At 70.5% G+C, this 57671-nt stretch carries 48 protein-coding genes and 1 riboswitch (2 of these 49 running past the window's edge); of the genes, 16 read left to right on the top strand and 32 right to left on the bottom strand.

All coding sequences use genetic code 11. From position 1 onward, the window contains the following. The 5 genes from ACIOJD_RS11165 to ACIOJD_RS11145 form a co-directional block, all read right to left on the bottom strand. Positions 1–1396, bottom strand: the 5' portion of a protein-coding gene (locus tag ACIOJD_RS11165; RefSeq protein ID WP_401910979.1) for a Na+/H+ antiporter. Its footprint begins 191 nt before the window's first position; only the first 1396 of its 1587 coding nucleotides appear in the window; its start codon is at positions 1394–1396; its stop codon lies beyond the left edge, outside the window. A gap of 324 nt (positions 1397–1720) precedes the next feature. Next, positions 1721–2200, bottom strand: coding sequence for a GNAT family N-acetyltransferase (locus tag ACIOJD_RS11160; RefSeq protein WP_401910976.1), 480 nt, complete (start codon positions 2198–2200; stop codon positions 1721–1723). 46 nt (positions 2201–2246) lie between these two features. After that, a complete protein-coding gene (locus ACIOJD_RS11155; RefSeq protein ID WP_401910974.1) occupies positions 2247–3188 on the bottom strand; it encodes an RluA family pseudouridine synthase in 942 nt (313 codons plus the stop codon). A 17-nt stretch (positions 3189–3205) separates the two neighbouring features. Then, positions 3206–3766, bottom strand: a complete 561-nt coding sequence (gene lspA / locus ACIOJD_RS11150) for a signal peptidase II (RefSeq protein ID WP_401910971.1) — start codon at positions 3764–3766, stop codon at positions 3206–3208. 60 nt (positions 3767–3826) lie between these two features. Beyond that, on the bottom strand, positions 3827–4720 hold the full coding sequence (locus tag ACIOJD_RS11145) for a TraR/DksA family transcriptional regulator (protein WP_401910970.1): 894 nt from the start codon (positions 4718–4720) through the stop codon (positions 3827–3829). Positions 4721–5281: 561 nt separating this feature from the next. Here ACIOJD_RS11145 and ileS point away from each other — a divergent pair. Continuing rightward, positions 5282–8434, top strand: coding sequence for an isoleucine--tRNA ligase (ileS, locus tag ACIOJD_RS11140; RefSeq protein WP_401910967.1), 3153 nt, complete (start codon positions 5282–5284; stop codon positions 8432–8434). A gap of 233 nt (positions 8435–8667) precedes the next feature. On the opposite strand, the gene ACIOJD_RS11135 is transcribed toward ileS, so the two are convergent. The 16 genes from ACIOJD_RS11135 to rsmH form a co-directional block, all read right to left on the bottom strand. After that, positions 8668–9894 carry a DivIVA domain-containing protein gene (locus ACIOJD_RS11135; RefSeq protein ID WP_401910964.1) on the bottom strand — a complete coding sequence of 409 codons (1227 nt, stop codon included), beginning with the start codon at positions 9892–9894 and terminating at the stop codon, positions 8668–8670. 49 nt (positions 9895–9943) lie between these two features. Continuing rightward, complete coding sequence (locus ACIOJD_RS11130; protein WP_401881676.1) at positions 9944–10240, bottom strand: YggT family protein; 297 nt, start codon at positions 10238–10240, stop codon at positions 9944–9946. 92 nt (positions 10241–10332) lie between these two features. Next, complete coding sequence (locus tag ACIOJD_RS11125) at positions 10333–10944, bottom strand: cell division protein SepF (protein ID WP_401881675.1); 612 nt, start codon at positions 10942–10944, stop codon at positions 10333–10335. Positions 10945–11066: 122 nt separating this feature from the next. Next, on the bottom strand, positions 11067–11786 hold the full coding sequence (locus tag ACIOJD_RS11120; protein WP_401910962.1) for a YggS family pyridoxal phosphate-dependent enzyme: 720 nt from the start codon (positions 11784–11786) through the stop codon (positions 11067–11069). 6 nt (positions 11787–11792) lie between these two features. Further along, positions 11793–12521, bottom strand: a complete 729-nt coding sequence (pgeF, locus tag ACIOJD_RS11115) for a peptidoglycan editing factor PgeF (RefSeq protein ID WP_401910959.1) — start codon at positions 12519–12521, stop codon at positions 11793–11795. Beyond that, a complete protein-coding gene (ftsZ, locus tag ACIOJD_RS11110; protein WP_401910956.1) occupies positions 12518–13732 on the bottom strand; it encodes a cell division protein FtsZ in 1215 nt (404 codons plus the stop codon). Before ftsZ ends, pgeF begins: the two co-directional genes overlap by 4 nt. A gap of 276 nt (positions 13733–14008) precedes the next feature. Continuing rightward, positions 14009–14791 (bottom strand): cell division protein FtsQ/DivIB, encoded by a 783-nt coding sequence (locus tag ACIOJD_RS11105; protein WP_401910954.1) that lies wholly within the window; start codon positions 14789–14791, stop codon positions 14009–14011. Positions 14792–14805: 14 nt separating this feature from the next. After that, entirely contained in the window at positions 14806–15900 is a 1095-nt protein-coding gene (murG, locus tag ACIOJD_RS11100) for an undecaprenyldiphospho-muramoylpentapeptide beta-N-acetylglucosaminyltransferase (RefSeq protein ID WP_401910952.1), read from the bottom strand. A 6-nt stretch (positions 15901–15906) separates the two neighbouring features. Further along, a complete protein-coding gene (gene ftsW, locus ACIOJD_RS11095; RefSeq protein ID WP_401910951.1) occupies positions 15907–17433 on the bottom strand; it encodes a putative lipid II flippase FtsW in 1527 nt (508 codons plus the stop codon). Between the two features lie 127 nt (positions 17434–17560). Further along, positions 17561–18997, bottom strand: a complete 1437-nt coding sequence (gene murD, locus ACIOJD_RS11090) for a UDP-N-acetylmuramoyl-L-alanine--D-glutamate ligase (protein WP_401910949.1) — start codon at positions 18995–18997, stop codon at positions 17561–17563. Next, positions 18994–20064: a phospho-N-acetylmuramoyl-pentapeptide-transferase gene (mraY, locus tag ACIOJD_RS11085; protein WP_401881666.1), complete on the bottom strand. Its 1071-nt coding sequence runs from the start codon at positions 20062–20064 to the stop codon at positions 18994–18996. The genes murD and mraY overlap by 4 nt, the downstream gene beginning before the upstream one ends. Next, a complete protein-coding gene (gene murF / locus ACIOJD_RS11080) occupies positions 20061–21491 on the bottom strand; it encodes a UDP-N-acetylmuramoyl-tripeptide--D-alanyl-D-alanine ligase (protein WP_401910946.1) in 1431 nt (476 codons plus the stop codon). The genes mraY and murF overlap by 4 nt, the downstream gene beginning before the upstream one ends. Positions 21492–21495: 4 nt before the next feature. Continuing rightward, a complete protein-coding gene (locus ACIOJD_RS11075; protein WP_401910944.1) occupies positions 21496–23238 on the bottom strand; it encodes a UDP-N-acetylmuramoyl-L-alanyl-D-glutamate--2,6-diaminopimelate ligase in 1743 nt (580 codons plus the stop codon). A 17-nt stretch (positions 23239–23255) separates the two neighbouring features. Continuing rightward, complete coding sequence (locus ACIOJD_RS11070) at positions 23256–25325, bottom strand: penicillin-binding transpeptidase domain-containing protein (protein ID WP_401910942.1); 2070 nt, start codon at positions 25323–25325, stop codon at positions 23256–23258. Between the two features lie 4 nt (positions 25326–25329). Beyond that, positions 25330–25869 carry a cell division protein FtsL gene (locus ACIOJD_RS11065; RefSeq protein WP_401910941.1) on the bottom strand — a complete coding sequence of 180 codons (540 nt, stop codon included), beginning with the start codon at positions 25867–25869 and terminating at the stop codon, positions 25330–25332. Continuing rightward, positions 25866–26822, bottom strand: a complete 957-nt coding sequence (gene rsmH, locus ACIOJD_RS11060; protein WP_401910938.1) for a 16S rRNA (cytosine(1402)-N(4))-methyltransferase RsmH — start codon at positions 26820–26822, stop codon at positions 25866–25868. The genes ACIOJD_RS11065 and rsmH overlap by 4 nt, the downstream gene beginning before the upstream one ends. A gap of 638 nt (positions 26823–27460) precedes the next feature. On the opposite strand from rsmH, the gene ACIOJD_RS11055 reads away from it, so the two are divergent. The 4 genes from ACIOJD_RS11055 (at position 27461) to ACIOJD_RS11040 (ending at position 33257) form a co-directional block, all read left to right on the top strand. Continuing rightward, positions 27461–28024, top strand: coding sequence for a beta-class carbonic anhydrase (locus ACIOJD_RS11055; protein ID WP_401910936.1), 564 nt, complete (start codon positions 27461–27463; stop codon positions 28022–28024). Positions 28025–28351: 327 nt separating this feature from the next. Beyond that, positions 28352–29485: an AAA family ATPase gene (locus tag ACIOJD_RS11050; protein WP_401910935.1), complete on the top strand. Its 1134-nt coding sequence runs from the start codon at positions 28352–28354 to the stop codon at positions 29483–29485. Beyond that, positions 29485–30846, top strand: coding sequence for a DUF58 domain-containing protein (locus tag ACIOJD_RS11045; RefSeq protein ID WP_401910932.1), 1362 nt, complete (start codon positions 29485–29487; stop codon positions 30844–30846). Before ACIOJD_RS11050 ends, ACIOJD_RS11045 begins: the two co-directional genes overlap by 1 nt. Next, positions 30843–33257: a DUF3488 and DUF4129 domain-containing transglutaminase family protein gene (locus tag ACIOJD_RS11040; protein ID WP_401910929.1), complete on the top strand. Its 2415-nt coding sequence runs from the start codon at positions 30843–30845 to the stop codon at positions 33255–33257. Before ACIOJD_RS11045 ends, ACIOJD_RS11040 begins: the two co-directional genes overlap by 4 nt. A gap of 191 nt (positions 33258–33448) precedes the next feature. On the opposite strand, the gene ACIOJD_RS11035 is transcribed toward ACIOJD_RS11040, so the two are convergent. The 3 genes from ACIOJD_RS11035 to ACIOJD_RS11025 form a co-directional block, all read right to left on the bottom strand. Further along, complete coding sequence (locus ACIOJD_RS11035) at positions 33449–33844, bottom strand: DUF3040 domain-containing protein (RefSeq protein ID WP_401910926.1); 396 nt, start codon at positions 33842–33844, stop codon at positions 33449–33451. Positions 33845–34151: 307 nt separating this feature from the next. Beyond that, positions 34152–34868, bottom strand: a complete 717-nt coding sequence (locus ACIOJD_RS11030; protein WP_401911736.1) for a methyltransferase — start codon at positions 34866–34868, stop codon at positions 34152–34154. 239 nt (positions 34869–35107) lie between these two features. Then, positions 35108–35647: an SAV_6107 family HEPN domain-containing protein gene (locus ACIOJD_RS11025; protein ID WP_401910924.1), complete on the bottom strand. Its 540-nt coding sequence runs from the start codon at positions 35645–35647 to the stop codon at positions 35108–35110. Positions 35648–35812: 165 nt separating this feature from the next. Between ACIOJD_RS11025 and ACIOJD_RS11020 the strand changes: the two genes are divergently transcribed. From ACIOJD_RS11020 to ACIOJD_RS11005, 4 genes are all read left to right on the top strand, one after another. Further along, positions 35813–36670 carry an ATP-binding cassette domain-containing protein gene (locus ACIOJD_RS11020; RefSeq protein ID WP_401910922.1) on the top strand — a complete coding sequence of 286 codons (858 nt, stop codon included), beginning with the start codon at positions 35813–35815 and terminating at the stop codon, positions 36668–36670. Further along, complete coding sequence (locus ACIOJD_RS11015) at positions 36642–38846, top strand: YhgE/Pip family protein (protein WP_401910921.1); 2205 nt, start codon at positions 36642–36644, stop codon at positions 38844–38846. Before ACIOJD_RS11020 ends, ACIOJD_RS11015 begins: the two co-directional genes overlap by 29 nt. Positions 38847–38889: 43 nt before the next feature. Then, entirely contained in the window at positions 38890–39498 is a 609-nt protein-coding gene (locus tag ACIOJD_RS11010) for a TetR/AcrR family transcriptional regulator (protein WP_401910918.1), read from the top strand. A gap of 569 nt (positions 39499–40067) precedes the next feature. Beyond that, a complete protein-coding gene (locus ACIOJD_RS11005) occupies positions 40068–41579 on the top strand; it encodes a phytoene desaturase family protein (protein ID WP_401910916.1) in 1512 nt (503 codons plus the stop codon). 198 nt (positions 41580–41777) lie between these two features. On the opposite strand, the gene ACIOJD_RS11000 is transcribed toward ACIOJD_RS11005, so the two are convergent. The 5 genes from ACIOJD_RS11000 to ACIOJD_RS10980 form a co-directional block, all read right to left on the bottom strand. Further along, positions 41778–42698 (bottom strand): hypothetical protein, encoded by a 921-nt coding sequence (locus tag ACIOJD_RS11000; protein ID WP_401910913.1) that lies wholly within the window; start codon positions 42696–42698, stop codon positions 41778–41780. A gap of 51 nt (positions 42699–42749) precedes the next feature. Then, the gene (gene metF / locus ACIOJD_RS10995) at positions 42750–43667 is read right to left on the bottom strand and encodes a methylenetetrahydrofolate reductase [NAD(P)H] (RefSeq protein ID WP_401910912.1); all 918 of its coding nucleotides are present in this window, start codon (positions 43665–43667) and stop codon (positions 42750–42752) included. A gap of 280 nt (positions 43668–43947) precedes the next feature. Next, positions 43948–44598, bottom strand: coding sequence for a thiamine phosphate synthase (gene thiE, locus ACIOJD_RS10990; protein WP_401910909.1), 651 nt, complete (start codon positions 44596–44598; stop codon positions 43948–43950). Positions 44599–44691: 93 nt separating this feature from the next. Further along, positions 44692–45057, bottom strand: coding sequence for an Rv2175c family DNA-binding protein (locus ACIOJD_RS10985; RefSeq protein WP_401910907.1), 366 nt, complete (start codon positions 45055–45057; stop codon positions 44692–44694). A 153-nt stretch (positions 45058–45210) separates the two neighbouring features. Further along, positions 45211–46506: an NAD(P)/FAD-dependent oxidoreductase gene (locus tag ACIOJD_RS10980; RefSeq protein ID WP_401910905.1), complete on the bottom strand. Its 1296-nt coding sequence runs from the start codon at positions 46504–46506 to the stop codon at positions 45211–45213. A 173-nt stretch (positions 46507–46679) separates the two neighbouring features. Continuing rightward, positions 46680–46793: riboswitch (TPP riboswitch) on the top strand. A gap of 153 nt (positions 46794–46946) precedes the next feature. Between ACIOJD_RS10980 and thiO the strand changes: the two genes are divergently transcribed. The 5 genes from thiO to ACIOJD_RS10955 all read left to right on the top strand — a co-directional run bounded on the left by thiO (position 46947) and on the right by ACIOJD_RS10955 (position 52392). Further along, positions 46947–48128 carry a glycine oxidase ThiO gene (gene thiO / locus ACIOJD_RS10975; RefSeq protein WP_401911734.1) on the top strand — a complete coding sequence of 394 codons (1182 nt, stop codon included), beginning with the start codon at positions 46947–46949 and terminating at the stop codon, positions 48126–48128. 23 nt (positions 48129–48151) lie between these two features. Continuing rightward, on the top strand, positions 48152–48352 hold the full coding sequence (gene thiS, locus ACIOJD_RS10970) for a sulfur carrier protein ThiS (RefSeq protein WP_401911732.1): 201 nt from the start codon (positions 48152–48154) through the stop codon (positions 48350–48352). 5 nt (positions 48353–48357) lie between these two features. After that, positions 48358–49152 carry a thiazole synthase gene (locus tag ACIOJD_RS10965; RefSeq protein WP_401910903.1) on the top strand — a complete coding sequence of 265 codons (795 nt, stop codon included), beginning with the start codon at positions 48358–48360 and terminating at the stop codon, positions 49150–49152. 438 nt (positions 49153–49590) lie between these two features. Next, positions 49591–51531 (top strand): Stk1 family PASTA domain-containing Ser/Thr kinase, encoded by a 1941-nt coding sequence (gene pknB, locus ACIOJD_RS10960; protein WP_401910901.1) that lies wholly within the window; start codon positions 49591–49593, stop codon positions 51529–51531. 6 nt (positions 51532–51537) lie between these two features. After that, positions 51538–52392 (top strand): deoxyribonuclease IV, encoded by an 855-nt coding sequence (locus ACIOJD_RS10955; RefSeq protein WP_401910898.1) that lies wholly within the window; start codon positions 51538–51540, stop codon positions 52390–52392. A gap of 24 nt (positions 52393–52416) precedes the next feature. On the opposite strand, the gene ACIOJD_RS10950 is transcribed toward ACIOJD_RS10955, so the two are convergent. Beyond that, a complete protein-coding gene (locus ACIOJD_RS10950; RefSeq protein ID WP_401910895.1) occupies positions 52417–53049 on the bottom strand; it encodes a sulfite oxidase-like oxidoreductase in 633 nt (210 codons plus the stop codon). Between the two features lie 155 nt (positions 53050–53204). Between ACIOJD_RS10950 and bfr the strand changes: the two genes are divergently transcribed. Continuing rightward, the gene (gene bfr, locus ACIOJD_RS10945) at positions 53205–53684 is read left to right on the top strand and encodes a bacterioferritin (protein WP_401910892.1); all 480 of its coding nucleotides are present in this window, start codon (positions 53205–53207) and stop codon (positions 53682–53684) included. Positions 53685–53702: 18 nt separating this feature from the next. On the opposite strand, the gene ACIOJD_RS10940 is transcribed toward bfr, so the two are convergent. After that, on the bottom strand, positions 53703–53972 hold the full coding sequence (locus ACIOJD_RS10940) for a bacterioferritin-associated ferredoxin (RefSeq protein ID WP_401910889.1): 270 nt from the start codon (positions 53970–53972) through the stop codon (positions 53703–53705). 160 nt (positions 53973–54132) lie between these two features. Then, the gene (locus ACIOJD_RS10935) at positions 54133–55485 is read right to left on the bottom strand and encodes a class II 3-deoxy-7-phosphoheptulonate synthase (RefSeq protein WP_401910886.1); all 1353 of its coding nucleotides are present in this window, start codon (positions 55483–55485) and stop codon (positions 54133–54135) included. A gap of 383 nt (positions 55486–55868) precedes the next feature. Here ACIOJD_RS10935 and ACIOJD_RS10930 point away from each other — a divergent pair, with 383 nt between their 5' ends. After that, positions 55869–57671: the 5' portion of an anthranilate synthase family protein gene (locus tag ACIOJD_RS10930; RefSeq protein ID WP_401911730.1), read on the top strand. It continues 129 nt past the right edge of the window; only the first 1803 of its 1932 coding nucleotides appear in the window; the start codon lies at positions 55869–55871; its stop codon lies beyond the right edge, outside the window.

The raw sequence follows: 57671 nt of genomic DNA, 5'->3' as shown, positions 1-57671 counted from the left end.
CGGGGCTGATCCGCAGCCCGATGTCGACCGCTCCGCGCAGCAGCCGCTCGCTGATGTCCTCCGGCAGCTCCTCGACGTCCTCGATCTCCTTGAGGCGTCCCCTGGCCGCCTTGGCCGCGCGCAGCGCGAGCGCGTGCTCCAGCTCGTGCTCCGCGTTGGTGTCCGCCCGTACGCCGAGCTTCCGTACCAGCCAGGGCAGGGTCAGTCCCTGGACTATCAGCGTGGCCATGATCACCGCGAACGCGATGAAGATGATCTCTTCGCGGCCCGGGAACGGGTGCCCGTCGTCGGTCTCCAGCGGGATCGCCAGCGCCAGCGCGACCGAGGCCACCCCGCGCATCCCGGCCCACCACATGACGACGGTCTCGCGCCAGCTGGTCGGGATCTCCTCGTCGTAGTCGCGGAGCTTGTGCATCCGCTTGGCCAGCCAGGTCGCCGGCAGCAGCCACAACAGCCGTACGAACACGACGACCCCGACGACCGCCGCGCCCCAGCCGAGCATCTCGGGCACCCGGCCGCTGGCCGCGCCGAAGGCGTTGTGGAGTTCCAGGCCGATGAGGCCGAAGGCGACACCGGTCACCAGGGTGTCGACCACCTGCCAGAAGGAGTTGCCGGCCAGCCGTCCCATGACGTCGTCGGCGTCCGCCGTGTGGGTGGCGAGGAAGAGCGCGGTGGTGAGGACGGCGAGCACGCCCGATCCGTGCAGTTCCTCCGCCAGTACGTAGCTGACGAACGGCACCAGGAGCGACAGGCCGATCTGAAGGGTCGCGTCGCCGAGCAGCGACATCAGCTTGTTGGTGAGCCAGCCGAGCGCGAGTCCCATCGCCACGGCCACCACCGCGGAGAGTACGAGGGACCCGACGGCGCCCGGCCAGGAGAACGTCCCGCTGACGGCCGCCGCGATCGCCACGTGGTAGAGCACGATCGCGGTGACATCGTTGAAGAGCCCCTCGCCCTCCAGGATCGAGACCAGCCGCCGGGGCAGCCCGAGGGAGCCGGCGACGGCGGTCGCGGCCACCGGGTCGGGCGGCGCGACGAGCGCGCCCAGCGCGACGGCCGCGGCGATCGGCAGACCAGGCACGACGGAGTTGGCTACCGCCGCCACGGCCGCCGTCGTCACGAAGACCAGGGCGACCGCCAGCAGGAAGATGGGCCGCAGATTCGCCGCGAACTGCCGCCAGGAGGTGCGTTGCACCGCCGCGTACAGCAGCGGTGGCAGCAGCAGCGGAAGAATGAAGTCCGGCGGCACCTGGACGTTCGGTACGAACGGCAGCAGCGCCAGGACGATCCCCACGATCGTCATCAGCACCGGCGAGGGCAGCCCCAGCCGGTCCCCCAGCGGCACAGTGAGCACCGCCCCGAGCAACAGCGCGATCAGTAGTGCCAACTGGTCCACGGTGGGCCCTCCGGTGGTCGAAAGCCTCGGGGGTCGTCGCGGAACGGCCGGACGGCTCACGACACCCGGCACCGCACTTCGCCGCGAGCCGATCGTCCACCTGTTCCGCAAGGACCCCGTGACGGCAGACACGGGTGATCAAGACCTCCAGCCTGTCACGCGCGTTCTCGCAGTTCGGCCAGGGGGTGACCGGAACCGATCGGACCCGACCGGAGTCACGCCCTTTTTCGTCACCTCGGAGCGCGCACCCCACCGCGACCGGCTCGGAGCGACGGACAGCCGACGGACAGCCGACGGACAGCCGACGGACGTCCGTCGGACGGCTCAGAGCGCCCGGCGCATCGCCCGGTGTTTCATACCCGCGTCCAGGAATTCAGGGCCGTACGCCTCGTACCCGAGCCGCTCGTAGAAGCCCAGCGCGTACGACTGCGCGTGCAGATCCATCGCCGTGAGCCCGCGCTCACGCGCCGCGTCCTCGACGGCCCGTACCAGCGCCGCGCCGATGCCCAGGCCACGCGCGGCGGCGGCGACCGCCAGCCGTCCCAGCGAGCCGACGCGCAGGTCCCCGCCGGTCCGGTCGGCCGCGCCGGGCCCGTACAGCAGCCGCGCGGTCCCCAGCGGCACCCCGTCGTCGCGGACGGCCAGCACCTGCACGGCGTCCCCGTCACGGCCGTCGTACTCAAGCTCCTCGGAGACACCCTGCTCGACGACGAAGACCTCTTTGCGGACCGCGAAGCACGCCTCGATGTCCGCCGCGTCCGTCGCGACCCGTATCACGCGGCCGAGGCCGCCTCCGGCGCTCACCAGGCGCTGCGAACCGGGCCCGGCCCGGACCCCGCCCGCACCACGCTCACGCGTTGCTCTCCGCCCGGACCTTGTCCAGGGCGCTCTGAAGGTCTTGCGGATACGAGCTCTCGAACTCCACCCACCGGCCGTCCGACGGGTGCTCGAAGCCCAGACGCATCGCGTGCAGCCACTGCCGGGTCAGCCCCAGCCGCTTCGCCAGCGTCGGATCGGCGCCGTACGTCAGGTCACCCACGCACGGATGCCGGTGGGCCGACATGTGCACCCGGATCTGATGCGTACGGCCCGTCTCCAGCTTGATGTCCAGCAGCGACGCTGACCGGAACGCCTCGATCAGGTCGTAGTGCGTGACCGACGGCTTGCCCTCGGCGGTGACCGCCCACTTGTAGTCGTGGTTCGGATGGCGGCCGATCGGGGCGTCGATGGTCCCGCTCATCGGGTCCGGGTGCCCCTGCACCAGCGCGTGGTAGCGCTTGTCGACGACGCGCTCCTTGAACTGCGCCTTGAGCAGCGTGTAGGCGCGCTCCGACTTGGCCACGACCATCAGCCCGGAGGTCCCGACATCGAGCCGGTGCACAATGCCCTGGCGCTCGGCGGCCCCGGAGGTCGAGATGCGGTAGCCGGCCGCGGCCAGGCCGCCGATCACCGTCGTACCGTTCCAGCCGGGGCTCGGGTGCGCGGCCACCCCGACCGGCTTGACGATCACCACGATGTCGTCGTCGTCGTGCACGATCTCCATGCCCTCGACGGGCTCGGCCACGATCTGTACGGGCGCGGCCGCCGCGGGCATCTCCACCTCGAGCCAGGCCCCGCCGTTCACCCGCTCGGACTTCCCGACGGCGGAGCCGTCGACCAGGACCTTCCCGGAAGCGGCCAGCTCGGCCGCCTTCGTACGGGAGAACCCGAACATACGGGCTATGGCGGCGTCGACGCGCTCGCCCTCCAGGCCATCGGGCACGGGCAGCGTTCTGATCTCGGGAAAGCTCACCTGTCGAGTATGCCTTGTCAATCCTTGTGGACGGTCCCGTCGGGGTCCAGGCCCCGGAACGACAGCAGCACGATGAGGATGCCGCCGCAGACGACCGCGGAGTCCGCCAGATTGAACACGGCGAAGTGCGCGGGCGCGATGAAGTCCACCACGGCACCCCGGAAGACGCCGGGCGAGCGGAAGATCCGGTCGGTGAGGTTGCCGAGCGCGCCACCGAGCAGCAGACCGAGCGCGAACGCCCAGGGCAGGCTGTAGAGCTTGCGCGCCAGCCGGGCGATCACCAGGACCACGGTCGACGCGATGACCGTGAAGACCACCGTGTACGCCTCGCCCATGCCGAAGGCGGCACCGGGGTTCCGGATCGCGTTGAACTGCAGGAGATCGCCGATCACCTCGACCGGCTCATGGCCCTCCAGCTTCGCCACCACGAGCATCTTGCTGCCGAGGTCCAGCAGGTACGCCACCAGCGCGACGGCGAAGAGCACGGCGAGCCGCCGCTTGCCCTTCGGCTGCTCGGCGGGCGCCGCAGCCTCGTCGTCCACTTCGGGCGTACCGATAACGCGCTCCGCCTCTGCCACGTGAGTCCCTCAACCCTAGGTACCTGACTGAGCACGAGGGTACGTCACACCCGTGCGCGATCAGCCTCGGCGTTCCTGCTTCTGCTTGTCCTCCACACACAGCGTGGCCCGCGGGAAGGCCTGCATCCGGGCCTTCCCGATCGGCTTGCCGCAGACCTCGCACAGTCCGTACGTACCGGCGTCGAGCCGCTGGAGGGCCCGCTCGGTCTGCTCCAGCATCTCGCGGGCGTTGGCGGCCAGCGACATCTCGTGCTCACGGGTGATGTTCTTGGTGCCGGTGTCCGCATCGTCGTCGCCGGCGCCGTCCCCGGAGTCCCGCATCAGCCCGGCCAGGGCGGCCTCGGACGAGGTGATCTCGGAGTGCAGCCGGGCGATCTCGCTCTCCAGCTCGGCCCGCGCCTCGGCGACCTCCTCCGGGGACCACGGGTCCTCATCGGGCCGTACGGCCAGCTCCTCGGGCGGCGTCACGCCGGCGCGCGCCGGGGGGACCGCCGTCGCGGCCACCGTGCCCTTGCCGCCCGCCGTCTTCTTGGCTGTTCCCACCGTCTTGGCTCCCGTCTGATCCGCGGCCTGGGCCGCCCCCTCGGCCGCGGACGCGGCCTTCTTCGCAGGTGCCTTGCTCGCCGGCGCCTTCTTCGCGGCGGCCGTCTTCTTCGACGGTGCGCTCTTCGCCGCCTTTTTCACCGTCTTCGTCGCCGCTGTCCTCTTCGCCGCGGCCTTCTTGCCGACTGCCTTCCTGGCGGCCGCCTTCTCGCCCACGGCCTTCTTACCCACGGCTTTCTTGGCCGGCGCCTTCCTGGCAGGCGTTTTCTTCGCCGTCGCGGTCCCGGCCGTACTCCCGGCCGCGCCCTGGTCCGTACTCTTCGCCGCGCTGTGCGCCGTGGCCCCGGCCGCGTTCCCGGTCGCCGGTTTCGCCGCGGTTGTCTTCTTCCCGGCGGTCTTCTTCGCCACCATGGCCGCGGCCCCTTCACATAGGGTGATCCTGCTCGCGAATCGTGCTGGGACGATAAATCGACATCAGCCCCGCGGCAACGGGGCACGCCGCCGGTTCCGCCCTCCCCCGTTCCGTGACAAGACGAGCCTCCATCCGTTGTTCCCAGCTCCCCGCCCGGTAATCCGCCGCCGGGCGGCCGCGAAAGCCCGCGGGAACCGCTGTAACCGTTCGTGTCAGACGCTCGGCCGTACGGCGCCCCCGCGAAAACGGTCGGCCGCCTCTCGCTGGGCCCCGTACACTGGGCCCAGCGAGAGGCGTGGATGGGGACGAGTAGCGTCGTACGCGGCCATGAGCGACCCGGGGACGGTGAGAGCCCGGGGGCAGAGCGCGATGCGAAGGATCACCCCGGAGCCGCCGGAAGAAAGCCCGGGTCCACCCCGGGCGAGTAGAACCGGCAGCGCGACCCCAACTGAGGGGGCCGCGGGCGGCGCACGTCCGGGGCCAAGGAGGGTGGTACCGCGGGAGCCCAGCTCTCGTCCCTCCGACGGAGACGACGCAGTTCCGCCGGAGGAAGCCGCCCCATGACACCAGCGACATCGCCGCAGTACCACCAGGTGCCCGCCCAGGTCGACCTGCCCGCACTCGAGCACGCCGTGCTCGATTTCTGGCGCGAGAACAAGGTCTTCGACAAGAGCCTCGAACAGTCCGAGGGCCGCCCCGAATGGGTCTTCTACGAGGGCCCGCCCACCGCCAACGGCATGCCCGGCGCCCACCACATCGAGGCCCGCGTCTTCAAGGACGTCTTCCCGCGCTTTCGCACCATGCGCGGCTACCACGTGGCCCGCAAGGCCGGCTGGGACTGCCACGGGCTGCCCGTGGAGCTGGCCGTCGAGAAGGAGCTGGGCTTCACCGGTAAGAAGGACATCGAGGCCTACGGCATCGCGGAGTTCAACGCGAAGTGCCGCGACTCCGTCACCCGGCACACCGACGCGTTCGCCGAGCTGACGACCCGCATGGGCTTCTGGACCGACCTCGACAACGCGTACCGGACCATGAACCCGGAGTACATCGACTCCGTCTGGTGGTCGCTGAAGGAGATCTTCGGCAAGGGCCTGCTGGTCCAGGACTACCGCGTGGCGCCCTGGTGCCCGCGCGACCAGACCGGCCTCTCCGACCACGAGCTGGCGCAGGGGTACGAGACGATCGTCGACCCCTCGGTCTTCGTCCGCTTCCCGCTGACCTCGGGACCGCTCGCGGGCGAGGCGGCGCTGCTGGTCTGGACGACCACCCCGTGGACCCTGGTCTCGAACACCGCCGTCGCCGCTCACCCCGAGGTCACCTACGTGGTCGCGACGAACGGCGAGGAGAAGCTCGTCGTCGCGGAGCCGCTGCTTCAGAAGGCGCTGGGCGAGGGCTGGGAGACGACCGGCGAGTCGTTCACCGGCAGCGAGATGGAACGCTGGACGTACGAGCGTCCCTTCGGCCTCGTCGAATTCCCGGCCCAGGCGCACTTCGTCGTCAACGCCGAGTACGTCACGACCGAGGACGGCACGGGCCTGGTCCACCAGTCCCCGGCCTTCGGTGAGGACGACCTCAAGGTCTGCCGCGCGTACGGCCTCCCGGTCGTGAACCCGGTCCGCCCCGACGGCACGTTCGAGGCGGACATCCCGCTCGTCGGCGGCGTCTTCTTCAAGAAGGCCGACGAGGCGCTGACCGAGGACCTGCGCGAGCGGGGCCTGCTGTTCCGTCATGTGCCGTACGAGCACAGCTATCCGCACTGCTGGCGCTGCCACACCGCGCTCCTCTACTACGCGCAGCCCTCCTGGTACATCCGTACGACGGCCATCAAGGACCGGCTGCTCGACGAGAACGAGAAGACCAACTGGTTCCCGGACTCGGTCAAGCACGGCCGGTACGGGGACTGGCTGAACAACAACGTCGACTGGGCGCTGTCCCGCAACCGCTACTGGGGCACGCCGCTGCCGATCTGGCGCTGCGAGGACAACCACCTCACCTGCGTCGGCTCACGCGCCGAGTTGAGCGAGCTGACGGGCACGGACCAGAGCGGACTCGACCCGCACCGCCCGTACATCGACGCGGTCACCTTCACCTGCCCGCAGGACGGCTGCGAGCTGACCGCCGTCCGCGTCCCGGAGGTGATCGACGCCTGGTACGACTCGGGTTCGATGCCGTTCGCGCAGTGGGGCTACCCGTACAAGAACAAGGACCTGTTCGAGAAGCGCTACCCGGCGCAGTTCATCTCGGAGGCCATCGACCAGACGCGCGGCTGGTTCTACACGCTGATGGCCGTCGGCACACTGGTCTTCGACAAGTCGAGTTACGAGAACGTCGTCTGCCTCGGCCACATCCTCGCCGAGGACGGCCGCAAGATGTCCAAGCATCTGGGCAACATCCTCCAGCCCATCCCGCTGATGGACCAGCACGGCGCGGACGCGGTCCGCTGGTTCATGGCGGCCGGCGGCTCCCCGTGGGCGGCGCGCCGGGTGGGCCACGGCACGATCCAGGAAGTCGTCCGCAAGACCCTGCTGACGTACTGGAACACCGTCGCCTTCCAGGCCCTGTACGCCCGTACGTCCAACTGGGCGCCGAGCGAGGCCGATCCGGCGCCGGCCGACCGGCCGCTGCTCGACCGCTGGCTGCTGAGCGAGCTGCACGCGCTGGTCGACCAGACCACGCAGGCGATGGAGGCGTACGACACCCAGCGCACCGGCAAGCTGCTCTCGGCCTTCGTCGACGACCTGTCCAACTGGTACGTACGCCGCTCACGCCGCCGCTTCTGGCAGGGCGACAAGGCGGCGCTGCGCACCCTGCACGACGTGGTCGAGACGGTCACACGGCTGATGGCCCCGCTGACCCCGTTCATCACCGAGCGGGTCTGGCAGGACATGGTCGTACCGGTGACGCCGGACGCACCGGAGTCGGTGCATCTGACCGACTGGCCGAAGGCGGACCTGCCGTCGATCGACCCGACGCTCTCGCAGCAGATGACGCTGGTCCGGCGCCTGGTGGAGCTGGGCCGCGCGACGCGCGCCGAGTCGGGCGTGAAGACCCGCCAGCCGCTGTCCCGCGCGCTGATCGCGGCGACGGGTTTCGAGGCCCTCTCCACCGAACTGCGCGGCCAGATCACGGAGGAGCTGAACGTCTCGTCCCTGGCGACGCTTTCGGAGGTGGGCGGCTCGCTCGTCGACACGACGGCGAAGGCCAACTTCCGTGCCCTGGGCAAGCGTTTCGGCAAGGGCGTCCAGGCCGTGGCCAAGGCGGTCGCCGACGCGGACGCCGCGGCCCTGTCCGCCGCCCTGCGCGACGGTACGGCCTCGGTGACCGTCGACGGCGAGACGGTCTCGCTCGCCCCGGACGAGGTGATCATCACAGAAACCCCGCGCGAGGGCTGGTCGGTCGCCTCCGACTCCGGCGCGACGGTGGCCCTGGACCTGGAGATCACCCCGGAGCTGCGCCGGGCGGGCCTGGCGCGTGACGCGATCCGCCTGATCCAGGAGGCCCGTAAGAACAGCGGCCTGGATGTAGCGGACCGTATCGCGGTGCGCTGGACGACCACGTCCGCGGCGACGACGGAAGCACTGACCGAGCACACCTCGCTGATCTCGGAGGAGGTCCTGGCAACGGACTTCACCGCGGGCGAGGCCGACGAGGCCTACGGCACTGCGTTCACGGACGAGGGTCTGTCCCTCACCTTCCGCCTCCGCAAGGCGTAGGACCTCCGGCCCTCCCTGTCACGGCCCGGCTCCCGGCACCACCGGGGCCGGGCCGTCGTGGTTTCGCCGCCGCCCCTGACGCACACGCGCGCGGTCCCGGCCCGACAGCCCCCGCGCGCCCGGCCACAGCGGGCGGCTCCCCGGCACAAACAAAAGGGCTGGGCCCGGGGTGAAAACCCCGGGCCCAGCCCTGCGATCTGCCGACGGCTACGCGTGGCGCACGCGTATGCCCGTCAGTTGTCGTCCTCGTCGATCAGGAACCCGCGCATCGGCGACGGGGCCTGCTGCATCGGCTGCGGCGCCTGCGGCCGCACCGGTGCCATCGGCTGGGTCATCGCCGGTGACATCTGCTGCTGACCGCCGTACGACGGGCCCGCCGAGGGGCCGCCGTGGCCGCCCATCGAGGGGTTGCCCCCCATGCTGTGACCCATCGCGCCCGCGCCGGCCGGAGCCATCGACGGGGACGGCGACGGCGGCAGCGATGCGGTCGCCGGGGTACGCGGCGGGGCCAGCGAGTCGTCCGCCTGGGTCTCCAGCTGACGCAACTGGCTCTCCAGGTAGGACTTCAGACGCGTGCGGTACTCGCGCTCGAAGCCACGCAGGTCCTCGACCTTGCGCTCCAGCGTCGCGCGCGCGGACTCCAGGGAGCCCATCGCGACGCGGTGCTTCTCCTGCGCGTCCCGCTCCAGCGCGTCGGCCTTGGCGCGCGCGTCGCGCTCCAGACCCTCCGCGCGGCTGCGCGCCTCGCCGACGATCTTGTTGGCCTCGGAGCGCGCCTCGGCGATCGCCTGGTCGGCGGTCTGCTGGGCGAGCGAGAGCACACGCGCGGCGCTGTCGCCGCCGGGTCCGCCCTGACCGGGCTGCTGGATCTGCGGGTTGTGGCCGCCCATGGGGCCGCCCATCGGTCCGCCCAGGGGGTTGCCCTGCTGCTGCATCGGACCGCCCTGACCCATCGGGCCGGGGCCGTGCTGACCCTGCTGCTGTTGCATCGGGCCGCCCTGGCCCATGGGGTTGCCCTGCTGCTGCATCGGACCGCCCTGACCCATCGGACCGGGGCCGTGCTGGCCCTGAGGGCCCGGACCGTGACCCTGCTGCGGACCGTGGCCACCGTGGGCGCTCGGTCCGGCAGGAAGCTGGGGTGCGCCGCCGGGCAGTTGGGGGGGACCCATCTGCGGGGGCTGCTGCTGCTGCGGAGGTCCTGATATGGCGGCGGGCACCGGGCCCCCCTGCCGTTCCTGCTGTTCGGGAGGCTTGCGCATGCTCTGTTGCTGCTGGTTCTGCGCGGCAGCGCGAGTAGCAGCGGCCAACTTCGCCCGCAGGTCCTCGTTCTCACGGAGCAGACGGGTCAGTTCGGCCTCGACCTCGTCGAGAAAGGCATCGACCTCGTCCTCGTCATAGCCTTCTCGGAGGCGGACGGTCGTGAACTGCTTGTTCCGCACGTCCTCGGGGGTCAACGGCATCTCTACTTCACCTCTACGTAGTCGTCGGCAGTCGGCAAGACCGTATCGCTCACATTCCCCTCGCAAGAAAGCTCACGAGCGAGATCAGGATGTACACGATGATCATCAGAATGAAGAAGGACAGGTCGAGTGCCACGCCCCCGAGACGCAGCGGCGGAATGAACCGCCGCAGAAGCTTGAGCGGTGGATCGGTGACAGTGTAGGTGGCCTCCAGAACGACCACCATCGCCTTGCCGGGTTGCCATGAGCGCGCGAACTGGAAGACGTACTCCATGACCAACCGGAAAATAAGCACGATGAGGAAGCACATCAGCGCGATGTAGACCACCTGTAGTGCGATGCCCATCCCGCTGCTTCCCTCTCCCCTGGTTCACTCTGCTCCGGCCGTGCGCCGGGTCGTTCCCGCCGTGCGACCGGGTCGTTCCCGGTGTGGTGTTCTCAGCTCTGGTTGAAGAATCCGCCCTCTGCGATGCGGGCCTTGTCCTCCGCCGTGACATCGACGTTAGCAGGAGACAGCAGGAACACCTTCTGCGTCACTCGCTCAATGCTGCCATGGAGACCGAAGACAAGTCCCGCGGCAAAGTCGACAAGTCGCTTCGCGTCCGTGTCGTCCATCTCCGTCAGATTCATGATCACCGGAGTGCCCTCACGGAAGTGTTCCCCGATGGTACGGGCCTCGTTGTAGGTCCTCGGGTGCAATGTGGTGATGCGGTAGGGCTCCCGCTCGGACACAACCTTGGGCATGATCACCGGTGCGTTCTTCTCCAGGTTCGGACGGTCGGGTGTGATAGATGCCACGGGGGCGATTCGCGCCGGACGTCCGCTTTCTGCCGCTAGCGGCACCGGCTCGCGCTCGCGCTGCGGGGGCGGTTGGACCGCGCGCACCGGTTCTTCCCGTTCCTGCTGGTGCACGGGCTGGTGGCGCCGGTGCTCCCGCTCGGGCTCCGGCTCGGGTTCGAAGTCGTCATCGGGGTCGAAGCCCCGGCCGTCGTACCCATCGTCCTCCACGAGGCCGAGGTAGACCGCCATCTTGCGCATCGCGCCGGCCATGCTCTGAGTCCTCCGCTCTGTGGTGGATCGGCCTCGTCACCAAGTGCCCGCGATCCACTAGGTCTGCCCGCTTTCGGCGGAATGACCATATTTTCTGCTGTGGTCCGACTTGCTTGGCGACGTTACCCGAGCCGGGGACGGACTCCGAGTACCGCCGTACCGACGCGTACATGTGTCGCACCGGCCTTCACGGCGTCCTCGAGATCCGCACTCATCCCCGCTGACACCATGTTCGCAGCAGGATGGTTCCCGCGCAGGCGGGATGAGATTTCCAGCAGCCGGTCGAACGCCGCCTGTTGCCGCCCCGCGTACGGTCCGGCGAGCGGCGCCACGGTCATCAGACCGCCGAGCCGCAGTCCTGGTGAATCGGCCACCGCTGTGGCCAACTCCTCAATTCCGTCCGGCGCCACGCCACCCCTCGCCCCGCGTTCGCCGGACTCGGCGTCCAGCGCGACCTGGATCAGGCAGACCGGTTCACGCTCCGCGCGCACCGCGGCCACGGAGAGCGCGGAGACAAGCTTCACACGGTCGACCGACTGCACCACATCGGCATAACCGACCACGGAACGGACCTTGTTCGTCTGCAATTGACCCACGAAATGCCAGGTGAGCGCCAGATCTTCACACGCCGCGGCCTTGGGGGCGGCGTCCTGGTCGCGGTTCTCCGCGACATGCCGTACGCCCAGTTCGGACAGCAGCCGGACATCGCTCGCGGGGTAGGTCTTGGTGACCACGATGAGGGTCACCTCCTCCCGCTCACGGCCGGCGGCCGCACAGGCGGAGGCGATACGTTCCTCTACCGCCGCGAGATTCACGGCGAGTTCGCTCTTCCGGTCCGTCATCCGCTATCAGTCCAGCCACACATAGCCGGCGAGCCGCCCGGTCGTGCGGTCACGGCGGTACGAATAGTGATCGTCCGACTCCAGCGTGCAGACCACCGAACGCTGCCGGTCCCGGACTCCGAGGGCTTCGAGTTGCGCGTGGACTCCGGCGGTCACATCGACGGCCGGGGTGCCCCAACCGGTCTCGGACCAGGCCTGCGGTACGGCTGACGCCACCTCGTCCCGCATCGCGGCGGGGACTTCGTAGCAGCGTCCGCAGACGGCCGGGCCGGTCCGGGCGGTGATCCGGGACGGTTCGGCGCCGAGTCCGGCCATCGCCTCGACGACGGCCGGGACGATCCCCGCGACCAGGCCCGGCCGGCCCGCGTGGGCGGCGGCCGCGATCCCGGCGACCGGGTCGGCCAGCAGCACCGGAACACAGTCCGCGGTGAGCACCGCGAGTGCCAGTCCGCGTCGTTCGGTGACGATCGCGTCGACGGCCGGAATGTCTTCGGTCGTCCAGGGGCCCGCGGTGACGGCCACCTCACGGCCGTGCACCTGGTTCATCCAGACCACCAGCGCGGGGTCGAGATCCAGTGACTTCGCGGCGAGTTCACGGTTGGCCCGTACGGCAGCGGGGTCGTCGCCGACCGCGCCGCCCAGATTGAGCTGATCGTACGGAGCGGCGCTCACCCCGCCCCACCGGTCGGTGAAGGCGAAGTGCGCGCCGCTCAGCGTTTCGTGCTGTCGTATCACTTCAAGAAGTCCGGGACGTCCAGCTCCTCGGCCTGGCTGTCCTGGTACGGACGGGCCGGAGGCACCTGCGGAGTCACCTGCGAGAACGACTTCTCACTGACCGCGGGGGCGGGCTCGGACCGGTCCGGGCTCTCCTCGCGCGGCGGAATCGTGCCGAGTCCGCCCGTGGAACGGCCGGTCTCGGTGGACCGGGCCGGGGCGGGCTGCTGCTCGTCGCGCTTGCCGGAACCGGCGCCAAGCACGGTCTCGCGGCGGGTCGGCGGCTGTCCGCCGTCGAAGCCGGCCGCGATGACGGTGACCCGTACCTCGTCGCCCAGGGCGTCGTCGATGACGGCGCCGAAGATGATGTTGGCCTCGGGGTGGGCCGCCTCGCTCACCAGCTGCGCCGCCTCGTTGATCTCGAAGAGACCGAGGTCGGAACCGCCGGAGATGGAGAGCAGGACACCGCGGGCGCCGTCGATGGACGCTTCGAGGAGCGGCGAGGAGATCGCCATCTCGGCGGCGGCCACCGCGCGGTCGTCGCCGCGGGCCGAGCCGATGCCCATGAGCGCCGATCCCGCTTCCGACATCACGGACTTGACGTCCGCGAAGTCGAGGTTGATCAGGCCGGGAGTGGTGATGAGGTCGGTGATGCCCTGGACACCCGACAGCAGCACCTGGTCCGCGGACTTGAACGCGTCGAGCACGCTGACCTGGCGGTCCGAGATGGACAGCAGCCGGTCGTTGGGGATGACGATGAGGGTGTCGACCTCTTCGCGGAGTTCGGCGATGCCGTCCTCCGCCTGGTTCGCGCGGCGCCGGCCCTCGAAGGTGAACGGGCGGGTGACCACGCCGATCGTGAGGGCGCCCAACGAGCGCGCGATGTTGGCGACTACGGGTGCGCCGCCGGTACCGGTGCCGCCGCCCTCACCGGCGGTGACGAAGACCATGTCGGCCCCCTTGAGGACCTCCTCGATCTCCTCGCGGTGGTCCTCTGCCGCCTTGCGGCCGACTGCCGGGTTGGCTCCGGCCCCGAGGCCGCGGGTGAGTTCGCGGCCGACGTCGAGCTTGACGTCGGCGTCGCTCATCAACAGGGCTTGCGCGTCCGTGTTGATCGCGATGAACTCGACGCCCTTGAGACCGACCTCGATCATCCGGTTGATGGCATTGACACCACCGCCGCCGACACCGATGACCTTGATGACTGCGAGGTAGTTCTGCGGTGCTGCCACGTCGAAGGCCTCTCGCCTCGAGTTACGTGTCGTCGCTCCGCCGATGTGGCGCCGCGACGACTGATGCCGATGGGACGGTCCGAAACGCCGACCCAAACCCTAACGTTGAAGTTCAGGGTTACCAGTGTGTCCGCTTCTTGGACTCTTCGGAACAGGACACTAAGTCGACAAGTGGCGCACGTTCAACGAACACGCCGAACCTCCCGTTTTTCTTTTCACCCTATGTGATCACCCTTGGCGCTGACCAACCAGGGTGCTGGCCAGCGCAAACGCCCGTCAACTCCCCGACGCGGCAGGCGCGCTGGGGGCGCTCACATCGAAGTGCCCCGCTTTGGGAGCCGCTTTCAGCAGCGCGGTGAGCGCACGCGCCTTGGCCGCGCCGTCCTCACCGCTTCCCCACATGACCGTACGCCCGCCGGTCAGCTCCAGCGAGATCGAATCGTAGGAACGGACCCTGACGACCTTGGTCCCCCCGACCACTTTCGCGGGAAGGTCGCCGCGCACACGTACCGCTTCGAGCAACAGACGGCCGGTGGTGAACCGCTGCGCACCGGCCTTCTGATCCGCGGTCATCTCGAGTACGGGGACGCCCTTGGGCGCCGCGTCCACCGTGGCGAAACGCACACCATCAGCGTCTACTTCAGTAAATTTCGCGCCTTTTCCGATCAGCAGAACGGGCTGCCGCTCGATCACTTTGAGACTGATTCCGTGCGGCCAGGATCGCTCCACCTCGACCGAGTCGATCCGCGGGAGCTTCCGCCGCAACCGGTCCTCAATCCCGTCCGTATCGACGGAAATCAGCGGCGAGCCCACCGGCACGGCCGCGGTGGACTCCACCTCGGCGCGGGTGAGCACGTCGGTGCCCGAGGTGCTCACCCGTTCCACGCGCAGCCAGTTCGAGCCGTACAGCGACCACAGCGCGCCACCGAGGAGCACCGTCGAAGCTGTCAATACGATCATCACCCGCCGGTTGGGAAGACGGAACCGGCGGCCCGGCCCGGGGCGGCCGGATTCCGACTGTTGTCGTGCGCCACGCTCGGCGGTCGTCGGTCCGGCCACACGCCCCTGCCCTTCTACGCCTGTCGGCGTGCTGCGATCGCCTCGTACACCATGCCGACGAGCAGATCGTCGGCATCCCTGCGGCCGAACTCGGCGGCCGCGCGGGACATCTCGAACAGCCGGTGCGGATCGGCGAGCACCGGGAGCACATGGCTCTGCACCCACTCGGGCGTCAGTTCGGCGTCGTCGACCAGCAGTCCACCGCTGGCCTTCACCAGCGGCTGGGCGTTGAGCCGCTGTTCACCGTTGCCGATCGGCAACGGCACATAAGCGGCGGGCAGCCCGACGGCGGAGAGTTCGGCGACGGTCATCGCGCCCGCACGGCAGAGCATCATGTCGGCCGCGGCGTACGCGAGGTCCATCCGGTCCACGTACGGTACCGGGACATAGGGCGGCATACCGGGCATGTTGTCCACGCGCGGCAATTCGTTCTTGGGACCGACCACATGCAGGATCTGGATTCCGGAGCGCTGAAGCAGCGGAGCGACCTGCTGCACCACCTCGTTGAGCCGGCGCGCGCCCTGCGAACCGCCGGAGACCAGCAGCGTCGGCAGGTTGAGGTCGAGCCCGAACGCCGTACGCGCCTCGGGCCGGACCCGGGCCCGGTCGAGGGTGGCGATCGTACGGCGCAGCGGGATGCCGATGTAACGGGCGCCCCGCAGCTTGCTGTCGGGGGTGGAGACGGCCACACCGGCCGCGTAGCGCGAACCGATCTTGTTGGCGAGCCCCGGCCTCGCGTTGGCCTCGTGGACGATGATCGGCACCCCGAGCCGCTTGGCCGCGAGATAGCCGGGCAGCGCCACGTAACCGCCGAAGCCCACCACGCAGTCGGCCTTGGTGCGTTCCAGGATCTGCTCGGCGGCCTTGATCGTGCCGCGCAGCCGTCCGGGGACGGTGATGAGCTCGGGTGTGGGCTTGCGCGGCAGCGGTACGGCGGGAATCAGCCCCAGTTCGTACCCCCGCTCCGGTACGAGCCTGGTCTCCAGTCCGCGCTCCGTGCCGAGCGCCGTGATCCCCACGGTGGGGTCCTGCCTCCGCAGGGCGTCCGCGAGGGCGAGCGCGGGCTCGATGTGGCCGGCGGTCCCCCCACCGGCGAGTACGACATGCACCGAAATTCACCGCTCTCCGGACGGACGCTTCTTGACGCGCCGTCTCATCGTCTTCCATCTCACCCCGGCCCGCTTCCTGCCGAAGACAGGTTGCCGCATGGCCAGAGCCGCTTTCGCGGCGGGATCCTCTCGCGCGAACGCGATCAGCAGCCCGATAGCGAACATGGTCGGCAGCAGGGCCGACCCTCCGTAGGAGAACAGCGGGAGCGGGACTCCGGCGATCGGCAGCAGGCCGAGCACCGCACCGATGTTGACCACGGCCTGCGCCGTGATCCAGGTGGTCACACCTCCCGCGGCGTACCTCACGAAGGGGTCCTCCGTGCGTCCGGCCACGCGGATACCCGCATAGCCTAGAGCCGCGAACAGTGCGAGTACCGACAGCGTCCCCGCAAGCCCCAGTTCCTCCCCGGTGATGGCGAAAATGAAGTCGGTGTGCGGTTCGGGCAGTTGACCCCACTTTTCCACACTCGCGCCGAGGCCGGAACCGAACCATCCGCCGGAGGCGAGCGCGTAGATTCCGTGGACCGCCTGCCAGCACTCTCCGGCCGGGCCCAGGTCGATCGCGCCGATACAGGAGAACCGGGACAGCCGGTTCTCGCTGGTCTTGATGAGCGTGAATCCGAGCAGCAGCGCTACACCGAGCACCCCTGCGAAGAGCCGGGTGGGGGCGCCGGCCAGCCAGAGCAGTCCGAAGAGGATCGCGGTGAGAATGATCGCGGTCCCCATGTCACCGCCGAGCATGATCAGTCCGAGCAGCATGAAGGCGCCGGGGACGAGCGGCACCAACAGGTGCTTCCACTGGGTCAGCAGCCGTTTGTCCTGCTTGCGGGCGAGCAGGTCGGCGCCCCACAGGATCAGCGCCAGTTTGCCGAACTCGCTGGGCTGGAGCTGGAACGGGCCGCCCAGCGAGATCCAGTTCTGGTTGCCGTTGACGGAACGCCCTATCCCTGGGATCTGGACGAGCACCATCAGGAAGCCCGCGCCGATCAGCAACGGGTAGGCCAGCGCGCGGTGGAGCTTGACGGGCATCCTGGCGGCGATCAGCAGCAGTACGGCGCCGATGATCACCGCGACGAACTGTTTGCGGAAGAAGTACGTGGACGGCAGGGACAGCTGGAGCGCGTAGATCATCGACGCGGAGTACACCATCACCAGGCCGAGCACGGTGATCAGCAGGCCGCTGCCGAGGATCAGGTAGTACGCGGTGAGCGGACGGTCCCAGGCGCGGCGCAGCCGCTCGTAGAGGCCCCGGGGGCCGCCGCCGCGGGGCGAGGAGGTGCGGCTCCTGCCGGGGCCGCGGCGGGCCGCGGGCGGGCGTCGTACGGCGGCTCCGGCGGCCCGGCCGCGCAGCGCGAGCCCCCGCCCGAGCACGGCGAGGCGCCTGGCGCGGCCGTCCGCACCGGCGTTCTCGTCGGGCGCGGTGTCGGCGCCGGGCGCTCCCGCGAGTACGGGTGCTCCGGCGAGTGCGCCCGCGAAGCCCCAGCCGCTTACGGCGAGGTGCGGGTCTCTGTCCGCGGTGTCGTCGGCCGGCATCGTCGCTGTCCCCTCCAGTCGTGCCTGGCGCGGCCGGCGCGGCTGCCGGTGGTGGTCCGGAGTCTGTCGGCGACACCGCCGGTGTCGCGGCCCCCGGGCGGCTCAGCGCGGCACGGGGGCCGGCCGGTCAGGCGTGCTCGGCGGCGAGTGCGTGTACCGCGTCCGCGAACGCCTCGCCTCGCTTGTTGTAGTTGGCGAACATGTCCATCGAGGCGCAGGCCGGGGCCATCAGTACCGTGTCCCCCGGCTGTGCGAGCCGTGCCGCTTCGCGGACCGCCGCCGACATCGCCCCAGTGTCGGTCCGTTCGAGGTCCACGACCGGGACTTCGGGGGCGTGTCGCGCGAGGGCTTCCCTGATCAGTCCACGGTCCGCGCCGATCAGGACGACGCCGCGCAGCCGGGACGCGGACGCGCTGACGAGTTCGTCGAAGGTCGCGCCCTTGGCGAGGCCGCCCGCGATCCAGACGATCGGATCGTAGGACGCCAGGGACGCCTCCGCGGCATGGGTGTTGGTGGCCTTGGAGTCGTCGATGTACGTGACGCCGCCGAGGTCCGCGACATGCTCGATGCGGTGCGGGTCGGGGCGGAAGGCGCGCAGTCCGTCGCGTACGGCCGCCGGTTCGACGCCGAAGGCGCGGGCCAGGGCGGCCGCGGCAAGGGCGTTGGCGATGTTGTGCGGGGCGGGACCGGGGGCTCCGGGCGCCAGGGAGGCGGCGCCGATGTCGGAGACCTGCGCGAGCTCCTGGGCCTGTTCGCGGCGGTTCTCGACGAAGGCGCGGTCGACCAGGATGCCGTCCACGACGCCGAGTTGGGACGGCCCCGGGGTGGCGAGGGTGAAGCCGATGGCCCGGCAGCCCTCCTCGACGTCGGCCGCGCGCACCAGGTCCTCGGTGGCCGGGTCGGCCACGTTGTAGACACAGGCGACGCTGTTGCCCTCGTAGATCCGGCCCTTGTCGGCGGCGTAGGCCTCCATGGAGCCGTGCCAGTCCAAGTGGTCCGGTGCGAGGTTCAGTACGGCCGCGGAGTGGACGCGCGGGCTCGGCGCCCAGTGCAGCTGGTAGCTGGACAGCTCCACGGCGAGTACGTCGTACGTCTCCTCGCCGGTGACGGCGTCCAGCAGGGAGACGCCGATGTTGCCGACCGCGGCCGTACGGAGCCCTGCCGCCGCCAGGATCGAGGCGAGCATCCTGACGGTTGTGGTCTTGCCGTTGGTGCCGGTGACGGCGAGCCAGGGAGCCGCTGAGGGGCCGCGCAGCCGCCACGCCAGCTCGACATCGCCCCAGATCTCCACACCGGCCGCCGCGGCGGCCGTGAAGAGCGGCTTGTCCGGCTGCCAGCCGGGCGCGGTGACGACGAGTTCCGTGCCGTCGGGCAGGGTCGCCCCGTCGCCGAGGCGGACGGTGACGCCGAGCTTCTCCAACTCGGCGGCCTGGGCGCGGGCCCGCTCGTCGTCCCCGTCGTTGACGACGGTGACGTGGGCGCCGAGACCGTGCAGGACCCGGGCCGCCGGGATCCCGGAGACCCCGAGACCCGCGACGGTGACCCGCTTGCCATCCCAGTTCACTTCTCGGCCGCCCAGCCCGCGTAGAAGAGACCCAGACCCACGATCACGCACATGCCCTGGATGATCCAGAAGCGGACCACGACAAGGACTTCGGACCACCCCTTGAGTTCGAAGTGGTGCTGGAGCGGGGCCATCCGGAAGACGCGCTTGCCGGTCATCCGGAACGAACCGACCTGGATCACCACGGACATGGTGATCAGGACGAAGAGGCCGCCGAGGAGGGCCAGCAGGAATTCCGTCCGGGAGCAGATCGCCAGGCCCGCGAGCGCGCCGCCGAGCGCGAGTGAACCGGTGTCGCCCATGAAGATCTTGGCGGGTGAGGTGTTCCACCACAGGAAGCCGAAGCAGGAGCCCATCAGGGCGGAGGCGACGACGGCGAGGTCGAGTGGATCTCGTACCTCGAAACAGGCGTTGGGGTTGGTCAGGGTCACCGCGTTGGCGCAGGCTTCCTGGAACTGCCACAGCCCGATGAAGGTGTACGCGCCGAAGACCATCACGGAGGCGCCGGTCGCCAGACCGTCCAGACCGTCGGTCAGGTTCACGCCGTTGGACATGGCGAGGATCATGAACAGCGCCCAGACCACGAACAGCACCGGGCCGATCGACCAGCCGAAGTCCGTGACGAACGACAGCTTGGTGGAGGCCGGGGTGTTGCCGCGCAGGTCGGCGAACTGGAGCGAGAGCACCGCGAAGGCGATACCGACGATCAGCTGGCCCGCCATCTTCGCCTTGGCCCGCAGGCCCAGCGACCGCTGCTTCACGATCTTGATGTAGTCGTCGAGGAACCCGACGAGCCCCATGCCCGCCATCAGGAACAGGACGAGCGCGCCCGAGATGCTCGGCGGTTCGCCGGTGATCACCTTCGCCAGGGCGTAGGCGATCAGTGTGGCGAGGATGAAGGCAATACCGCCCATGGTGGGCGTGCCCTGCTTGCTGCCGTGGGTGCGCGGGCCGTCGTCCCGGATGAACTGCCCGTATCCCTTGCGGGCCAGGAGCTTGATCAGCAGCGGGGTACCGACCAGGGTCAGGAAGAGCCCGATGGCTCCCGCGAAGAGGATCTGCCTCATCGGCCGGCGACCTCGCCCTCGGTGGCGTTCTCGAGCAGCGCCAGGGCGACTCGCTCAATCCCGGCCGACCTGGACGCCTTCACCAGCACGACGTCTCCCGGACGCAGTTCACTGCGCAACAGGTCGACCGCCGCCTGCGCGTCGGACACGTGCACCGACTCCTCACCCCACGAACCCTCGTTGTAAGCGCCCAGTTGCAGCCAGGACGCTTCCCTGCCCCCGACTGCCACGAGCTTGCTGACGTTGAGCCGGACGGCGAGCCGTCCGACCGCGTCGTGCTCGGCGAGCGATTCGTCCCCCAGCTCGGCCATCGGGCCGAGCACCGCCCACGTACGGCCCCCCGTGGCCCGTGAGGCACCGCCCATGGCGGCCAGCGCACGAAGCGCCGCCTTCATGGATTCGGGGTTCGCGTTGTAGGCGTCGTTGACGATCGTCACGCCGTCCGAGCGCTCCGTGACCTCCATACGCCAGCGGGAGAGGGTGCCCGCCTCGGAGAGCGCCACGGCGATCTCATCCACGGACATGCCCAACTCATGGGCGACGGCGGCCGCGGCAAGCGCGTTCGACACGTGGTGCTCACCGTACAGCCGCAGGCTCACGTCGCTGCACCCGGAGGGTGTTCGAAGCCTGAACGCGGCCTGTCCGGTCGCTGTGAGGCGCACGTTCTCTGCCCGTACGTCTGCTTCGTCTGACTCGCCGAACAGGACGGTACGGGCCGTGGTACGCGACGTCATGGCGCGCACGAGCGGGTCGTCGGCGTTCAGCACGGCGACCCCGCCGTCGGCGGCGGACGGCAGGGACTCCACCATTTCGCCCTTGGCCTGGGCGATCTGCTCACGGCCGCCGAACTCGCCGATGTGGGCGGTGCCGACGTTCAGTACGAGGCCGATCCGGGGCGGGACGAGTCCGGTGAGGTACCGGATGTCGCCGATGTAGCGCGCGCCCATTTCGAGGACCAGGTAGCGGGTGTCCTCGACGGCCCGCAGGGCGGTCACCGGCAGGCCGATCTCGTTGTTGAGGTTGCCTTCCGGCCAAATCGTCGGTCCCTTGCGCTGGAGCAACTGCGCGATCAGATCCTTGGTGCTGGTCTTGCCGGCCGAACCGGTCAGCGCGACCGCGGTGGCGCCGAGGCGCTCCACGACGGTACGGGCGAGGGCTCCGAGGGCCTGGACGACGTCGTCCACGACGATGGCCGGGACGCCGACGGGGCGGGTGGCCAACACGGCCACCGCACCCGCCTCGACGGCGCCTCGCGCGTAGTCGTGGCCGTCGACGCGCTCGCCGGCGAAGGCGGCGAAAAGACTGCCGGCCTCCACCTTGCGGGAGTCGTAGACGACGGGTCCGGTGACATGGACGGCCGGATCCGGTATGTCGTGCGGTTGCCCGCCGACGATGGCGGCGATCTCGGCGAGAGAGAGGGCGATCACTGGGTCATCCCTGACTGTTGTTCTCGTGGCGATGCTCGTGGCTGTACTCGTGGCTGTGCTGCTGGCGCAGGGAGTTCTCGATGGCCTCGCGCAGGACCTGGCGGTCGTCGAAGGCGCGTACCACTCCCGCGATGTCCTGCCCCTGCTCGTGACCCTTGCCCGCGACCAGGACGGTGTCGTCGGCCTCGGCGCGCGCCACAGCGGTGGCGATGGCGGCGGCCCGGTCGGAGACCACCAGGATGTCGCCGCGCTCGTGGATCGGCACCTCGGCGGCGCCGGCGAGCATGGTGGAGAGGATCGCGAGCGGGTCCTCGGAGCGTGGGTTGTCGGAGGTCAGTACGGCGGTGTCGGCGAGCCGGGCCGCGGCCGCGCCCATCGGCATGCGCTTGCTCTTGTCGCGGTCGCCGCCGCAGCCGAGCACGAGGTGCACCTTGCCCTCGGTGACCTTGCGCAGGGAGCGCAGAACCGATTCGACGGCGTCCGTCTTGTGCGCGTAGTCGACCACGGCGAGGTACGGCTGTCCCGCCTCCACGCGCTCGAGCCGGCCCGGCACACCGGGGACCGCGGCGATGCCGTCGGCGGCGGTCTGCGGGTCGATCCCGGCCACGGCGAGGGTGACGACGGCGGCCAGCGCGTTGGCGACGTTGAACGGCCCCGGCAGGGGCGCCTCGGCGCTGACGCGCTCGCCCTTGGGGCCGACCGCGGTGAAGGTGGAGCTGTGCGAGCCGACCTCGACGTCCTCGGCCCGCCAGTCGGCGTCGGGGTGGCCCTCCGCGGAGAACGTGGTGACCGGGACGGTCGCCTCGTCCACGAGCCGGCGGCCGTACTCGTCGTCGAAGTTCACGACGCCGACGCGGCTGCGCAGCGGGGTGAACAGCTGCGCCTTCGCCTGGAAGTAGTCCTCCATGCCGGAGTGGAACTCCATGTGCTCCGGGCTGAGGTTGTTGAAGACGGCGACGTCGAAGACGCAGCCGTCGACCCGGCCGAGCACCAGCGCGTGGCTGGAAACCTCCATGGCGACCGATTCGACGCCGCGCTCGCGCATGACGGCGAAGAGGGCCTGGAGGTCGGTGGCTTCGGGGGTGGTGCGCTCCGACTTGATGCGCTCGTCGCCGATCCGCATCTCCACCGTGCCGATCAGACCGGTCCGGTGGCCCGCGCCGCGCAGACCGCCCTCGACGAGGTACGCCGTGGTGGTCTTGCCCGAGGTGCCGGTGATGCCGATCTGGAGCAGATCGGCGCCGGGGCGTCCGTAGAGCTCGGCGGCGAGTTCCCCCATGCTGCCCCGCGGGTCGGGGACGATCAGCACGGGCAGCCCGGTGGCCTGGGCCCGCTCGGCGCCCGCCGGGTCCGTGAGGATGGCGACCGCGCCGAGGTCAGCGGCCTGGGCCGCGAAGTCGGCCCCGTGGAGGCGGGCGCCGGGCAGCGCGGCGTACACGTCGCCGGGGCGCACCGCCCGTGAGTCATGGGTGATGCCCGTGGCCTCCTCCGGGCCCGTCACCTGCCCGTGTCCCGGTGTCTCGGCGCCCAGCCGGGCGGCGAGCTCCGCGAGGGAGGTCGGTCGGATCCGGTCCGGACGGGGCGTCCCCGGCTGGTTCACAGGGGCGTCCTCGGGGGTGGTTCGGTGTTGATCAGCGTGTGGCACGGCGGTGAGCGTACCGGGCTGTACGGGCCGCGAGCCACGTGAGGGGGGCTCGTGCGCGGCGGGGTCACGGTGGTTCCCGGAATTGGGCGTGATGGTTGTCACTGGCGCTTTCCCTGGGGTCACTCGCCGGGTTTGAAGGCGACCGGCAGCCGGGCGGGTTTGCTGCCGGTCGGTTCGACCCGCAGCGTCTTGAGAGCGAACTCCATGACCTTCTTGTAGATGGGACCGCAGATCTGGCCGCCGAAGTGGCTGCCCTTGAGGGGGTTCTGGATGGCGCAGTAGACGGTGATCTGCGGGTCGTCGGCGGGGGCGAAACCCGCGAAAGAAGCGGTGTAGCCCTTGTAGACGCCGAGCTTCGGGTCGACCCGGTTGGCCGTACCGGTCTTTCCGGCGACGCGGTAGCCGGGGATCGCGGCCTTGGTCCCCGTACCCTCCTCGTCACCGACGACCGACTCCAGCATGGTGGCCAGGGTCTTCGCGGTCTTCTCGCTGACCACGCGAGTCTTCTTGGGCGCCGGGGCGGGGGTGAAGCGGCCGTCGGGTCCGTTCGTGCCGCGGATCAGGGTGGGCTCGGTCCGTACACCGCCGTTGGCGATGGTCGAGTAGACGGAGGCGGCCTGCATGGCGTTGAGGGAGAGGCCCTGGCCGAAGGGGATCGTGTACTGCTGCGAGGTCGACCAGTCCTGTGGTTCGGCCAGGATGCCCCGGGTCTCGCCCGGATATTTCAGGCCGGTGGACTGCCCGATGCCGAACTTGTGCAGGTAGGAGTGGAGGACCTTGTTCGCCTCGGCCTGGGTCTTGCCGAGCTGGCCGGTGGCCAGGATGGTGCCGATGTTGCTGGACTTGGCGAGGACCCCGTTGAGCGTCAGGTTCCAGGTGGGGTGATCGACGTCGTCCTTGAAGAGCCGGTCGCCGCGGTGCAGCCGGTTGGGGATGACGACATGGGTGCCGGGCGTGGCGACCCCCTCCTCCAGTACGGCGGCCATGGACATGACCTTGCTGGTGGAACCGGGTTCGTACGCGTCCTGGAGGGCCGCGTTGCCCATGGCGGCGGAGTTGGCCTCGGAGAGGTCGTTGGGGTCGAAGCCGGGAGCGTTGGCCATCGCGAGGACCTCGCCGGTCCTGGTGTTCTGGACCATCACATAGCCGCGATCCGCCTTGGATTCGGCGACCTGGTCCGTGATGGCCTTCTGGGCGGCCCACTGGATGTCCCGGTCGATGGTCAGCTCGATGCCGGAGCCCGGCACGGCGGGCTTCTCCCGGGAGCTCGCGGTGGGCACACGCCGGCCGCCGGACTGGGCGTAGGTGACCTGTCCGTCCTCGCCGGCCAGCTCCTTGTCCAGCATGGACTCGACACCGCCGCCGCCGTGGCCCGCGGCGTTGACGTACCCCAGTATCCCGGCGGCGAGATCGCCATTCGGGTACACGCGCTTGCTGCTGGCTTCCTGGAAGACGCCCGACAGCACACTGATGCCCGAGCCTCCGGCTGTCTTCTCCTTGCTCGCCTTCTCGGCGAGGACGCCCTTGAGGTCCTTGATCTGGTTCCAGACCTGCGGGGTCTGGCGGCGGGCCAGCACGGTGTAGCGGGACTTGGGGGCCTTGAGCTTCTTCACCAGGTCGGCGCTCTGCGCGCCGAGGATCGGGGCGAGCAGGGCCGCCGCCTTCTCGGGGGCGTCCGGGACCTTGGTGAAGTCGGGGGTGAACATGAACGGGTCGGCGGTGATGTCGTACGCGTCGACGCTGGTGGCGAGGGCGATCCCGGAGCGGTCGGTGATCTCGCCGCGCTCGGCGGCGATGGTGTGGCTGAGGTAGCGGCTCTTCTCCGCCTTGGCGGTGTACGTGCTCGCGTCGACGGCCTGCACCTGGAGCAGCCGGATGACGAACGCCAGCATGACGAGGGTCAGCGCGAGGCTGACCAGCCGCAGCCGTGGGCGGGGGCTGCCGAGCCGGATCTGACGTGGGCCGCGCGGCCCGCGTGGTCCGCCGGATCCGGTGCGCGGGCGGCGGGGAGCGGGGCGTACCGCGGGCCGGGCCCTGCCGTCGTTCGCGGAGCGCGGGGAGCCGGAGCGCGGAGGGCTGGAGCGCGGTGAGTCGGAGTGTGGTGAGTCGGAGCGTGGTGAGTCGGAGCGTGCGGGGCTGGAGCGCGCGGGATTCGGCACCCGGCGGTGCGGTGGTTCCTTGGAGGGCACTGCGTCACCTGCCGGAGGTCGTGGGAGCCGGCTTGCCGGATGTCTCTGCGGGGGTCTGGGGTGCGCCGGTCGAGACGGACGGGGACGTCGGTACGGTGCCACCGGCCGAGGTCCCCGGGGCGCGTGTGGCCGCCGGCGGTGCCGCCTCCATCGCGGACGGCTGTACGGGGAGCAGCGCGCCGGCCGGACCCGCCGCGCCCCGGACCGTGCCGTCGGGGTTGAGGAAGGCGGGACTGCCGCCGGGGACCATGCCGAGTTCGCGGGCCCGCCGCTCCAGGGCATACGGCGCTGAGGCGTTGTCCACGTCCCGTTGCAGGGCCTGCTCCTCGTCGGTGAGGTCGGTGGTCTGCTTCTTGAGGTCGCTCAGCCGGAACGATCCCTCGTTGAGGGAGGAGTTCAGCAGCAGCAGTGTGATCAGCCCACCGCCGAGGAGCAGCACGACCAACAAGACGAAGGGGGTCCGGGCCGCCGAGCTGGCCCCGGAGGGCATCAGCTGGGCGAGCCGCGCGGCCCGCCCCTTCAACTGCTTGGCCGGTCCGCTCACAGAGCGTCCTCCCGGATCCGCTGCGCCCCCCGCAGCCGGGCGGGCGCCGCACGGCGGTTCTCGGCGACCTCTTCCTCCGTGGGGAGTTCGGCGCCCCGGGTGAGAAGCCGCAGGCGGGGCTGGTACCGCTCGGGGACGACCGGCAGGCCGGGGGGCGCCGTGTTGGCCGCGCCGGCCGCCAACACCTGCTTGATCAGGCGGTCTTCCAGCGACTGGTACGACAGGACGGCGATACGGCCGCCGACGGCGAGGCTCTTCACGGCGGCCGGGATGGCCTGTTCGAGGCTGGACAGTTCCCCGTTGACCTCGATGCGCAGGGCTTGGAAGGTGCGTTTGGCGGGGTTGCCACCGGTGCGCTTGGCGGCCTGCGGGAGCGCGTCGCGGATCAGCTCGACGAGCCGGCCGCTGTTGGTGAAGGGGTCCCTCTCGCGCTCCCTGACGACCGCGGACACGATCCGCTTGGCCTGCTTCTCCTCGCCGTACGCCCGCAGGATCCGCACCAGTTCGCCGGGCGGGTAGGTGTTGAGGACCTCGGCGGCGCTGATTCCGGTCGTCTGGTCCATCCGCATGTCGAGCGGCGAGTCCTGGGCGTAGGCGAAACCGCGCTCGGCCTCGTCCAGTTGCATCGAGGAGACACCGAGGTCGAAGAGCACGCCCTGGACGCGGGGGACCTCCAGCCGGTCGAGGACCTCGGGCAGTTCGTCGTACACCGCGTGCACGAGGGTGGCCCGGTCGCCGAACGACGCGAGCCGCTCGCCGGAGAGCCGCAGCGCCTCCTGGTCACGGTCGAGCGCGATCAGCCGCGCGGAGGGGAAGGTGGCCAGCAGCGCCTCGCTGTGTCCGCCGAGGCCGAGGGTGCAGTCGACGACGACCGCGCCGGGCTCGGCGAGGGCGGGGGCCAGCAGGTCGAGGCACCGCTGGAGCATCACCGGGACATGTCGGACCTGGTTCATCCGCGCACCTCCCCAAGGCCGGCGCGACCGGGCGCCCCGGCACGGGAGCCGGCGCGGCCGGAGGTCTGCGTACGGTGGCCGGCGCGGCCGGAGGTCTTGGTACGGGGCCCGTGCGTCACGGCGGTGCGTCCGTACCCGTCCGTGCGGTGCCCACACGTTCCGGTACGGCGTCCGCGGTTCTCGGCGGGGCGTTCCGCGGGCGTGCGGCCTTCCATGACTCGCTCGCTGCGCTCGCTCATGCGCCCTCTCAGGTCCGGCGCGGCGTACGTACTGCCGGGTCCCCGCCCGCTCGGAAGGGGATGTGGTCCGCCGGCGCCGGGAAGGGCGTCGGCCGACCGCCGAGCGGGAGGAGGCCGAGCCGGACGTACGCCGCAGCAGGCGGGAAAATTCGGATGCGTTCTGCATGCGTTCGGGGTGTGTCCGTGAACTTCGCGTCACTTTAGTCCACTCGTCCTCCCGGTCAATCAACCGGCCAGCGCGTCGCACGGGTCACTCACCACAAGACCATAAACCGCATAATTCACCCGTTCGGACTCGACCCCTCACTCTTGTGGAGTAGCTCACAACAAGCGCTGTTGTCGTTCTTTGTCCCGTCTCACAGCGGGCCCCGATGACTTCCGGCCATTACCGTCATAGGCATGTCGACTTCCGCAGACCTCCCCGCAGAGCCCGACAGGACTGTCGCCGGTGCGACCCGCAGCGGCGGGACGGTCACCGACCGGCTCGTCGAGGCCAACCATCACTACGCCGCCGGTTTCACCGACCCGGGGATGGACGCGCGGCCCGTACTGCGGGTCGCCGTGGTCGCCTGCATGGACGCCCGGCTCGACCTGCACGACGCGCTCGGGCTCTCCCTGGGCGACTGCCACACCATCCGCAACGCGGGCGGTGTGGTGACCGAAGACGTGATCCGCTCCCTCACCATCAGCCAGCGGGCGCTCGGCACCCGCAGTGTGGTTCTCATCCATCACACCGGCTGCGGCCTGGAGAGCCTGACCGAGGACTTCCGGCACGAACTGGAGATGGAGGTCGGCCAGCGGCCGGCCTGGGCCGTGGAGGCGTTCCGCGATGTCGACCAGGACGTACGGCAGTCGATGCAGCGCATACGAACCTCGCCCTTCCTGCCGCACACCGACGACGTCCGTGGTTTCGTCTTCGATGTGAAGACGGGGCTGCTGCGCGAGATCGACCCCGCCGCCTGACGGTCCGTCCGCCCGGGTTCCCTTCACCCGGAGCCCTCCGTCGGAGGCTCTCGCCGTCCGAAGTTCCGGTCACCCGAGTTGTCCCCACTTCCACCGCGCCCGGCCAAAGCCCGATCGAGCCCCGATGGCGCTTCTTCGGGGCTACAAAAACCGCAATGCCGACATATCCCACTCACTTATCCACAGGCGGATGACACGAAGCGGTAACGGCAACAAGAATGCGTGTGTGACAGCGATCCGGAACCTTCCGGGGACGGTGTCCGTGTTTTGGGGTGGGCCGGGCCGTCTGATGAGCATCGGCCCGTTGAAAGGGCCGAGGAGGGCCGGGTGACGACCTATGACGATCGAGCGAGCCTCACTGATCTGACCACCACCGCGGAGCGTGTGCGCACATCGGTGGAGGGTGTGATCGAGGGCAAGCCAGAGGTCGTACGGCTTTCGCTGACCGTGCTGCTCGCCGAGGGACATCTTCTGCTGGAGGATGTCCCCGGCGTGGGCAAGACCATGCTGGCCAAAGCGCTCGCACGCTCCATCGACTGTTCGGTGCGGCGTATCCAGTTCACACCCGACCTGCTGCCGTCGGACATCACCGGGGTGTCCATCTACGACCAGCAGCGGCGGGAGTTCGAATTCAAGCCGGGCGCGATCTTCGCGCAGATCGTGATCGGCGACGAGATCAACCGCGCCTCGCCCAAGACCCAGTCGGCGCTGCTGGAGTCCATGGAGGAGCGGCAGGTCACCATCGACGGGCAGAGCTACGAACTGCCCGACCCCTTCATGGTGGTGGCCACCCAGAACCCGGTGGAGATGGAGGGCACGTATCCGCTGCCCGAGGCGCAGCGCGACCGCTTCATGGCCCGGGTGTCGATCGGCTACCCGAGCCCGGAGGCCGAGTTGCAGATGCTGGACGTGCACGGCGGGGTCTCTCCGCTGGACGACCTCCAGCCGGTGGCCCACGCGCACGACATCGTGAAGCTGATCGACGCGGTGCGCGCGGTCCATGTCGCCACCTCCGTACGGAGGTACGCGGTCGACCTGGTCGGGGCGACCCGTAACCACCCGGATCTCAGACTGGGCGCGTCGCCGCGCGCGACGCTCCACCTGCTGCGGGCCGCGAAGGCCGCGGCGGCGCTGGGCGGCCGGGACTACGCGCTGCCCGACGACGTACAGGCCCTGGCGGTGGCGGTGCTGGCGCACCGGCTGCTGCCCACGGCCCAGGCGCAGTTGAACCGCCGTACCGCCGAGCAGGTCGTGCAGGAGATCATCCAGCGCACCCCGGTGCCCACGGCGGACGGATCTCTCGCCCCGGGCGGCCGGCCGGCGTCCGGCCGCCCGGCGCCGGGCCGTCAGGCCTCCGGCGGACGCGGATCCGGCGGCCCGGGATCCTCCGGGCCCGGGTCCGGAGGTCCTGGATCCGGTGCACCGCTCTACGGCCAGCAGTCCGGCGTACGGCGCCTGTGATGGAGCCCGGGGGGCAGGTGGCCCCGGGCGGTGAGGACAAGGGCGGGCTGCGGGTCGCGCTGTCCGGACTGACCACACGCGGCCGGTCGTTCCTCGCCGCCGGAGTCGCCGCGGCGATCTGCGCGTATGTCCTCGGCCAGTCCGATCTGCTGCGGGTGGGGCTGCTGCTCGCCGTCCTGCCGCTGATCTGCGTGTCGGTCCTGTACCGCACGCGTTACCGGGTCGCGGGCAGCCGGCAGCTGACGCCCACGCGGGTCCCCGCCGGGTCCGAGGCGCGGGTGCGTCTGCGGATGGACAACGTCACACGGCTGCCCACCGGGCTGCTGATGCTCCAGGACCATGTGCCCTACGTCCTGGGCCCGCGCCCCCGGTTCGTCCTGGACCGGGTGGAGCCGGGCGGCCGGCGTGAGGTGTCCTACCGGGTGCGTTCGGATCTGCGCGGGCGGTATCCGCTCGGGCCGCTCCAACTGCGGCTGAGCGATCCCTTCGGGATGTGCGAACTGACCCGCTCGTTCAGCGCGTACGACACCCTGACCGTCATCCCGCACACCGAGCCGCTGCCGCCGGTGTCACTCGTGGGCGACTCCACGGGATACGGCGACGGGCGGCAGCGCTCGCTGGCGCTGGCCGGCGAGGACGATGTGATCCCCCGCGGCTACCGCCACGGCGACGATCTGCGCCGGGTGCACTGGCGATCCACCGCCCGCTACGGCGAGTTGATGGTGCGCAGGGAGGAACAGCCGCAGCGGGCCAGGTGCACGGTGCTGCTGGACACCCGGCGCGTCGCCTACCAGGGCGCGGGCCCCGGCTCGGCGTTCGAATGGGCGGTGTCGGGAGCGGCCTCCACGCTGGTGCACATGCTGGAACGCGGCTTCACCGTACGGCTGTTGACGGACACCGGTGGGGCGGTGCCCGGCGAGGGCGCCGACGGCTTCGCCGGAGCGACCCAGGAGTCCGCCGATTCGGCCGGGCTGATGATGGACACCCTCGCGGTGGTCGACCACTCCGACGGGGTGAGCATTTCCCCTTCGTTCGACGTACTACGAGGCGGCACGGAGGGCCTGTTGGTGGCCTTCTTCGGTGATCTGGACCAGGAACAGACCGCCGTGGCGGCCCGGATGCGGCAACGCAGCGGCTCCGCGGTCGCCTTCGTACTCGACAGCGACGGCTGGGCGTCCGCGGGCGCCGGCTCCGCCGGGCGGGTCGAGGAGCGGCTGCGGCAGTTGCGCGAGGCGGGCTGGACGGCTCTCGCCGTGCCTTCGGGCGCGGAGCTGCCCGAGCTGTGGCGCCAGGCCGCGCGACAGCGATCGGAATCGCCCGCCGCGGGCGGTACGACAGGTTTCTCCGGAGGATGGTCATGAGCGGTCGCGGAAGGCTGGCTCTGTGCTCCTTCGCCGCCACGCTGATGGCGGCGGGCGCACTGGTGCCGCTGGTCAAGCCGGCCTCCTGGCTCATCCAGGCCGCGTTCATGGCGGGAATCGTGAGCGGGGTGGGCGCCCTGGTCCGGCGGGTGCCGGTGGCCAGGGCGCTGACCGTGGTGCTCCAGGCCGTGGCCGCCCTGCTGATGCTCACCATGGTCTTCGCCAGGGAGCAGGCGCTCCTCGTCATGGTGCCGACGCCCGACGCCTTCGTGGAGTTCGGCCGACTGCTGTCGGCGGGCGGCGACGACGTCGCGCGGTACGCCATTCCGGCACCGGCCACCGAGGGCATCAGGCTGATGCTGATCGGCGGTGTCCTGCTCATCGGGCTCGCGGTGGACACGCTCGCGGTGACCTTCCGCAGCGCGGCCCCGGCCGGACTGCCGCTGCTCGCGCTCTACTCGGTCGCGGCAGGGCTCTCGGGCGGATCCGGAGGGTGGCTGTGGTTCCTGCTCGCGGCCACCGGCTACCTGCTGCTGCTCCTGGCCGAGGGCCGGGACCGGCTGTCCCAGTGGGGCCGTGTGTTCGGCGCCGCTCCGTCCTCGCGGGGCAGGCTCTCGTCCGCCTTCGACGGGAGCGGCCGCGCGCCGGTGCGTACCGGCCGCCGGATCGGCGTGGTGGCCCTGGGGCTCGCGCTGGCGGTCCCGGCGGCCCTGCCCGCCCTGGACGGCGGGCTGCTGGCCGGCGCGGGGCGTGGGAACGGCTCGGGGCTGGGCGGCGGGGGCACCATCTCCGCCGTGAACCCGCTGGTCTCGCTCCAGGACAATCTGAACCAGCCCGAGGACCGCGAGGCGCTGCGCTACCGGACCAACGCCGAGGACACCCAGAACCTCTACCTGCGGATCATGGCGCTGGACAGGTTCGACGGGACGTCCTGGCGGTTCTCGCAGCGCAAGGTCGAGGACGTACCGGATCAGCTGCCGGACGCCCCCGGGCTGCGCGACGACATCGGCACCACCGAGATCACCACCAACATCTCGGCCGCGGGGTGGTACCGGCAGAACTACCTGCCGATGCCCTATCCGGCGACGAAGGTGAACGTCGACGGCCGCTGGCGCTTCGAGCCCACGGGCCGGACGCTGGTGGGCGACCGGGGGCAGTCGACACGCGGCGTGCGGTACGAGGTCGGCAGCCTGCTGGTGAACCCGACCTCGGAGCAGCTCGCGTCGGCGCCCGAGCCCCCGGCCGCCCTGCTCCGTGAGTACACCCAGGTCCCGTCCACCCTGCCGGACGTGGTCAGGCGGACCGCGCGGGATGTGACCGAGGGGGCCACGACCGAGTACGAGAAGGCCGTACGCCTCCAGGACTGGTTCGCGCTGGACGGCGGCTTCACGTACGACACCGAGGTGGATTCGGGCACCGGCATCACAGCGATCACGCGCTTCCTTCAGAACAAGGAAGGCTTCTGCGTCCACTTCTCGTTCACGATGGCCGCGATGGCCCGCACGCTGGGCATTCCGGCGCGGGTGGCGGTGGGCTTCACTCCGGGCACCCCGCAGCCGGACGGCAGCATGTCGGTCGGGCTGCGCGACGCGCACGCCTGGCCCGAGCTGTATTTCGAAGGCGTCGGGTGGACCCGGTTCGAGCCGACCCCGAGCCGGGGCAGCGCGCCCGACTACACCCGCCCGGACATCCCGTCCGACGTCCCGAGCGACACGAGCCGGCCCGAAACCGGCTCATCGGCCGAACCGTCCACGGCGCCGTCCGCCTCGGAGAGCTGCCCGGCGGGGTCGGAGCAGCTGAGCGGGTGCGGCACGGTGGCCCCCGGTGTGGCCCCGCCGCCCGGTGACGAGGGCTTCCCGCTGAAAACGGTGCTGCTGGCCGGTCTGAGCGCCCTGGCGGTACTGCTGGTGCCGCTTCTGCCCCTGCTGTGGCGGACCAGAATCCGGGCGCGGCGTCTGGCCTCCGGCGCCGACGACGACCCCACGGAGCGGACGCTCGCGGCCTGGCGGGAAATCACCGATACGGCCTGGGACCACGGCATCCCGCCGGACGATTCACGGACGCCGCGCAAGGCTGCCGTGAGGGTGATACGGCTGGGCAGGCTGGAAGGCCCGGCGGCCGACGCGGTGCACCGGGTGGCCGGATCGGTGGAGCAGGTGCTGTACGCGCGGGTGCCCCGCCCGGCAACGGGCCTGGCCGAGGACGCCCGGCTGATCCACGAGGCCCTGCGTTCCTCGGTGGGCCGCCGGTCGCGGCTGCGCGCACTGCTCGCCCCCCGTTCGTCCATACGGGTGATCTGGTCCGTGTCGGCCCGCTGGACGGACTTCAGGGGTCGGTGGGGACTCCACCGGCTGCCCCTGCGGCGCTGGGAAGCGATGATCCGCCGGCGGCCGTCCCGGCAGGAAGGCTGACGCGGACCCGAGGCGGGGCGCCCAGGACCTCAGCCGTACCCGCCGATCAGCGGCCAGGGTCCGAGGCCTGCTCAATGCCTCGGGCCCCCGCCAGATACGGCTGAGGGGCGAACGCGTCACGCGTTCGCCCCTCAGCCGTACTCGTACTGCTCACTGCTACTGCTGTCTGTCGGTCCGGGAACCTCAGGACCTCACTGGCCCTGTTCGTCACGGCGACGCTGCCACCGCTGCTCGATGCGGTTCATCATCGAGCGACGCTGTCCGGGTTGTCGTTGGCCGGTCTGCGGAGCGCCCGATGCCTGCTGCTCACCAGGTTTCGGCGCCTTGCGCCAACCGGTGATCGCCAGGACCGCACAGCCCAGCATGACGAGGAAGCCCACCACACTGATCCAGATCTGCTGGGCGACCATTCCGGCCATGAGGAGCGCGATTCCCACCAGGAAGCCTGCGACCGCCTGGTAGACCCGTCGCCGGGTGTATGTACGCAGCCCGCTTCCCTCAAGCGCTGTCGCGAACTTGGGATCTTCGGCGTACAGCGCTCGCTCCATTTGCTCGAGCATTCGCTGCTCGTGCTCCGAGAGCGGCACGGAGTCCTCCTAGTCGTCGGTCGCGGGGGGCGACCGTTATGCGGCCCCTTCAAGGATAGGCAGGGAATCGCCCCCGTGAAACCCGCCCTCAACGCCATTTCGCCGTTCCGGGCCGCCATGTCGGCTCGGCCGCTGAGGCGTTGATTCCCCATCCGTCGAACCGTCATGCCGGATCGTCTACCCCGATCATACGGCGCCCGGCGCTCCGCCGGGGGGCCTGTGGCACACTCCATCCGCCGCTGCGTCGCTGATCAGCCACGGCGTGGGCCTTTCGGACACCTTTCACCGGCTTCGGAACGGCCTCCGGTCAGTCCCGCTTCTCACCCAGCACATGCAACTGGGTGGCCACGGAATGGAAAGCGGGCAGCTCGGCGGCGGCCTTCTCCAGTTCCAGCAGGGCGTCCAGCGCCCCGGGCTGGGTGTCCACCAGTCCGCCGGGGACCAGGTCGCTGAAAACCCGCACGCCGTGTACGGAGCCGACCGTGAGACCGGCGTCACCGACCAGGTCCGTGAGCTGTTCGGCGGTGAAGCGCCGGGGCACGGGGTCGCCCTCGCCCCAGCGTCCCGCCGGGTCGGCGAGCGCCTGCCGGGCCTCGGCGAAGTGCCCGGCGAGAGCCCTGGCCAGGACGGCGCCGCCCAGGCCGGCGGCCAGCAGGCTGAGCGCCCCGGCCGGCCGGAGTGCGTCGACCGCGTTCCGTACGCCCTCGGCCGGGTCGTCCACGTACTCCAGGACGCCATGGCACAGGACGGCGTCGAAGCCTCCGCGCTCGACCACGTCGAAGAGGCCGTGGATGTCCCCCTGGACTCCACGGACGCGCTCGGCCACGCCCGCTTCGGCCGCCCGGCGCTCCAGTGCGAAGAGCGCGTTCGGGCTGGGGTCGACCACGGTCACCCGATGCCCCAGACGGGCGACTGGCACCGCGAAGTTGCCCGTCCCCCCTCCGGTGTCGAGCACGTCGAGGGTGTCCGTCCCCGCCGCCTTGACCCGGCGGTCGAGGGCGTCCCTGAGGACCTCCCAGACCACGGCGGTACGGAGGGAGCCGCGGGGGCGCGATGGCGTCTTTCCACTGGAGACAGGGGAAGGGTCCGACACGGCAGTTGACTCCTTGGCGCGGTGCCGCCCCGAGCGGCGGGGCGTAGAACAGTGCAGGCTGCGTCCACCCTATTGCCTTCACCACCCGTCACCGTCCTCACCACCCGTCACCGCCGCCACGGCCCGTCGCGGCCTTCGCCGTCCTCCGTCACTTCCGCCGTCCGGCCCGGTCACTCGGCGGCATCACCTCGCGGCAGCTGTCCGGCCCGGGGCCGGGGCAGCTCCGGTTCGAGTACCAGCAGCCGCTCCACCAGGCGCAGGAACATGGCCACGTCACGCAGCAGATCGTCGGCGTCGCGGCTGCCCACCGCGCCCTTTATGCCTGCCTCGGCGCGCGCTCTGCGTGGGGCACCCGAGGCGAAGAGAGCGCTCCACTCGGACAGTTCCGGCGCGATCTCGGGCAGAACCTCCCACGCGCTGCGGATACGCCGGCGCCGCTGGCTGGTGGCCTCCGGGCGGCCCCGGGCGGCGAGCATCGCGGCGGCGGTGCGCAGGGCGGCGAGATGGGCCGTGGCATAGCGCTCGTTCGGAGTGTCCAGCGTCGCGGCCTCATCGAGCCCCCTGCGCGCCTGGGCGAGCAGGTCGAGGGCTGCGGGCGGCGCGGTGGTGCGCCGCTGGACGGGGTGGACATCGCCGGCCGGACCGGTCAGTGAGGGTGCAGGGCCGCCTGTAGGGCGCCGGCGTGCGGCACCGGCGTAGGAGCTGGCCATGACGGAGCCTCCTGTCGTCGTGTAACGGCACCGTGGCCGTATGTGTCCATCCTGAGGGGCACCACTGACAATCGGCCCTGACCTGCGGTTTTGCCTCGCTCGTCAGTTCGGAGTACTTTTTGAACTGACCAGTCAGTACAAAAAAATAGGACCTGGGGAGGGCACGTGGTCAGCCGAGAGGACGACCGGGGCAGCCACGGCGGCGAAGACAAAGGACCCGGCGTACGCAGCGCGCATCGCGTCCTCGGCGCGGCCGTCAGCGCCGAGAACTTCGGGCTCAAGGGGTCGCGCGGCTGGGTGTTCCGCCATGTCCGGGTCGATGCCGCGCCCGGCACCGTCGTGGCGATCGTGGGCCCGTCGGGCTCCGGCCGTACCTGCCTGCTGCTCGCGCTCACCGGCCGGATGCGACCGACCGAGGGCCGGGCCGAGGTCGGCGGGCTGGCTCTGCCGCGCGCCATGCCCGCCGTACGCCGGATCAGCTCCCTCGGTCCCGTCCCGGGCGTGAGCGATCTCGATCCGGCCCTGACCGTCGCCGAGCATCTGCGCGAACGCGCCTTGCTGCAACGCCGGTTCGGAGGTTCGCTCCGCGCCCTGCTGCGCCCGCGCGCCGAGCGGGCCGCCGAGGCCCGTGGCCGTATCGATGCCGCGCTCGCCGCCGCCGGGCTCGACACGGCCACTCTGCCGAAGGGCGAACGCACCTCGGTACGCGACCTGGAGCGGCTGGAGGCTCTGCGCCTCTCGGTGGCCCTCGCCCTGATCGGCCGGCCCCGACTGCTGGCCGTGGACGACCTGGATCTCAAACTCTCCGACACCGGCCGGGCCGAGGCTTGGCAGCTCATGCGGTCCGTCGCCGACGGTGGCACAACAGTGCTGGCCGTGTGCAGCCAGGCTCCCGGAGTCGGCGCCGGTGCGGACGGCGTGGACGGCATCGTCCGTACGGAGGAGCCGAACGACGAGCCGAACGAGGACACCGAGCACGAGGAAGGGGCAGCCGATGCGCTCGCCGAAACTGGCCGCGCTTGAGCTGAAGCGGTTCGGCAGGGGAAGACTGCCGATCGCCGCGCTCGTCGCGATCATGCTGCTGCCGCTGCTGTACGGCGCGCTGTACCTGTGGTCCTTCTGGGATCCGTACGGACGGCTCGACCGCATCCCCGTCGCGCTCGTCAACGACGACAAGGGCGCCACCGCCGCCGGCCGGAAGATCACGGCCGGCGACGAGATCACCCAAGGCCTGCGCGACAGCAAGGTGTTCGCCTGGCACGAAGTGAGCTCGGCCGAGGCGCGCAAGGGCGTGGAGGACGGCTCGTACTACCTCTCCCTGACCATGCCGTCGGATCTCAGTAAGAGGATCGCGTCCAGTTCCGGCGACGCACCCGGGACAGGCGCGCTTCAGGTACGTACGAACGACGCCAACAGCTACATTGTCGGCCAGCTCTCCCGGACCGTGTTCGCGGAGGTGCGGAGGGCCGCGTCGACGAACGCCTCCCGCTCCTTCCTCGACAAGATATTCATCTCCTTCTCCGGCATCCATGACGCCACCGAGAAGGCGGCCAAGGGCGCCGACAAGCTCAAGGGCGGTATCGGACAGGCCAAGAAGGGCTCCAAGGATCTCGCGGACGGGCTGAACACCGCCAAGGACGGCAGCGGTGAGCTGGCCGGCGGACTGACGAAGCTCGACAAGGGCGCGGCCGATCTGGAGACCGGCTCCCAACAGGTCGCCGACGGAACCCAGTCACTCGCCGACAAGGTCAACGGCGTGGCCAGGGACGTCCGTCCGTACCTCAAGGACAAGGGGAAGACGATCGCCGGATCGGCACGGCTGGTGGCGGATTCGTCCCGGACGATACGGGACAACCTCGGCCTGCTCGTGAAGTCCGCCCCCACGGCCGCGACCAGGGCCCGGCAGGCCTCCGACGAACTGGACACCGTCTACCGGACACGTTGCGAGAACCTCCCCGGGACTGGGAACGGGAACGGGAACGGGAACGGCGCCGAATCCACGACGGCCCCCGAAACGAACACCGGCACGGGCACGAACACCGGCACCGGCACACCCCCCGCCGCCACGACCGTCGTTCCCGACCCCTCCGCCTGCCCCGCGCTCAACCGCGCCAGGACCGCCGCCGCCGACGTGGCCGAAGTCGCCGACGACATCAACGCCCTCGTCACGGCCAACAGCGGCGACCTCAAGAAGCTGGACGGCCGGCTCGCCACGCTCCAGAAGCAGGCGAACGACCTCGCCGGACGCGCGCCTCATCTGGACGAGGACCTGGAGACCGCCGTCACGAAGATCAACGCGCTCAACACCGGCGCCAAGAGGGTCGCCAAGGGCGCGGACCAGCTGCACACCGGACTGGTCGGCGCCAAGAAGGGCTCCACCACGCTCGACACCGGCATCGGCGATCTGAAGACCGGCGCGCACTCTCTCGACGGCGGGCTCTTCAAACTCACCGACGGATCGGCCGAACTGGCCGGCGGCCTGAGCGACGGCGTCGGGAAGATCCCCGACTACGACCGGAAGGACCGGGACCGGCGTACGGATGTGATGGCCGACCCCGTCCAGCTCGCGTCACGGTCCATGCACGCGGCGCCCAACTACGGCACCGGCTTCGCCCCGTACTTCATTCCGCTGTCCCTCTGGGTCGGCGCGATGGTGGCGTACATGCTGATCCAGCCCATGAACCGGCGCGCGCTGGCCGCCGGCGCCTCCTCCTGGCGCATCGCGCTGGCGGGCTGGCTGCCGGTCGCCGCGATCGGTCTGCTCCAGGTCGGCGCGCTGATCTCCGTACTGCACTGGGCCATCGGTCTGGAGATGGCCCACGCCGCCGGCACCGTCGGCTTCCTCGCCCTGGTCACCTGCTGCTTCACGGCGATCATCCAGTGGCTCAACGCCCGCTTCGGACCGGCGGGCCGCATCCTCGTCCTGGCGCTGCTGATGCTCCAGCTGACCTCGGCCGGCGGTACCTATCCCGTACAGACCAGTCCGGGCTTCTTCGGTGCCATCCACCCCTTCCTGCCGATGAGTTACGTGGTCGAGGCGCTGCGCCGGCTCATCACGGGCGGCGGACTCGGTCCGGTCTGGCAGGCCTGCGCCGTCCTCGCCGCCTTCACCGCGGGCGCGCTGGCGCTGACCGCCCTGTCCGCGCGGCGCAAGCAGGTGTGGACGCTCGACCGGCTGCATCCCGAGCTGAGCCTGTGAGCATGGCGCACCGGTGGGGTGCGGACCTGTGACAATCGTCGCCATGGACAGCTCCAGCACCCGCCGCCAGGCCACCCGGCAGAAGCTCTACGAGGCCGCCGTGACCCTCATCGCCGAGCAGGGCTTCTCCGCCACGACGGTGGACGAGATCGCCGAGCGCGCCGGGGTCGCCAAGGGCACGGTCTACTACAACTTCAAGAGCAAGACGGAGCTGTTCGAGGAGTTGCTGCGGCACGGCGTCGGGCTGCTCACCTCCTCCCTGCGAACCGCCGCCGACGAGACGTCCGCGCGCGGCGGCAGCAGGGTCGAGGCGCTCGACGCGATGATCAGGGCCGGCCTGGTCTTCATCGACCGCTACCCGGCCTTCACCCAGCTGTACGTCGCCGAACTGTGGCGGACGAACCGGGCCTGGCAGTCGACGCTGCTGGTGGTGCGTCAGGAGGCGGTCGCGGTGGTCGAGACGGTGCTCAGGGAGGCCGTCGAGGGCGGTGAGCTGAGCGACGAGATCGATATTCCGCTGACGGCGGCGGCGTTGGTCGGGATGGTGCTGGTGGCGGCTCTGGACTGGCAGGCGTTCCAGCCGGAGCGGTCGATAGACGACGTGCACTCGGCGCTCTCGCTGCTGTTGCATGGCCGGGTCGGCGGGCGCTGACACCGTCGCACCGACCCCACGGAACGGCCTGGCCCGAATGGAGCGGAAAAGCGTCGGCCCGGTGAGGCTCAGTCCCCCTGAGCCTCACCGGGCCGACGCGTTCCCCCGTGTCTCCCCCGTGCCCCCCGCTTCCCCCGTGCCCCCGTGGTGCCGGAGAGCCCGCTTCCTCGTGATCCCCCGTGATCCCCCGTGGTCGCTGGGCTCCCCGTTTGCACCCCCGTGCCGGCAGGGGAGCCGCGCCGTTTCCGCCGCCCCGTGTCGGCGGTTCCGGCGCCGCGCCCCTTCCGTGGTCTCCACTCTTCCGTCTTCGCAGGTGGCACCCCATCCGCGCGCCTACTCATCTCCCGTACTAGGTACGGGTACTCAGTCCTGCGCACTACTGCCCACAGCCTCGGACCCGAGTGGGCACGCTGCTGGTGCCCGGCATCGCGACCGAGGCGTTCCTGGCCCCCGATTCCGCCGCCTCCTGCGCGGCCAGGCACCGTGCGGGCGGGAGAAATGCCTGGCCACGGGTGGGATTCCCCGACCGCCGGGCCGAATTGTCAGTGCCGGTCGTTACAGTCATTCGCATGGCACGGATTGTGGTGATCGGCGCCGGGACGGGCGCCATGGCGGCGGCCGCCCGGCTGGCTGTGGCGGGCCACCGGGTGACGGTGTACGAACGCGCGGCGACCTACGGCGGGTCGGTGGGCCGGTTCGAGCGGGACGGATTCGTCTTCGACACCGGGCCCGGTCTGCTGCATCTCCCGGCCGTCTACCGCGATCTGTTCGTCAAGACCGGCAAAGAGCCCTTGGAGGAGTGCGTCCAGCTCGACCAGGTCGACCCGGCGAGCCGCCATGTCTTCGCGGACGGCACCGACGTGCGGTTGCCGAACGCGTCGCGCGGAGGTGTGGTCTCCGCCCTGGACGCGGCGCTCGGCGCGGGCGCGGGTGAACGCTGGGGGGCGTTCCTCGGCCGGGCCAGGGACGCCTGGGACCGCTCGCGCCGGCCGTTGCTGGAGGAGCCGCTGTGGGCCGACCGGCAGGTGCTCGGGCGCGATCCGTATCCGGCCGTCCGGCACCGGCGACTGCTGCGCGGCGCCCGGCAGGCCACCACGGTCGCGGAGATCGGTGCCTGGGAGCTGGCAGACCCCCGGCTCGCCGCCCTGCTGGACGGGTACGCCCTGTCGTACGGCCTCGACCCGCGGCACGCTCCGGCGGGCGCCGCCCTGCTCCCGTATCTGGAGCAGACCTTCGGCAGCTGGTATGTGCGCGGCGGGATACGGGAGTTGGCGCGGGCGGTGTACGAGCGGTGCGTGGCCCGCAAGGTGGAGTTCGTCTTCGGGGCCGAAGTGACCCGGATCGTCGAGAAGGACGGCGCGGCCGCCGGGATCGAGTTGGCGGACGGCACGGTCGTCGCGGCGGACCGGGTGGTCGCGGGCGTCGCGTCGCAGCCTCTCGTGGAGCGCGACCTGTGGGAGGACGGTGACGTACGACCGGGGGAATCGGTCGGCGGCGCCCTGGTGCCCGGACGGTTCACGGTGCTGCTGGCGCTGCGCGGGGCGCGGGACGGGGACGCGGCGCACCGCACGGTGGTGCACTCCCCCGACGGGAGCGCCGAAGCGGCCGAGGTCTTCGCCGGTGGCACGGCACAGCGCCCGACGGTCACGGTGCTGCGGCCCGACGACCCGGGGACGCGTCCCGACGAAGGCCATGAGGCGGTGACGGTCACGGCGACGGTCGCGCCGCACGGCCCGGTGGACTGGTCCGACGGGGCACTGCGCGAGCGGTACGCGGATGTGCTGGTGGCGGCGGCCGAGGCGGCCGTGCCGGGAGTGGCGGAGCGGCTCGTCCGGCGCGAGGTGCGGACGCCCGCCGACACAGCCGCGCAGACGGGGGCGACCGGCGGCTCGGTCCCGGCGCCCGCGCTGGCCGGAGCCGGGGGCCGGCTGCTGCGTCCGTCGAACATCACCCGGATGTCCGGGCTCTATCTGGCGGGCGGCTGGGCACATCCGGGCGGCGGGCTCGCCCACGCCGGGATGTCGGGGGCGCTGGTCGCGGGGCTGATCGTCGAAGGAGCGGGCTTCCGGGGCTCACAGTGACGGCGCGGCTCGAGCGGCGCGCTCCGACCCCAAGGGTTTTCTGACTGCCAGGGCCGCCACCCCCAGGCCCCCCGGGGGGCTGCTCGGTCCAACTGGAGCTGCCCGGCCGTCGGCGGTCCGACCCACGGCCCTTCCGGCGAGGCCGCTGCCCCACGGGCTACTGGCCGCTGGCCGCTGGCCGCCGAGCACTTCCGCCCGTCAGTAGCGGTACTGCTGGTCGTTGTAATTGGGGTCGTAGCCGGGCGGCTGCGGCTGGTCCCCATCGCGGTCGCGCTGCTGCGGGACCCAGATCCCGCCGGGCGGGGTGTCGTTGCCGTACTGCTCCTGCCCCCCGTAGGGGTCGGCGTACTGCTGCTGGCCGCCGAAGCTGTCGTACGAGCCGTACTGCTGACCGGCGTTGGCCGAGCCGATGTACGGGTCGGAGTACGCGGCGTACTGCTGCTGGCCGCTGCCGTAGTCGTACTGAGCCGCGTAGACGTCCTGGCTCGCGTAACCGCCCTGGTCCGCGTAGGTGCCCTGGCCGGCGTAGGCGTCCTGTGCCCCGTACGCGTCCTGGCCCACGGAGGGCTCATAGGCGGGGTAGCCGTATCCGCCGCCGTACTCGTTCGTGCCGGAGTGGTGCGGCTGTCCCGGTGTCCGCGTGTCCTGGTCCGCGTCGTTGTAGACGCCGTACTGCCCTGTCTCATCGGGGATCGGCTCCGGCTCGTACACCGGGGTGGTCTCGGCGGTCGACGGCAGCGCCTCGTACGCGGCGGTGGTCTCGGCGGCCGGGACCACCGGCTCGTACTCCAGGTCCGAGACCTCGAGCGCGGGCTCACGGTCGGCGGCCTTGCCAACGGCCCTGCGACGGCGGCTGGCTCCCGGACGGCCACCGATCGCCCACCCCGTGGAGAAGCCGCGGCGGAAGGAGAGGGTCACATAGGTCTGGCCGATCGCGAACGCGATCGTGCCCAGGGCGATGACGAAGACGGAGGGCACCAGGACACCGAGCACCACGCCCATGAATCCGGTGAAGGCGAGAAGGCGCCAGCGCAGCCGCGCCTTGTACTGGAGCAGCACTTCGCCCAGCAACCACAGTGCCACGATGCCGAACGCGATATAGAGGACCGTCCAGCCCATGCCCGCCCCTCTCTTGCGGCCACCGCCCCGGGACAAGGCGGGTACGGCCGGTCACGACTGCTCGTGCAGTCCGAGATTCTCGTAGATTTCGAGCGTCGCAGTGGAGTTGTTGAGTGTAATGAAGTGCAGGCCGGGGACGCCCTCGGAGAGCAGACCGGCGCAGAACTCCGTCGCGAACTCGATGCCAATGGAGCGTACAGCGACGGGATCGTCCTTGACCGAGAGGATCCGCTCTTTCAACTCCTGCGGGAAGACCGCGGTACTGAGCTGCGGCAGCCGTTCCAGCATCTTGACGCTGGTGACCGGCATGATCTCGGGAATGATCGGGGTCGCGCAACCCGCGGCCTCGACCCGGTCGCGCAACCGCAGATAGCCCTCGGGTTCGAAGAACATCTGCGTGATCGCGTAGTCGGCACCGGCGCGGCACTTGTCCACGAAGTGGCGTATGTCGGAGTCCCAGTCGCAGGAGCGCGGATGCATCTCGGGGAAGGCCGCCACCCCGACGCAGAAGTCCCCGGACTCCTTGATGAGGCTGACCAGTTCGGCGGCGTAGCGCACGCCCTGGGGGTGCTTGACCCACTCGCCCATGGGGTCGCCGGGCGGGTCGCCACGGACGGCGAGGATGTTGCGGATCCCGGCGCCGGCGTACTGCCCGATCATGTTGCGCAGTTCGGCGACGGACTGGCCGACCGCGGTGAGATGCGCTACCGGCGTGAGCGTGGTGTCGGAGGCGATCTGCTGGGTGGCCTTGACGGTGCCGTCGCGGGTGGAGCCGCCGGCGCCGTAGGTCACGGAGACAAAGCTCGGGGCCACCGCTTCGACCCGGCGCAGCGCGTTCCAGAGGTTGCGCTCACCCTTCTCGGTCTTGGGCGCCCAGAACTCGAACGAGAAGGAAGTCTTGCCGGTCGCGAGTAGATCGCGCACGGTCAGTGCGCGATCAGATCTGGTCGAAGCTGTGCCAAGGGCCATACGTGCAGGTTATCGAGGGCGCGGCGCTCACCCAACCGTGCCAGGTAATTTGCCGGGATTGCCCGTTAACTGTCCACTCTGCGGACACCTATGACCGACCGGTGATCACTCACCGGACACCTGCCGGCCACCAGCTGGACGACTTCGCCGCGGCAGCCCCCCGCCGTACAGCCGCCCTGGTGTACGGCTGCCCCGCCGTACGGCTGCCCTGGTGTACGGCTGCTCTGCCGTACGGCTGCTCTGCCGTACGGCAGCACGCGCAACCCGGTGCGGTCACCCGTCACAGCGCGCGTTCCCGTACCCGCTCGGCCAGTGCGGCCGAAGCCGCTGCCGGGTCGTCGGCCTCGGTGATCGCCCGTACGACGACGACCCTGCGGGCACCGGCGTCCAGCACCTCGTCGAGACGGGCCGCGTCGATCCCGCCGATCGCGAACCACGGGCGCTCCGTGGCCAGCGACGCGGCATGACGCACCAGGCCGAGCCCCGGCGCGTGGCGGCCGGGCTTGGTCGGGGTGGGCCAGCACGGGCCCGTGCAGAAATAGTCCACACCGGGCTCGACGGCAGCCGCGTCCACCTCGACGGCGGCATGGGTGGAACGGCCGATCAGCGGAGTATCCCCGAGGATCGCTCGGGCCGCCGGGACGGGCAGGTCTCCCTGTCCCAGATGCAGTACGTCGGAGCCGATGGCATGCGCCACATCGGCGCGGTCGTTCACGGCCAGCAGCTTGCCGTGGCGGCGGCAGGCGTCGGCGAAGACCTGGAGGTGATCCAGCTCCTCGGCCGCCTCCATGCCCTTGTCCCGCAGCTGCACGATGTCCACGCCCGAGGTGAGTACGGCATCGAGGAACGCGGGAAGGTCCCCCTGCCGTTTGCGGGCGTCCGTACAGAGGTAGAGCCGGGCATCGGACAGCGACGCATGAGCCGTGGGCATGAAAGAAGGTCCCCCGTTGGTCGGCGGTGCACGGCGAGTGATGACCGCGCGGCGCGGTCATGGCGTCGCCGTACACCGCGAGTGATGGTCTCGTCAGACGGCGAGCGCCTGGGCCCGGCGCTTCACCTCCGTGCCGCGATTCTCACTGAGTGCCTGCGCGGGCGTGCCCGGCAGGGTGGGGTCGGGGGTGAAGAGCCACTCAAGCATCTCTTCGTCGGTGAAGCTGTCGTCCCTCAGGAGCGTCAAGGTCCCGGCCAGGCCCTTGACGACCTTGTTGCCGTCAATGAAGGCGGCAGGCACCTGGAGCGTCCTGTTCTCGCCGCGGCGCACCGCGATCAGCTGGCCTTCCTTCACCAGCTGCCGCACACGCGTCACCTCGACATCGAGCATTTCCGCGATGTCGGGCAGGTGAAGCCAGGCGGGGACGAGAGCATCGATCTTTGCGTCAATCTCGGTCACAGGACAAGCCTGCCATCTAGGACTGACAGACGGTACCCGAGGCACCCCGGACGTGGCCGTCCTGCGCCGAGAGCGTGGTGGGTCACCGCATGTGATGGGTCACCGCGTGTGGTGAGCCCATCGCAGTCGCTCACCGTCACCGTCACCGAACGGTCAGACAACAGCCTTCCGCAGCGGCACCGCCGGATCCGCGGCCCGTTCCCGGTCCAGCCGCGCGCCCGTGTCGATCAGTTTGCGGCCCTGCGCGAGGTCCCTGGGCCTGCCCACCGCCAGCAGTCCCACCAGCACCTCTCCGCGCAGCCACACCACCGACCAGGCCGCCCCCGCCGGATCGCCGCGCCACACCAGTGTGTCGGCGAACTCGTGATGGCCCGCGTACTGCACGAAGCGGCCGAACTGCTCGGACCAGAAGTACGGCACCGGGTCGTAGACCTGCTCGGTCTCGCCGATCACCTGGGCGGCGACCGTACGCGGGCCCTGGAGCGCGTTGTCCCAGTGGTGTACCAGCAGCCGCTCGCCGTAGCGGGTGGACGGGAAGGAGGCGCAGTCGCCCACCGCGTACACCTCGGGCAGCGAGGTCCGCAGCCGTTCGTCCGCCGTGACCGAACCGTCCGGGCCGAGGGCGATGCCCGAGCCGGCGAGCCAGCCTGTCGCGGGCCGTGCCCCGATGCCGACGACCACCGCGTCGGCCGGCAGCTGCCGGCCGTCCGCGAGGACGACCGTGCCGGGTTCGACGCCCGCCACGCGCGCGTGCGTCAGCAGTTCCGCCCCGCTCTCGGCGTACCAGTCGGCCATGGGCGCGGCGACCTCGGCGGGCAGGGCGCCCGCGAACGGCGCGTCCGCCGCCTCCACCACCGTCACGACACAACCCGCCGTACGGGCGGCCGTCGCGAACTCGGCGCCGATCCACCCCGCTCCCACGACCACGATCTCCTGCCGCTGCTCCAGGATGGGGCGCAGCCGTTCCGCGTCGTCCAGTGTGCGCAGCAGGTGGACGTGGGCGAGGTCCTCGGTGCCGGGCAGCGGAACCGGCTCGGCTCCGGTGGCGATGACCAGGATGTCGTACGGAACGGGACCGGCGGGGGTGTCGAGTTCCCGCGCGGACGCCCGCAGCCCGGTCACTTCCAGCCCCAGCCGCAGGTCGACGGTGAGCCCCTCGAAGTCGATGTCGAAGGCCGAGCCGGCCGCCTGTCCGAGCAGCACCGCCTTGGAGAGCGGCGGCCGGTCGTAGGGCGGGTGCGGTTCGGCGCCGATCAGGGTGACCGGGCCGCCGTAGCCCTTCTCCCGCAGGGCCACCGCGGTCTGTACGCCGGCCATGCCCGCGCCGACGATCACCACGCGCGGCTGTTCCGTCCGCCGCGGGCTCTGCTCCTGCCCCTGGCTGTGGCTCTGGCCCTGGCCCTGGTCCTGGCCCTGATCTTGATCCGTCCGCATCCGCTGCTCGCTCACCCGATCACCTTAGACAGCTGATGATTCGTCAGGAAAGGAGCCGCTCGTCCAGCCCGGCGCGGATGCCTGCGAGAGCGGCGACGACGGAGCCCTGGGGCGTGTCCGCCCGGCGAACGGGCCTCGGCCAACGCTCCCCTGCTGCGCCCGGGGACAGGGCGTTAGTCTGGCCGTTGACACTACCTCGCGGGAGTCCGGGCGCACCGGGCTGAGAGGGAGGCTGAGGCGGCCTCCGACCGTACGAACCTGATCCGGGTCATGCCGGCGAAGGGAGGGGCTGGACGCCCATGCAGTCATCTCACGCATCTCATACGACCGGTCAGCCCGGTCAGTCCGAACGGTCCGGTCAGTCCGAACGGTCCGGTCAGTCCGAACGGTCCGGTCAGTCCGAACGGTCCGGTCGAGAAGCCCGTACGGGCAGTACGAGCACGGGGTCGGACGTACTGGACGTACTCGTCATCGGCGGCGGGATCATCGGCCTGGTCACCGCCTGGCGGGCGGCACAGCGCGGACTGCATACCGCCGTCGCCGACCCCGAGCCCGGTGGCGGGGCCGCGCGGGTCGCGGCCGGCATGCTCGCCGCCGTCACCGAACTCCACTACGGCGAACAGACATTGCTCGGGCTCAATCTCGCCTCCGCCGAGCGCTACCCCGGCTTTGTCGCGGAGCTGGAGGAGGCCAGTGGCCAGGACACCGGCTACCGCGCCTGCGGCACCCTGGCCGTCGCCCTCGACACCGACGACCGCGCCCAGCTGCGCGAGCTGCACGCCCTCCAGCAGCGCTCGGGGCTCGCCTCGGAGTGGCTCACGGGCCGTGAGTGCCGGCGCCTGGAACCGATGCTCGCGCCGGGCGTGCGCGGGGGCCTGCGCGTGGACGGCGACCACCAGATCGACCCACGACGGCTGGCATCGGCCCTGCTGACCGCGTGCGAGCGGGCCGGGGTGGTCTTCCACCGCGCCTGGGCCGACCGCCTCTCCGTCGTACGGGAACGGGCCACCGGTGCCGTCCTCTCCGACGGCCGTACGCTCACCGCCGACCAGGTAGTGCTGGCGGGCGGCAGCCTCAGCGGCAGGCTCTCGGGCGTACCGGACAACATCACGCCGCCGGTACGGCCCGTCAAGGGCCAGGTCCTGCGGCTGACCGTCCCCCGCCCGTACGCGCCCTTCCTGTCCCGGACGGTACGGGCGGTGGTGCGCGGCAGCCACATCTACCTCGTCCCGCGCGCCAACGGCGAGCTGGTCATCGGCGCCACCAGCGAAGATCTCGGCTGGGACAGCACGGTCACCGCGGGCGGGGTGTACGAGCTGCTGCGCGACGCCCACGAACTGGTCCCCGGCATCACCGAGCTGCCGCTCACCGAGACCCTCGCCGGGCTGCGCCCCGGGTCGCCGGACAACGCACCGCTGCTCGGGCCCACCGCGCTGCCGGGACTGCACCTGGCCACCGGCCACTTCCGTAACGGCGTCCTTCTCACGCCCGTCACCGGCGACGCGATGGCCGACGCACTGACCACGGGCGAACTGCCGGACGAGGCCCGGCCGTTCACGCCCCGCCGTTTCTCCCCCGACTCCTACTCCGCGGCCTCCGTCCCCGCCGCCTCCGTACATCAGGAGAAGCCCTCATGACCGGTATCAACGTCAACGCCTCCGTGAACGTCTTCGTGAACGGCGAACCCCGCGAACTGGCCGCGGCCACCACACTGGACCTCGTGGTCGCGGCCCTCACTCCCGCGCCGTCGGGCATCGCCGCCGCCGTCAACGAGACGGTGGTCCCGCGCACCCGGTGGTCCGGCACGCGGCTCGGCGAGGGCGACCGCGTGGAAGTCCTCACCGCTGTCCAGGGAGGCTGAGCCCCATGGCGGACGACCAGCTCACCATCGGTTCCACCACCTTCGCCTCACGGTTGATCATGGGGACGGGCGGGGCGCCCAGCCTCGACGTACTGGAACGCTCTCTGATCGCCTCCGGCACCGAACTCACCACGGTCGCGATGCGCCGCCTGGACCCCACGGTCCAGGGCTCCGTCCTGTCCGTGCTCGACTCCCTCGGCATCCGCGCCCTGCCCAACACCGCCGGCTGCCACACCGCCGGGGAGGCGGTGCTCACCGCCCGCCTCGCACGCGAAGCGCTCGGCACGGACTGGGTGAAACTGGAGGTCGTCGCGGACGAGCGCACCCTGCTCCCCGACCCGATCGAACTGCTCGACGCGGCCGAGACCCTGGTCGACGACGGCTTCACCGTGCTGCCGTACACCAACGACGATCCGGTACTCGCCCGGAAACTGGAGGATGTCGGCTGCGCCGCGATCATGCCGCTGGGCTCGCCCATCGGCTCCGGGCTCGGCATCCGCAACCCGCACAACTTCCAGCTGATCGTCGAGCACGCGCGCGTCCCGGTGATCCTCGACGCGGGCGCGGGCACCGCGTCGGACGCGGCGCTGGCGATGGAGCTGGGCTGCGCGGCGGTGATGCTGGCGTCGGCGGTCACCCGCGCGCAGGAACCGGTGCTGATGGCCGAGGCGATGCGGTACGCGGTGGAGGCGGGGCGGCTGGCGCGGAGGGCTGGGCGGATTCCCCGGCGGCACTTCGCCACGGCGTCGTCGCCTGCGGAGGGGGTGGCGGTGCTGGACCCGGAGCGGCCGTTCTTCTGACGGGGAGGTGTCGCCGTCCCGTGCGGTGTGCCGTCCGGCGGGATGCGGGGGCGGTGTGTGCCATGGGTGGTGCGGGGCGGTGTGTGCCGTCCGGCGGGATGCGGGGGCGGTGTGTGCCATCGGTGGTGCGGGGCGGTGTGTGCCATCGGTGGTGCGGGGGCGGTGGCCTCCGGAGGCGCATGTCCGGACTGCGTGATGTACGGCGCGTGCGGATTTGATTGTTGGGTGCGGGCCGGTGTGCGCCACACATCACGCTTTACGTCCGGACACGTCACCTCCTGCGACCCCGCCCCCCTCCCGCCGGTCGCCCGCCTGCGGGCCGCCTCGTATGGGCGAGTGAGCCGAAGGGGCGCCACCGTCGTGAGGGAGCGCGGGCAGATTTGTGAGGTACGACCCGGGGCTGCGGGAGCGTCGCCCCTGGCTCGTAGACTCACCTGCGTGGATACGACCCTCAATGACCCCATCGTCGGGCAGGTGCTCGACGGCCGCTACCGCGTCGACGCGCGCATCGCTGTCGGCGGTATGGCCACGGTCTACCGGGCCGTCGACACCCGGCTGGACCGCGTTCTGGCCCTCAAGGTGATGCACCCGGCGCTCGCCGCCGATGTCTCGTTCGTGGAGCGTTTCATCCGGGAGGCCAAGTCGGTGGCGCGGCTGTCGCACCCCAATGTGGTCGCGGTGTTCGACCAGGGTGCGGAGGGGGCGTATGTCTATCTGGCGATGGAGTACGTCGCCGGGTGCACGCTCCGCGATGTGCTGCGGGATCGTGGTGCGCTCCAGCCGCGGGCCGCGCTGGACATCCTGGAGCCGGTGCTCGCGGCGCTCGGCTCCGCGCATCGTGCCGGGTTCGTCCACCGGGACATGAAGCCCGAGAACGTGCTGATAGGGGACGACGGCCGGGTGAAGGTCGCCGATTTCGGTCTCGTACGGACCGTGGGCGATGTCACCAACACCACCGGGACCGTCCTCGGCACGGTGCCGTATCTCGCGCCGGAGCAGATCGAGTACGGCGAGTCCGACACGCGGGTCGATGTGTATGCCTGCGGTGTCGTGCTGCACGAGATGCTGACCGGCGCCAAGCCGCACGGCGGGGACACGCCCGCCCAGGTTCTCTACCGGCATCTGAACGAGGACGTGCCGGCGCCGTCGGCCGCCGTTCCCGGGCTCGCCGTCGAGTTGGACGAGCTGGTCGCGGCGGCCACCGCCCGTGACCCCGATGTACGTCCGCACGACGCGGTGGCGCTGCTCGCCCTGGTCCGTGAGACCCGTGCCGCGCTGAGTGACGCGCAGTTGGACGCCATACCGCCGCAGGCCAAGCCGGAGGCGGAGGAGGGTGCGGCTGCCGACGGCCGTACGACGGTGATCCCGCGCATCCTTCCCGCCGAGGACGTGCCGGAGGAAGCGCGGGTCCAGCACACCTCACGGTTGGAGATGGCGCCCGCGGACCGCACGCCTCCGGACAGGCGGAGTCGGCCGCGGCGCCGCGTGGGAATGCCCCGCCGTGGCGTCCTCGCGACGATCGTCGCCGTGCTGCTCGTGCTCGGTGTGGGGACGGGGGTCTGGTACATCAACTCCGGGCAGTTCACCCATGTCCCCTCGCTGCTCGGCCAGAGCGAGCAGGAGGCCAGGAAGCGGCTCTCGGACGAGGGGCTCGACGTCAAGATCGGCAAGGACTTCAGCGACTCCTTCGAGCGCGGCACGGTCATGCGCAGCGATCCCGCTCCACGCGCGCGGATCCGGGGCAACGGCACGGTGACCATCGTGATCTCGCGTGGCCCGAAGATCGTCAAGGTCCCCGATCTGGAGAGCATGCCCCTGGCCGAGGCCAGGCGGACGCTGAAGAAGGCCGGGCTGGCCCCGGGAGTGGTCAACCGGTCGTTCGACGACAACATCGCGCAGGGGTCCGTGATCCGTTCGTCCCCCGCGTCCGGGACCGAGGTGCGGCCCGATTCCGGTGTCGCGCTGGTGGTGAGCAAGGGCAGCCCGGTCGAGGTCCCCGGTGTGACCGGGGAGAGCGCGGACGACGCCGCCGCCGCGCTCAAGGAGGAAGGGCTCAAGGTCAAGATCGCCTCGGTGCGGGTGAACTCCCCCGTGGACGCGGGCTCCGTCGCCAGGCAGTCCCCCGCCGAGGGCTCTGAGCTGTCCCGTGGAGAGACCGTCACCCTGACCGTTTCCAAGGGCCCGCGAATGATCTCCGTACCGGATGTCACCGGGCAGAAGACCGACGAGGCCAGGAAACAGCTGGAGGCTGCGGGCTTCGAGGTCAAGGTCGAGCGCGGCTTCCCCTTCCTGAACGACTCGGTGGACGAGCAGTCCGTCAAGGGCGGCGACAAGGCCGCCGAGGGCAGCACCATCACCATCAAGACCAAGGGGATCTAGTCAGCCATGCGCAACCCTGTCGGCGGCCATGTCCCGGTGGCTGGTGGCCTTGCCACGACCGGTCTGCCCTACGCGCATGAGCTGGGCGCCGAGACCGTCCAGGTCTTCGCGGCCAATCCGCGTGGCTGGGCGACACCTGCCGGGAATCCGGCGCAGGACGAGAAATTCCGCGCCGAGTGCGCGGCCGAGCGGATCACGGCGTACGTGCACGCTCCGTACCTGATCAACTTCGGCTCGCACACCGAGGCGACGGCCGAGAAGTCCGTGGAGTCCCTGCGGCACAGCCTGCGCCGGGGCCGGGAGATCGGCGCGCTGGGTGTGGTCGTGCATACGGGGTCGGCGACCGGGGGCCGCACCCGCGAGGTGGCACTCGCGCAGGTACGGGAGCGGATGCTGCCGCTCCTCGACGAACTGACCCATGACGACGACCCGTTCCTGCTCCTGGAGTCGACCGCCGGGCAGGGGTTCTCACTCTGCTCCATGACCTGGGACTTCGGGCCGTATTTCGAGGCGCTCGACTCGCATCCCAAGCTGGGCGTGTGCCTGGACACCTGTCACATCTTCGCGGCCGGGCACGATCTCACGGGGCCGCACGGGATGCGCCGGACGCTGGATCAGCTGGTGGACACGGTCGGAGAGGGCCGGCTCAAGCTGATCCACGCCAATGACTCGAAGGACGTGGCGGGCGCGCACAAGGACCGGCACGAGAACATCGGCGTGGGGAAGATCGGCGAGGAGCCGTTCCGCGAACTGTTCTCACATCCGGCGACCGAGAACGTACCTCTGGTGATCGAGACACCGGGCGGCAAGGAAGGTCACGCGGCGGATGTCGAGCGGCTCAAGAAGCTCCGCGACAGCTGATCCACCAGGGAATACGGACAGCCCTCAGAGTTCTGGGCCGTCTCCCGGGGCCTCCTGATAGGTGTAGCGCTGCTCGGCCCACGGGTCGCCGACGTTGTGATAGCCGCGCTCCTCCCAGAAGCCGCGCCGGTCGGCCGTCATGTACTCGACGCCGCGGACCCATTTGGGGCCCTTCCAGGCGTACAGCTGCGGTACGACGAGCCGTACCGGAAAGCCGTGTTCGGCGGTGAGCAGTTCGCCGTCCTTGTGGGTGGCGAAGATCGTACGGTCCGAGTCGAAGTCGGCGAGCCGCAGATTGGAGCTGAAGCCGTACTCGGCCCAGACCATCACATGCGTGACGTCCGGCGCCGGCGGTGCGAGTTTCACGACCGTACGAGCGGGCACACCGCCCCATTCGGCTCCCACCATGCTGAACTTCGTCACGCAGTGAAGATCGGCGACGACCGTGGAATACGGCAGTTCCGAGAACTCTTCGTGGTTCCAGCAGTGTTTGTCGCCGTCGGCGGTCGCGCCGAAGACGCGGAATTCCCAGCGGTCCGGTTTGAACTTCGGTACAGGTCCGTAGTGGGTGACCGGCCAGCCGCGCTGCAAGCGCTGTCCGGGTGGCAGCTCGGCCTGTTCCGGCTCTCGATACTCCCGGTTCTCCGGCTGGCCCATGCCTTCCATGGTGACAGACCGGGAGGGGTGGTCCCGACCAGGTCTGAACCAATTCCGGCAACTCCTACTAAGCGTGCACTTACTGGACGGTCTTCGATCGCGGTGCGAGGATGCGCGCATTCTGCCCCGCCACACGCCTGGAAGGAGCCTCTGCGATGCAGGGCGATCCCGAGGTCATCGAATTTCTCAACGAGCAGCTGACCGCCGAACTGACCGCGATCAACCAATACTTTCTCCACGCGAAAATGCAGGAGAACTTCGGCTGGACGAAACTCGCGAAGTACACACGGGCCGAGTCGTTCGACGAGATGAAGCACGCCGAACTGCTCACCGACCGGATTCTTTTCCTCGACGGCCTGCCGAACTACCAGCGGCTCTTCCATGTGCGCGTCGGCCAGACCGTCACCGAGATGTTCCAGGCCGACCGGCAGGTCGAGGTGGAGGCGATCGACCGGCTCAAGCGCGGGATCGACGTCATGCGGTCCAAGGGCGACCACACGTCCAAGGGCATTTTCGAGTCGATCCTGGAGGACGAGGAGCATCACATCGACTACCTCGACACCCAACTCGAACTGGTCGAGAAGCTCGGCGAGGCGCTCTACATCGCCCAGTTGATCGAGCAGCCCGACAGCTGAGCCCGCACAGCGGGGAGGTCAGGCGGCTTCGCGCAGGACCGGGGCCACTGCCGTACGGTCCGGGTCCGCCTGGTCCGAGAAGGCTGGAGCGCCCTGATCGAGCAGCTCACGGCGCGGGCATCCGCCGCGTCCGAGGATCGACTGGATCTGGCGTACGCACGAGCCACAGTCGGTGCCGGCCTTGCTGGCCGACGCTATCTGGCGGGGTGTGCACGCCCCGGCCTCCGCGTGTTCCTTGACCTGTGTCTCGGTGATGCCGAAGCACGAGCAGACGTACACGCGGTTCACCTCCCGGCGGGTTCGGTCGTTCCAGCCACGCCGAGCGTCGGTGAGGCTAACCTAACCTTACCCGCCACATCCGCCGCACAAAAGTCGGAGACACACCAGTGGGGCACGGATCACATCGATCCGTGCCCCACCGTCGCGTTGTGTGACGCCTCTCGGACGCCTACTGAGCGCGGTACATCTCCGCTACCAGGAAGGCCAGGTCCAGCGACTGGCTGCGGTTGAGCCGCGGGTCGCAGGCCGTCTCGTAGCGCTGGTGCAGATCGTCGACGAAGATCTCGTCGCCACCGCCCACACACTCGGTGACATCGTCACCGGTCAGCTCGACATGGATACCGCCCGGGTGGGTGCCGAGGGACTTGTGGACCTCGAAGAAGCCCTTGACCTCGTCCAGCACGTCGTCGAAGCGGCGGGTCTTGTGGCCGGAAGCCGCCTCGAAGGTGTTGCCGTGCATCGGGTCCGTCACCCAGGCCACCGTGGCACCGGAGGCCGTGACCTTCTCGACCAGCTCGGGGAGCTTGTCCCTGACCTTGTCGGCGCCCATCCGGACAATGAAGGTCAGCCGGCCGGGCTGCCGGTCGGGGTCGAGGCGGTCGATGTACGCGAGCGCGTCGTCGACCGTCGTCGTGGGACCGAGCTTGATCCCGATCGGGTTGTTGATCTTCGACGCGAACTCGATGTGCGCGCCGTCCAGCTGGCGGGTGCGCTCACCGATCCAGATCATGTGGCCCGAGACGTCGTACAGCCCGCCGGTGCGGGAGTCGACCCGGGTCAGCGCCGACTCGTAGTCCAGCAGCAGCCCCTCGTGCGAGGAGTAGAACTCGACCGTACGGAACTCGGCCGGGTCGGTGCCCGCTGCCTTCATGAAGTTCAGCGCGTTGTCGATCTCGCGGGCGAGCTGCTCGTAGCGCTGGCCGGACGGGGACGACTTCACGAAGTCCTGATTCCAGGCGTGCACCTGGCGCAGGTCGGCGTAGCCGCCGGTGGTGAAGGCGCGGACCAGATTGAGCGTCGCGGCGGACGCGTGGTACATCCGCTTGAGCCGCTCGGGGTCCGGGATCCGGGACTTCTCGTCGAAGTCGAAGCCGTTGACGGAGTCGCCGCGGTAGGTCGGCAGCGTCACGCCGTCGCGGGTCTCGGTCCCCTTGGAGCGCGGCTTGGAGTACTGCCCGGCGATCCGGCCGACCTTCACCACGGGCACGGACGCCGCGTAGGTCAGGACGGCGCCCATCTGGAGGAGCGTCTTGAGCTTGTTCCGGATGTGATCCGCGGAGACCGCGTCGAATGCCTCGGCGCAGTCACCGCCCTGGAGCAGGAACGCCTCTCCCTGGGCGACGGCTGCCATACGGGCACGCAACTGGTCGCACTCGCCCGCGAAAACGAGCGGAGGATAGCTCTCCAGCTCTGCCACGACCTCGCGCAGGGCTGCCTGGTCCGGATAGTCCGGCTGCTGGGCAGCGGGAAGATCTTGCCAGGACGGCACATGGGTGGCGGGGTTCTGAGCGTTCACTGTCACGCGTTCCAGATTACGGGGTCGAGGGGCGTGCCATTCGCCGCGCTCACAGTGTGGAACGCGTGTCTCGCGCGCAGTGCTCCCCCGGGCCCGTCCTCCGCGTGCTGCGTGCTGCGTGCTGCGTGCTGCGTGCTGCGTGCTGCTATCGTGCCCGGCATGTTCGCGCATTCGAATCAGACCTGGTGGTGGCCGGCTCGTCCGGCGGCCCACTGATTCGCGCGCACCACAAACATCGCGAAGGCCGCCCGAGGGGCGGCCTTCAGTGTTTTCCGGGTCCGGGGTTCGGACCGGAGAAGCGGGCCGTTCCTCCGCTCTTTTCCCCGGAAGGAACACCGCACATGTCCGGCCCACACCTGCCCGGCCCACACCTGCCCGACCTCGTCGACATGCCTCTCGACGGACTCTTCGACAGGCTCCAGGACGACAGCTGCCCGCCCTTCGCCCTGCTGCGGCGCCGTACCCCCGGGCGGGACCACCACGACACCGTGGAGCTGCTGATCGGCTCCGTACACGAGGCCGAACGGCTCTCCGACATCCCGGCCGGTGACCGGACCGCACTGGCCCTCGTACCGTTCCGGCAGATCAGGGAACGTGGCTTCGACGTACGGGACGACGGGACGCCGCTGGCCGTACTGGTCGCGGACGAGACGTACGCGCTGCCGCTCGGCGAGGTGCTCGACCGGCTGCCCGCCCATGACGTACGCGTCGAGGACGGCGCCTTCGACATCGATGACGCGGGTTACGCGGACATCGTGCGGCGGGTCGTCGAGGACGAGATCGGCCGGGGCGAAGGCGCGAACTTCGTCATCCGGCGCACCTTCGAAGGCCGCGTCCCCGGCTACGGGCGCACCGACGCCCTCGCCCTCTTCCGGCGACTGCTCACCGGCGAGCGCGGCGCGTACTGGACCTTCGTCGTGCACACCGGCGCACGCACCCTGGTCGGGGCCAGCCCGGAGGTCCACGTCCGGATGAACGGCGGGACCGTCGTGATGAACCCGATCAGCGGAACCTTCCGCTACCCGCCCGAGGGGCCCACCCCGGAAGCACTGCTGGACTTCCTCGGCGACCGCAAGGAGACCGAGGAGCTCTCCATGGTCGTCGACGAGGAACTGAAGATGATGTGCACCGTCGGCGACCGCGGCGGGGTGGTGATCGGTCCCCGGCTCAAGGAGATGGCCCATCTCGCCCATACGGAGTACGAGTTGCGCGGCCGCTCCTCGCTCGATGTGCGCGAGGTCCTCAAGGAGACCATGTTCGCGGCGACGGTCACCGGCTCGCCCGTACAGAACGCCTGCCGGGTCATCGAACGCCACGAGACCGGCGGGCGCGGCTACTACGGAGGCGCGCTCGCCCTGATCGGGCGGGACGCCGGCGGGGCGCAGACCCTCGACTCCCCCATCTTGATCCGTACCGCCGACATCGACCGCGACGGCGGGCTGCGGGTACCGGTCGGCGCGACCCTCGTACGCCACTCCCAGCCGCTGAGCGAGGTCGCCGAGACCCACGCCAAGGCGGCGGGCGTGCTGGCGGCGCTGGGAGTACGCCCGGGGCGGCCCCGCGCGGAGTCCGGGCGCCCGCGCCTCGCCGACGACCCGCGGGTACGAGCCGCGCTGGACGCCCGGCGCGCGGACCTCGCGCCGTTCTGGCTGAAGATGCGGACCGGCCCCACGAGCCTCACCGGGCACGCCCTGGTCATCGACGCCGAGGACACCTTCACCGCGATGCTGGCGTATCTCCTGCGGTCCTCCGGGCTGGACGTGACCGTACGGCGCTACGACGAGCCGGGCCTGCGGACGGCCGCGCTCGCCCATGAGGGGCCCGTGGTACTGGGCCCCGGCCCCGGTGACCCGGCCGACACGACCGACCCCAGGATGCGGCTGCTGCGCGCGCTCACCGCCGGACTGATCCGCGACCGGCGGCACGGGCTGCTCGGCGTCTGCCTCGGCCATGAGCTGATCGCGGCGGAACTGGGGCTGGAGACCGTACGCAAGCGAGTCCCGCACCAGGGCGCACAGACGCGGATCCGCCTCTTCGGCCAGGAGGAGACCGTGGGCTTCTACAACAGCTTCACCGCGCGGTGCGACGACGCGGCGGAGGAAGAACTGGCGGCGCACGGGATCGAGGTGAGCCGCGAGGGGGAGAGCGGCGAGGTGCACGGGTTGCGGGGGCAGGGATTCGCGTCGGTGCAG

The organism is Streptomyces sp. NPDC088116 (assembly GCF_044741745.1).
Classification (GTDB): Bacteria; Actinomycetota; Actinomycetes; order Streptomycetales; family Streptomycetaceae; genus Streptomyces.
This window is presented reverse-complemented; position numbering and strand designations above follow the sequence as displayed.

Bases quoted from the DNA above. Each gene is read 5' to 3' on its own strand.
- ACIOJD_RS11145 (WP_401910970.1), bottom strand. From the start codon at position 4,720: ATGGTGGCGAAGAAGACCGCCGGGAAGAAGACAACCGCGGCGAAACCG.
- ileS (WP_401910967.1), top strand. From the start codon at position 5,282: ATGACACCAGCGACATCGCCGCAGTACCACCAGGTGCCCGCCCAGGTC.
- ACIOJD_RS11135 (WP_401910964.1), bottom strand. From the start codon at position 9,894: ATGCCGTTGACCCCCGAGGACGTGCGGAACAAGCAGTTCACGACCGTC.
- ACIOJD_RS11130 (WP_401881676.1), bottom strand. From the start codon at position 10,240: ATGGGCATCGCACTACAGGTGGTCTACATCGCGCTGATGTGCTTCCTC.
- ACIOJD_RS11125 (WP_401881675.1), bottom strand. From the start codon at position 10,944: ATGGCCGGCGCGATGCGCAAGATGGCGGTCTACCTCGGCCTCGTGGAG.
- ACIOJD_RS11120 (WP_401910962.1), bottom strand. From the start codon at position 11,786: ATGACGGACCGGAAGAGCGAACTCGCCGTGAATCTCGCGGCGGTAGAG.
- ftsW (WP_401910951.1), bottom strand. From the start codon at position 17,433: ATGCCGGCCGACGACACCGCGGACAGAGACCCGCACCTCGCCGTAAGC.
- mraY (WP_401881666.1), bottom strand. From the start codon at position 20,064: ATGAGGCAGATCCTCTTCGCGGGAGCCATCGGGCTCTTCCTGACCCTG.
- rsmH (WP_401910938.1), bottom strand. From the start codon at position 26,822: ATGAACCAGGTCCGACATGTCCCGGTGATGCTCCAGCGGTGCCTCGAC.
- ACIOJD_RS11055 (WP_401910936.1), top strand. From the start codon at position 27,461: ATGTCGACTTCCGCAGACCTCCCCGCAGAGCCCGACAGGACTGTCGCC.
- ACIOJD_RS11045 (WP_401910932.1), top strand. From the start codon at position 29,485: ATGGAGCCCGGGGGGCAGGTGGCCCCGGGCGGTGAGGACAAGGGCGGG.
- ACIOJD_RS11040 (WP_401910929.1), top strand. From the start codon at position 30,843: ATGAGCGGTCGCGGAAGGCTGGCTCTGTGCTCCTTCGCCGCCACGCTG.
- ACIOJD_RS11025 (WP_401910924.1), bottom strand. From the start codon at position 35,647: ATGGCCAGCTCCTACGCCGGTGCCGCACGCCGGCGCCCTACAGGCGGC.
- ACIOJD_RS11015 (WP_401910921.1), top strand. From the start codon at position 36,642: ATGCGCTCGCCGAAACTGGCCGCGCTTGAGCTGAAGCGGTTCGGCAGG.
- ACIOJD_RS11010 (WP_401910918.1), top strand. From the start codon at position 38,890: ATGGACAGCTCCAGCACCCGCCGCCAGGCCACCCGGCAGAAGCTCTAC.
- ACIOJD_RS11005 (WP_401910916.1), top strand. From the start codon at position 40,068: ATGGCACGGATTGTGGTGATCGGCGCCGGGACGGGCGCCATGGCGGCG.
- ACIOJD_RS11000 (WP_401910913.1), bottom strand. From the start codon at position 42,698: ATGGGCTGGACGGTCCTCTATATCGCGTTCGGCATCGTGGCACTGTGG.
- metF (WP_401910912.1), bottom strand. From the start codon at position 43,667: ATGGCCCTTGGCACAGCTTCGACCAGATCTGATCGCGCACTGACCGTG.
- thiE (WP_401910909.1), bottom strand. From the start codon at position 44,598: ATGCCCACGGCTCATGCGTCGCTGTCCGATGCCCGGCTCTACCTCTGT.
- ACIOJD_RS10965 (WP_401910903.1), top strand. From the start codon at position 48,358: ATGGCGGACGACCAGCTCACCATCGGTTCCACCACCTTCGCCTCACGG.
- ACIOJD_RS10955 (WP_401910898.1), top strand. From the start codon at position 51,538: ATGCGCAACCCTGTCGGCGGCCATGTCCCGGTGGCTGGTGGCCTTGCC.
- ACIOJD_RS10950 (WP_401910895.1), bottom strand. From the start codon at position 53,049: ATGGGCCAGCCGGAGAACCGGGAGTATCGAGAGCCGGAACAGGCCGAG.
- bfr (WP_401910892.1), top strand. From the start codon at position 53,205: ATGCAGGGCGATCCCGAGGTCATCGAATTTCTCAACGAGCAGCTGACC.